Origin of the sequence: Clavibacter capsici (assembly GCF_001280205.1) — a bacterium.
Lineage (GTDB): Bacteria > Actinomycetota > Actinomycetes > Actinomycetales > Microbacteriaceae > Clavibacter > Clavibacter capsici.
On the sequence record NZ_CP012573.1, the window covers coordinates 2,155,028 to 2,210,975 of the forward strand.

Annotated in this window: 53 protein-coding genes and 1 riboswitch (2 of these 54 cut by a window edge); of the genes, 32 read left to right on the plus strand and 21 right to left on the minus strand. The window is 73.9% G+C overall.

What is annotated here, in order from left to right:
- From AES38_RS10140 to AES38_RS10150, 3 genes are all read right to left on the minus strand, one after another.
- A protein-coding gene (locus tag AES38_RS10140; protein WP_053774863.1) for an inorganic phosphate transporter crosses the window boundary here: on the minus strand, positions 1-238 show its start. It extends 944 nt beyond the left edge of the window; only the first 238 of its 1,182 coding nucleotides appear in the window; its start codon is at positions 236-238; its stop codon lies beyond the left edge, outside the window.
- A 118-nt stretch (positions 239-356) separates the two neighbouring features.
- Positions 357-2,090 (minus strand): carboxylesterase/lipase family protein, encoded by a 1,734-nt coding sequence (locus AES38_RS10145; protein WP_053774864.1) that lies wholly within the window; start codon positions 2,088-2,090, stop codon positions 357-359.
- Between the two features lie 22 nt (positions 2,091-2,112).
- Positions 2,113-3,693 carry a CYTH and CHAD domain-containing protein gene (locus AES38_RS10150; protein ID WP_053774865.1) on the minus strand — a complete coding sequence of 527 codons (1,581 nt, stop codon included), beginning with the start codon at positions 3,691-3,693 and terminating at the stop codon, positions 2,113-2,115.
- A gap of 91 nt (positions 3,694-3,784) precedes the next feature.
- Between AES38_RS10150 and AES38_RS10155 the strand changes: the two genes are divergently transcribed.
- Positions 3,785-4,978 (plus strand): YihY/virulence factor BrkB family protein, encoded by a 1,194-nt coding sequence (locus AES38_RS10155; protein ID WP_053774866.1) that lies wholly within the window; start codon positions 3,785-3,787, stop codon positions 4,976-4,978.
- On the opposite strand, the gene AES38_RS10160 is transcribed toward AES38_RS10155, so the two are convergent.
- From AES38_RS10160 to AES38_RS10170, 3 genes are all read right to left on the minus strand, one after another.
- Complete coding sequence (locus AES38_RS10160; protein WP_053774867.1) at positions 4,923-5,942, minus strand: NADP-dependent oxidoreductase; 1,020 nt, start codon at positions 5,940-5,942, stop codon at positions 4,923-4,925. The two genes, AES38_RS10155 and AES38_RS10160, sit on opposite strands and share 56 nt — an antisense overlap.
- A gap of 178 nt (positions 5,943-6,120) precedes the next feature.
- A complete protein-coding gene (locus AES38_RS10165; RefSeq protein ID WP_053774868.1) occupies positions 6,121-7,068 on the minus strand; it encodes an NmrA family NAD(P)-binding protein in 948 nt (315 codons plus the stop codon).
- On the minus strand, positions 7,065-7,679 hold the full coding sequence (locus AES38_RS10170; RefSeq protein ID WP_053774869.1) for a MarR family winged helix-turn-helix transcriptional regulator: 615 nt from the start codon (positions 7,677-7,679) through the stop codon (positions 7,065-7,067). Before AES38_RS10170 ends, AES38_RS10165 begins: the two co-directional genes overlap by 4 nt.
- A 92-nt stretch (positions 7,680-7,771) precedes the next feature.
- On the opposite strand from AES38_RS10170, the gene AES38_RS10175 reads away from it, so the two are divergent.
- Positions 7,772-8,941 carry an epoxide hydrolase family protein gene (locus tag AES38_RS10175; protein WP_053774870.1) on the plus strand — a complete coding sequence of 390 codons (1,170 nt, stop codon included), beginning with the start codon at positions 7,772-7,774 and terminating at the stop codon, positions 8,939-8,941.
- Between the two features lie 25 nt (positions 8,942-8,966).
- Here AES38_RS10175 and AES38_RS10180 read toward each other — a convergent pair whose 3' ends face one another.
- Positions 8,967-9,659: an SDR family oxidoreductase gene (locus tag AES38_RS10180; protein ID WP_053774871.1), complete on the minus strand. Its 693-nt coding sequence runs from the start codon at positions 9,657-9,659 to the stop codon at positions 8,967-8,969.
- 129 nt (positions 9,660-9,788) lie between these two features.
- On the opposite strand from AES38_RS10180, the gene AES38_RS10185 reads away from it, so the two are divergent.
- Both AES38_RS10185 and AES38_RS10190 read left to right on the plus strand, forming a co-directional pair.
- Positions 9,789-10,139, plus strand: a complete 351-nt coding sequence (locus tag AES38_RS10185; protein WP_053774872.1) for a hypothetical protein — start codon at positions 9,789-9,791, stop codon at positions 10,137-10,139.
- 121 nt (positions 10,140-10,260) lie between these two features.
- Positions 10,261-10,719: an Hsp20/alpha crystallin family protein gene (locus tag AES38_RS10190; protein WP_053774873.1), complete on the plus strand. Its 459-nt coding sequence runs from the start codon at positions 10,261-10,263 to the stop codon at positions 10,717-10,719.
- A 98-nt stretch (positions 10,720-10,817) separates the two neighbouring features.
- Here the strand turns inward: AES38_RS10190 and AES38_RS10195 are convergent, their stop codons facing one another.
- Genes AES38_RS10195 through AES38_RS10205 form a run of 3 tightly spaced genes read right to left on the minus strand, consistent with a single transcriptional unit; the run spans position 10,818 to position 16,326 of the window.
- On the minus strand, positions 10,818-13,367 hold the full coding sequence (locus tag AES38_RS10195) for a GNAT family N-acetyltransferase (RefSeq protein ID WP_244629154.1): 2,550 nt from the start codon (positions 13,365-13,367) through the stop codon (positions 10,818-10,820).
- A complete protein-coding gene (locus AES38_RS10200) occupies positions 13,364-14,740 on the minus strand; it encodes a lysine N(6)-hydroxylase/L-ornithine N(5)-oxygenase family protein (protein WP_053774874.1) in 1,377 nt (458 codons plus the stop codon). Before AES38_RS10200 ends, AES38_RS10195 begins: the two co-directional genes overlap by 4 nt.
- Positions 14,737-16,326 (minus strand): pyridoxal phosphate-dependent decarboxylase family protein, encoded by a 1,590-nt coding sequence (locus AES38_RS10205; protein ID WP_053774875.1) that lies wholly within the window; start codon positions 16,324-16,326, stop codon positions 14,737-14,739. The genes AES38_RS10200 and AES38_RS10205 overlap by 4 nt, the downstream gene beginning before the upstream one ends.
- Before the next feature lie 210 nt (positions 16,327-16,536).
- On the opposite strand from AES38_RS10205, the gene AES38_RS10210 reads away from it, so the two are divergent.
- From AES38_RS10210 to AES38_RS10230, 6 genes are all read left to right on the plus strand, one after another.
- The gene (locus AES38_RS10210) at positions 16,537-16,848 is read left to right on the plus strand and encodes a hypothetical protein (protein WP_053774876.1); all 312 of its coding nucleotides are present in this window, start codon (positions 16,537-16,539) and stop codon (positions 16,846-16,848) included.
- A gap of 1 nt (position 16,849) precedes the next feature.
- A complete protein-coding gene (locus AES38_RS16035) occupies positions 16,850-16,999 on the plus strand; it encodes a hypothetical protein (RefSeq protein ID WP_167441226.1) in 150 nt (49 codons plus the stop codon).
- A gap of 102 nt (positions 17,000-17,101) precedes the next feature.
- Entirely contained in the window at positions 17,102-17,386 is a 285-nt protein-coding gene (locus AES38_RS10215) for a hypothetical protein (protein ID WP_053774877.1), read from the plus strand.
- A gap of 2 nt (positions 17,387-17,388) precedes the next feature.
- A complete protein-coding gene (locus AES38_RS10220) occupies positions 17,389-17,679 on the plus strand; it encodes a hypothetical protein (protein WP_244629155.1) in 291 nt (96 codons plus the stop codon).
- A gap of 46 nt (positions 17,680-17,725) precedes the next feature.
- A complete protein-coding gene (locus AES38_RS10225; RefSeq protein WP_053774879.1) occupies positions 17,726-18,622 on the plus strand; it encodes a glucose 1-dehydrogenase in 897 nt (298 codons plus the stop codon).
- A 128-nt stretch (positions 18,623-18,750) separates the two neighbouring features.
- Positions 18,751-19,482: a hypothetical protein gene (locus AES38_RS10230; protein WP_053774880.1), complete on the plus strand. Its 732-nt coding sequence runs from the start codon at positions 18,751-18,753 to the stop codon at positions 19,480-19,482.
- 91 nt (positions 19,483-19,573) lie between these two features.
- Here AES38_RS10230 and AES38_RS10235 read toward each other — a convergent pair whose 3' ends face one another.
- From AES38_RS10235 to AES38_RS10245, 3 genes are all read right to left on the minus strand, one after another.
- Positions 19,574-20,017 (minus strand): hypothetical protein, encoded by a 444-nt coding sequence (locus AES38_RS10235; RefSeq protein ID WP_157883525.1) that lies wholly within the window; start codon positions 20,015-20,017, stop codon positions 19,574-19,576.
- 193 nt (positions 20,018-20,210) lie between these two features.
- Positions 20,211-20,627 carry a hypothetical protein gene (locus tag AES38_RS10240; RefSeq protein ID WP_053774882.1) on the minus strand — a complete coding sequence of 139 codons (417 nt, stop codon included), beginning with the start codon at positions 20,625-20,627 and terminating at the stop codon, positions 20,211-20,213.
- A gap of 156 nt (positions 20,628-20,783) precedes the next feature.
- Complete coding sequence (locus AES38_RS10245) at positions 20,784-21,212, minus strand: hypothetical protein (protein ID WP_053774883.1); 429 nt, start codon at positions 21,210-21,212, stop codon at positions 20,784-20,786.
- Between the two features lie 194 nt (positions 21,213-21,406).
- Between AES38_RS10245 and AES38_RS10250 the strand changes: the two genes are divergently transcribed.
- Positions 21,407-22,288 carry a Rieske (2Fe-2S) protein gene (locus tag AES38_RS10250; protein ID WP_053774884.1) on the plus strand — a complete coding sequence of 294 codons (882 nt, stop codon included), beginning with the start codon at positions 21,407-21,409 and terminating at the stop codon, positions 22,286-22,288.
- Here AES38_RS10250 and AES38_RS10255 read toward each other — a convergent pair.
- Genes AES38_RS10255 through AES38_RS10265 form a run of 3 tightly spaced genes read right to left on the minus strand, consistent with a single transcriptional unit; the run spans position 22,285 to position 25,535 of the window.
- Positions 22,285-23,505 carry an MFS transporter gene (locus tag AES38_RS10255; RefSeq protein WP_053774885.1) on the minus strand — a complete coding sequence of 407 codons (1,221 nt, stop codon included), beginning with the start codon at positions 23,503-23,505 and terminating at the stop codon, positions 22,285-22,287. The genes AES38_RS10250 and AES38_RS10255 overlap by 4 nt on opposite strands.
- 49 nt (positions 23,506-23,554) lie before the next feature.
- Positions 23,555-25,015 carry an SPFH domain-containing protein gene (locus AES38_RS10260; RefSeq protein ID WP_053774886.1) on the minus strand — a complete coding sequence of 487 codons (1,461 nt, stop codon included), beginning with the start codon at positions 25,013-25,015 and terminating at the stop codon, positions 23,555-23,557.
- A 31-nt stretch (positions 25,016-25,046) separates the two neighbouring features.
- On the minus strand, positions 25,047-25,535 hold the full coding sequence (locus tag AES38_RS10265; RefSeq protein WP_053774887.1) for an NfeD family protein: 489 nt from the start codon (positions 25,533-25,535) through the stop codon (positions 25,047-25,049).
- Positions 25,536-25,718: 183 nt separating this feature from the next.
- On the opposite strand from AES38_RS10265, the gene AES38_RS10270 reads away from it, so the two are divergent.
- The 16 genes from AES38_RS10270 to AES38_RS10340 all read left to right on the plus strand — a co-directional run bounded on the left by AES38_RS10270 (position 25,719) and on the right by AES38_RS10340 (position 45,484).
- Positions 25,719-25,979, plus strand: a complete 261-nt coding sequence (locus tag AES38_RS10270; protein WP_053774888.1) for a zinc ribbon domain-containing protein — start codon at positions 25,719-25,721, stop codon at positions 25,977-25,979.
- Between the two features lie 122 nt (positions 25,980-26,101).
- A complete protein-coding gene (locus AES38_RS10275) occupies positions 26,102-27,454 on the plus strand; it encodes an ABC transporter substrate-binding protein (protein WP_053775769.1) in 1,353 nt (450 codons plus the stop codon).
- Complete coding sequence (locus AES38_RS10280) at positions 27,451-28,467, plus strand: carbohydrate ABC transporter permease (protein WP_053774889.1); 1,017 nt, start codon at positions 27,451-27,453, stop codon at positions 28,465-28,467. Before AES38_RS10275 ends, AES38_RS10280 begins: the two co-directional genes overlap by 4 nt.
- Positions 28,464-29,432, plus strand: a complete 969-nt coding sequence (locus AES38_RS10285) for a carbohydrate ABC transporter permease (protein ID WP_053774890.1) — start codon at positions 28,464-28,466, stop codon at positions 29,430-29,432. The genes AES38_RS10280 and AES38_RS10285 overlap by 4 nt, the downstream gene beginning before the upstream one ends.
- 134 nt (positions 29,433-29,566) lie before the next feature.
- Positions 29,567-32,635, plus strand: a complete 3,069-nt coding sequence (locus AES38_RS10290; protein ID WP_053774891.1) for a glycoside hydrolase family 2 TIM barrel-domain containing protein — start codon at positions 29,567-29,569, stop codon at positions 32,633-32,635.
- 134 nt (positions 32,636-32,769) lie between these two features.
- Positions 32,770-34,056 (plus strand): D-arabinono-1,4-lactone oxidase, encoded by a 1,287-nt coding sequence (locus tag AES38_RS10295; protein WP_053774892.1) that lies wholly within the window; start codon positions 32,770-32,772, stop codon positions 34,054-34,056.
- A 113-nt stretch (positions 34,057-34,169) separates the two neighbouring features.
- A complete protein-coding gene (locus tag AES38_RS10300; RefSeq protein WP_053774893.1) occupies positions 34,170-34,439 on the plus strand; it encodes a mycoredoxin in 270 nt (89 codons plus the stop codon).
- A 3-nt stretch (positions 34,440-34,442) separates the two neighbouring features.
- Entirely contained in the window at positions 34,443-35,912 is a 1,470-nt protein-coding gene (locus AES38_RS10305) for a maltokinase N-terminal cap-like domain-containing protein (RefSeq protein ID WP_053774894.1), read from the plus strand.
- Between the two features lie 49 nt (positions 35,913-35,961).
- On the plus strand, positions 35,962-38,127 hold the full coding sequence (locus AES38_RS10310) for a S9 family peptidase (protein ID WP_053774895.1): 2,166 nt from the start codon (positions 35,962-35,964) through the stop codon (positions 38,125-38,127).
- Positions 38,128-38,308: 181 nt separating this feature from the next.
- Positions 38,309-39,211, plus strand: coding sequence for an Abi family protein (locus AES38_RS10315; protein WP_053774896.1), 903 nt, complete (start codon positions 38,309-38,311; stop codon positions 39,209-39,211).
- 74 nt (positions 39,212-39,285) lie between these two features.
- Positions 39,286-39,377, plus strand: a riboswitch (TPP riboswitch).
- A complete protein-coding gene (gene thiM, locus AES38_RS10320; RefSeq protein WP_174775899.1) occupies positions 39,368-40,195 on the plus strand; it encodes a hydroxyethylthiazole kinase in 828 nt (275 codons plus the stop codon). It overlaps the preceding riboswitch by 10 nt.
- Entirely contained in the window at positions 40,192-42,444 is a 2,253-nt protein-coding gene (locus AES38_RS10325) for a bifunctional hydroxymethylpyrimidine kinase/phosphomethylpyrimidine kinase (RefSeq protein ID WP_072174634.1), read from the plus strand. The genes thiM and AES38_RS10325 overlap by 4 nt, the downstream gene beginning before the upstream one ends.
- 180 nt (positions 42,445-42,624) lie before the next feature.
- Positions 42,625-43,512, plus strand: coding sequence for a cupin domain-containing protein (locus tag AES38_RS16490; protein ID WP_053774897.1), 888 nt, complete (start codon positions 42,625-42,627; stop codon positions 43,510-43,512).
- Between the two features lie 105 nt (positions 43,513-43,617).
- Positions 43,618-44,982: an MFS transporter gene (locus AES38_RS10335; RefSeq protein ID WP_053774898.1), complete on the plus strand. Its 1,365-nt coding sequence runs from the start codon at positions 43,618-43,620 to the stop codon at positions 44,980-44,982.
- Positions 44,983-45,031: 49 nt separating this feature from the next.
- Positions 45,032-45,208: a hypothetical protein gene (locus tag AES38_RS15855; RefSeq protein ID WP_157883526.1), complete on the plus strand. Its 177-nt coding sequence runs from the start codon at positions 45,032-45,034 to the stop codon at positions 45,206-45,208.
- Between the two features lie 54 nt (positions 45,209-45,262).
- The gene (locus AES38_RS10340; RefSeq protein ID WP_053774899.1) at positions 45,263-45,484 is read left to right on the plus strand and encodes a hypothetical protein; all 222 of its coding nucleotides are present in this window, start codon (positions 45,263-45,265) and stop codon (positions 45,482-45,484) included.
- Positions 45,485-45,552: 68 nt separating this feature from the next.
- On the opposite strand, the gene AES38_RS10345 is transcribed toward AES38_RS10340, so the two are convergent.
- A complete protein-coding gene (locus tag AES38_RS10345) occupies positions 45,553-47,685 on the minus strand; it encodes a DEAD/DEAH box helicase (RefSeq protein ID WP_053774900.1) in 2,133 nt (710 codons plus the stop codon).
- Positions 47,686-47,972: 287 nt separating this feature from the next.
- Here AES38_RS10345 and AES38_RS10350 point away from each other — a divergent pair, with 287 nt between their 5' ends.
- Both AES38_RS10350 and AES38_RS10355 read left to right on the plus strand, forming a co-directional pair.
- Complete coding sequence (locus AES38_RS10350; RefSeq protein WP_053774901.1) at positions 47,973-49,121, plus strand: glutathione S-transferase family protein; 1,149 nt, start codon at positions 47,973-47,975, stop codon at positions 49,119-49,121.
- Positions 49,121-49,909: an alpha/beta hydrolase gene (locus AES38_RS10355; RefSeq protein WP_053774902.1), complete on the plus strand. Its 789-nt coding sequence runs from the start codon at positions 49,121-49,123 to the stop codon at positions 49,907-49,909. Before AES38_RS10350 ends, AES38_RS10355 begins: the two co-directional genes overlap by 1 nt.
- Here AES38_RS10355 and AES38_RS10360 read toward each other — a convergent pair.
- Complete coding sequence (locus AES38_RS10360; RefSeq protein ID WP_053774903.1) at positions 49,872-50,246, minus strand: DUF6804 family protein; 375 nt, start codon at positions 50,244-50,246, stop codon at positions 49,872-49,874. The genes AES38_RS10355 and AES38_RS10360 overlap by 38 nt on opposite strands.
- Positions 50,247-50,336: 90 nt before the next feature.
- Here AES38_RS10360 and AES38_RS10365 point away from each other — a divergent pair, with 90 nt between their 5' ends.
- Complete coding sequence (locus AES38_RS10365; RefSeq protein ID WP_053774904.1) at positions 50,337-51,377, plus strand: zinc-dependent alcohol dehydrogenase family protein; 1,041 nt, start codon at positions 50,337-50,339, stop codon at positions 51,375-51,377.
- Between the two features lie 19 nt (positions 51,378-51,396).
- On the opposite strand, the gene AES38_RS10370 is transcribed toward AES38_RS10365, so the two are convergent.
- From AES38_RS10370 to AES38_RS10380, 3 genes are all read right to left on the minus strand, one after another.
- Positions 51,397-52,407 carry a S41 family peptidase gene (locus AES38_RS10370; protein ID WP_053774905.1) on the minus strand — a complete coding sequence of 337 codons (1,011 nt, stop codon included), beginning with the start codon at positions 52,405-52,407 and terminating at the stop codon, positions 51,397-51,399.
- A 65-nt stretch (positions 52,408-52,472) separates the two neighbouring features.
- A complete protein-coding gene (locus tag AES38_RS10375; protein ID WP_053774906.1) occupies positions 52,473-52,790 on the minus strand; it encodes a putative quinol monooxygenase in 318 nt (105 codons plus the stop codon).
- 77 nt (positions 52,791-52,867) lie between these two features.
- Positions 52,868-54,622: a pyruvate dehydrogenase gene (locus AES38_RS10380; RefSeq protein ID WP_053774907.1), complete on the minus strand. Its 1,755-nt coding sequence runs from the start codon at positions 54,620-54,622 to the stop codon at positions 52,868-52,870.
- A gap of 103 nt (positions 54,623-54,725) precedes the next feature.
- Here AES38_RS10380 and AES38_RS10385 point away from each other — a divergent pair, with 103 nt between their 5' ends.
- Together AES38_RS10385 and AES38_RS10390 are read left to right on the plus strand one after the other, a co-directional pair.
- On the plus strand, positions 54,726-55,457 hold the full coding sequence (locus AES38_RS10385; protein WP_053774908.1) for a DUF1684 domain-containing protein: 732 nt from the start codon (positions 54,726-54,728) through the stop codon (positions 55,455-55,457).
- Positions 55,458-55,509: 52 nt separating this feature from the next.
- Positions 55,510-55,948: the 5' portion of a haloacid dehalogenase type II gene (locus AES38_RS10390; RefSeq protein ID WP_053774909.1), read on the plus strand. Its footprint extends 263 nt past the window's final position; the window shows 439 of its 702 coding nt (coding positions 1-439); the start codon lies at positions 55,510-55,512; its stop codon lies beyond the right edge, outside the window.

Here is a 55,948-nt window from a genome sequence, read left to right on the forward strand (position 1 = left end):
TCTGGACGCCGCCGTCGCCCTCGCGGATGATGCCGCCGGAGACGGTCTTGGCCACCTCGGTGCTGAGGAACGCGCCCACGAGGTTGAGGACCGCGGCGATCGCGACCGCCACCCGCGGCTTCAGCGCACCCGTCGCGATGGGGGTGGCCATCGCGTTCGCCGTGTCGTGGAAGCCGTTGGTGAAGTCGAAGAACAGGGCCAGGGCGATGACCAGGACGACGATGAGGGTGAGATCCACTACCGGATCCCTCGAGCGGATGTCACAGTCGTCGATCCTAACGGCCTGCACACGGTGCGCCGGGACGGGCGACCCGGGGATGGCGATCGGGTGAACATCCGGTGCCGTCGGTGGCGGGTCAGATGTGCGGCACGAAGTCGCGCCAGGCGACGCGGCGGTCGGCGTGCGGGTCGTGCTCGACCCGGTCCACCACGTCGAAGACGAGGGTGGCGCGGCGGCGCGGTCCCCGGTCGCGGATGCCGCCGGGGCGCACGCGGGGCGGACGGGGGCCGGATCCCGGCCGCGACGGACCGCGCTCCCCCGGCGATCCGGTGCCGGCCGTGGCGTCGTCGTCCTCGTCGAGGTCGCGCAGCGCGTCCTCGTCGTCGCCCACGTACGCCGGCCAGGACTCGTCGACCGTGCCGTCCTGCGCGAAGCGGAGCCAGGCGATGCGCATCCGCTCCCCCGCCGCGACGAACGCCCGCCGGCCGCCGAGCAGCGTCATGCCGCGGCCGACCAGCGAGTCCATCCGGTCGAACAGGGCGAAGAGCTCGAGCCCGTGCGTGGCGTCGAGGCCCATGAGGCGCACCAGGCGCGGCGCGATGTCGAAGCGGTAGAAGTGCACGGGCGCGTAGCGGGCGTGGCGCTCGGCGACCTTGATCGACGGGAACCAGAACGCGTAGTCGCCGCCGAAGTCGAGCGCGGCGCGGCGCTTCGGGAGACCCGGGTAGAGCCCGGCGAGCTCCTCGCGATGCTCCTCGTCGGTCTTGGCGAACACCGCCTCGATGCGCTCCGGCGTGGTCGCGAGGATGTCGAGCCGCCCGGTGAACAGGGATCCCTCGCGCTCGTTCGTGCCGATGATGAGCGGCACGCGCGCCGCCCGGCCGTGCTTGAAGGCGTCGAGCGGGCGCTCCGGCAGCACGTCGCCGTCGATGACCGGGCTGAAGGTGATGGTGCCCGGCTCCTGGTCGGGCGTGCGCACCATGAGCTCGTTCGCGGCGGCCGCCAGCGTGGACGAGCTCGCGGTGGTGAGGAGGCGCACGGCCTCGGCGTCGTCGGGCGCGCGGCCGGCGCGGTCCGCCAGGAGCCCCACGAACTGCTCCGCCCACCGCGCCGTCTGCTCCGCCGGGTAGACCGCGTTCGTGGGAGAGCTCTGCGCGATGGCGCGCGCGAAGAGGCCGTGGGCCGACGGCACGGCCATCAGGGTGGTGACGGCGTTGCCGCCCGCGGACTCGCCGAAGACCGTGACGTTGTCGGGATCCCCGCCGAACGCCCGGATGTTCTCGCGCACCCACCGGAGCGCCTGCACCTGGTCGCGGAGCCCGAGGTTCGACTCGATGGGGCGCTCCGGCGTCGAGTAGCGGCTGAAGTCGAGGTAGCCGAGCGCGCCGAGCCGGTAGTTGAAGCTGACGTAGACGATGCCGCCCTGGCGCACGAGGCCCTCGCCCTGCACGGGGACCTCGCGCGAGGAGCCGACGACGTAGGCGCCGCCGTGGATGAAGACCATGACCGGCCGCAGCTGCGACTCGCGGTTGACGCGCGCGGCGTCGGGGCTGAGGCCGGACGGCGCGATGACGTTGATGGTGAGGCAGTCCTCGCCCATGGGCGTGCCCTGCGGCGCCCCCATGAAGGCGCCCGCGCTCACCTGCGGCGCGACCTTGCCGAAGTGCTGCGCGAAGCGCGCGCCCTCCCAGCCGACGACGGGCTGCGGGGCCCGGAAGCGGAGGTCGCCGCGAGGCGGGGCGGCGAACGGGATCCCGCGCCACGCCTCGACGCCGCGCTCGCGCACGCCGCGCACGGTGCCGCCCGTGACCCGCACGTCGAGCTCCGAGGGGTCGTACGCCGGGGTGGGCGGATCGGCGTCGGGGGTCACCCGACGAGTCTACGAGCCGGTCTCACGCTCCCGGGACGGCGGTGGCGAGCAGGCGCTCGACCGCCTGCTGCGCCCGCCAGAGCGCGGACTCGGTGCGCAGGCGCTCGGCCTCGTGCAGCACGCCGAGCGCGAAGGAGTCCCCGCCGCGGGCCGCGAGGCGCTTGGCCTCGTCGCGCAGGAGGCGCTGCATGGCGAGGCCGTCGCGGTGCTCGCCGAGCTCGTCGTGCACCTCCTCCGCGGCCGTCGCGAGGCGCATCGTCTTCCGCCCGAGGACCGTGACCGTGCGGCCGCTGACCTCCTCGGCGGCGTAGCGGAGGCGCTTCGCGGCCTTGCGGACCTCGTGCAGCGCCTCGGTGCGCGCGGCCTCGCCCACCGCCTCCTGCGCGACGGCGGCCCGGCGGCCGACGCGCTCGGCGTCGCGGCGGAGGGCGGCGTGCAGGGTCGGGCCCGCGGGCGCGGTGGCGTCGTGCGCGAGCGGCGGATCCGCCACCAGCCGGTCGAGGTCGTCGAGGAGCGCGACGTAGCGCGGGGACGACAGGGCGCGGATCACCCGCTCGCGGGCGCGGCGGTAGCGCTCGTCGAGGACGTCGTGCAGGGCGTCGCCGACGTGGTCGGGCACGGTCTCCGCGTCGTGCTCGACCACGGACCAGACGACGCGGTCGCGCAGGACCTCCATGTCGCGGGCGTCGCCGAGGACCGCGCCGAGCGCCGTGAGCTCGGCGCGGACGGGCGCGGTGGCGGCGGGGTCGACGACGTCCTGGTGGGTGCGGAGGGCGCTCCGGAGGCGGCGCACGGCGACGCGCATCCGGTGCACGGCGTCGTGCTCGTCGGCGCGCACGTGCGGGTCGGCGGCGACGAGGTCGCGGACGCCGCGGGCGAGGATCGCGCGGGCCACCTCCGACGCCGGGCTCTCCTTCGTGAGCGTCGCGGGATCCGGCAGGGCGGGCCCGGCGGGCGCCTGGCGGCCGAGCGCGTCGGCGCCGAGCGCGCGGGCGAGCTTGGAGGCGCTGTCGGAGGGGCGCGCGCCGGCGTCGAGGACGTGCCGCTCGATCCGGTCGAGGAGCGCCGTGCGCTGCCTCCGCTTCGCGGGCGCGTCGGGCAGCAGCTCCACCTCCCACTCGTGCCAGGCGCGCACGGTGCCGCGCACGTCGGACCCGGTGACGCGGTCGTCGGCGAACTCCGCGACCGCGCGCCCCTCGGCGTCGTGCAGGGTGACGATGGTGCGCACGGTCTCGAGGCGCGCGAGCGGCGTGAGCTCCCGACCGCGGACGTGCACGGCGACCTGGTCGAGCACCGGGCCGGGGATCGCGCCGTCGCCGTCGTCGCCCTCCGCGAGCGGCCAGCCGAGCTCGGTGCGCCCCTCTCCCCCGTCGGCCGGGAGCTTGACGTGCCAGCCGGCGTCATGCCCGCCCTCGCGACGGCGGAGGATCATGCGGCGGTCGGCGAGCGCGTGGTCCGCGGTGTCGAGGTAGACGGCGACGAGCGTGACGGGATCCGCGGCACGCGCCTCGGCGACGCCCTCGATCCCCTCGAACGGCGGGACGGGCACCCCGTCCGGGACGTCGTACTTGCGCTCGATCTCGACGGACTCCGTGTGCACCATCCCCCCTGTGTAGCGCACGCGGCCGACCGCGGCCAGCCGCCGGGGGCCGTCGGGTCCGCCGCCGCGTCGGGCGTGGGTCAGACTGGCGGGCATGCCCCACCGCCCGACCCGCGCCGCCGCCGACGACGCCGGACCCCAGGCGGAGCTCGACGAGGCGGCGCTCCACCGGCGTCAGCGCATCGGCCGCGAGCTCGGCTGGTACGCCTGCCGCCGCGCGGTCTACGGCTTCATGAAGCACCGCGGCATCGACATGGCCGCGAGCCTCACCTTCTACTCCACGCTGTCGCTCGTCCCGGCCGCGGTCGCCGTGCTCAGCCTCATCGGCCTCGTCGGCGACACGCGCGCCGGCGTCGAGGGCGTGCTCCGCGTGCTCACGGCCGTGCTCGGCGACTCCGCCGTCGACGTGATCCGCGACCCCGTCGAGCAGCTCGCCGACGGGCCGCGCTCCGGCGTCGCCTTCACGGTCTCGTTCCTCGGCGCCCTCTGGACGTCGGCCGCCTACGTCACCGCGTTCGGCCGCGCGATGAACCGGGTGCAGGAGACCGAGGAGGGCCGGCCGCTCGTGAAGTACCGGGCGCTGATGCTCGTGGTGACGATCGTGCTGCTGGTCGTGAGCGTGGTGATGGTCGGCATGCTGCTGCTCACCGACGAGGGCGCCCGGGCGCTCGGGCAGCACCTCGGCCTCGGCGACACGACGCTCGTGGTGTGGGCCGTGGTGAAGTGGCCGCTGCTCGTGGTGCTGCTCACGGGGATCATCGGGGTGCTCTACGCGGCCACCCCGAACCTGCGCCGGCGCCGCGTGGACCTGCTCACGTGGGGCAGCCTGGTCGCGATCGTCGCGTGGGGCCTCGGCACGGCCGGGTTCGTCGCGTACGTGACGCGGATCGCGACCTACGAGTCGACCTACGGGGTGCTCGGCGCGGTGATCGTGCTGCTGCTGTGGCTCTACATCGGGAACCTGTCGCTCGTGCTGGGCGGCGAGCTCGACGTGGAGATCATCCGCGCGCGGCAGCTGCAGGCGGGGATCCCCGCGGAGCACGCGCTGCGCCTGCCGGTGCGCGACACGACGCGCGCCGAGCGCCTCGCCCGCCGCCGCGCCCTCCTCGAGGACGAGGGCCGGCGGCTCCGCGAGGCGCGGAACGGGGAGGACGCGCCCGGGGACACCGACGGGGAGCGCCGGGCGGACGCACCGCCGACGCTCCCCGAGGACGACACGAGGGAGGTGCGGGTCAGGCGGAGGCGCTGGTCCGCACGACCATCTTCCCGACGTTCTCGCCGCGCATGAGGCCGGTGAAGGCCTCGAACGCGCGGTCGATGCCGTCGATCACGGTCTCGTCGGCCGTGATGCGGCCCTCGGACAGCCACGGGCCCATCTTCGCGGCGAACTCGGGCGCGAGGTCCTGGTGGTTGCCGAGGGTGAAGCCGCGGAGCGTGAGGCCGCGCGTGACGATGCGGCCCGTGTTGCGGATCGCGACCTCCTCGCCCGTGGAGTTGTAGGTCGAGATCGACCCGCAGTTGGCGACGCGGCCGAAGTCCTTCAGGGCGCCGAGCGCGGCCGAGAGGTGGTCGCCGCCGACGTTGTCGAAGTAGAGGTCGATGCCGTCGGGCGCCGCCTCCGCGAGCTTCCGCTCGAGGTCGCCGCCGTGGTAGTCGAACGCGGCGTCGAAGCCGAGGTGGGAGGTGAGGCGCTCGACCTTCTCCGCGGATCCCGCGCTGCCGACGACGCGCGAGGCGCCGAGCAGGCGGGCGATCTGGCCCACCATGGAGCCGACCGCGCCGGCCGCGCCGGAGACGAAGACGACGTCGCCCTCCTGGATGGACGCGATGCGGGTGAGGCCGACGTAGGCGGTGAGGCCCGTGAGGCCGAGCACGCCGAGGTGGGCGGAGGACGCCACGCCGGGCACCTCGGGGACGGGGCGGAAGCCCGCGGCCTGTCCCTGGGCGACGTCGCGCCAGCCGAGCATGTGGCTGACGAGCGTGCCGACGGCGAGGTCGTCGGAGCGGGACTCGACGACGCGGCCGACAGCGGATCCGGTCATGGCCTCGTCCAGCTGGAAGGGCGGCACGTAGGACGGCACGTCGTTCATGCGGCCGCGCATGTAGGGGTCCACGGAGATGAACTCGTTCTCGACGCGGACCTCGCCGTCCTGCAGGTCGGGGAGGTCGACCTCCACGCGGCGGACGTCGTCGGGGGTGGGCTCGCCGGTGGGGCGCTTCGCCAGCTGCCACTGGATGCTGCGTGCAGACATGGGTCTCCTTCGTTCTCGGGTGCGGGCGGTCGGACGGCCGGCCCGCGGCGCTCGTGGCGCGGCCCCACCCTTCCACCGCCCGCTGGATGCCGCACCCAGCGAGCCGTGGCCTCGGGGCGGGACGGCCGGGCGCGTCGCCCCGCACCCGGCCGCCGTCCGGCGCGGCTCCCCGCTGCGGCTACGCGGGGGACGCGGCGCCGCGCTCGGCGACGTGCGCGGCCAGCACGTCCCGGACGGTCGTCCACGCGTGCTCGCCGAACCGCTCGCGGTCGACGTGGAGGAGCTCCGCCTCGCCGCTGTACATGCTCACGAGGTACTGCATCCCCTGCCAGGCCGGGAACGTCTCCTGCTCGTCGCGCGCGACGCGGCGCATGGCCTTGCTGGCCGTCGAGAGGACGCCGGTGGATCCCGCCCACTGGAGGGCGAAGGGCGTCCCGGTGAGCTCGGTCATGGTCCGCGCGATGTCGCGCGCCGTGACCCGATCGCCCGCGACCTCGACCACGCGGGGCGCGTCGTCGTCGAGCGCGACGAGCGCCGTCACGCGGGCCGTGTCGTCCTTGGAGGTGAAGTCGAGCACCTGGTCCGCCGACGACCAGTAGAGGACGCGGCGGCGGTCGAACAGCACGATGGGCGCCTGCCCCGTGAGCATGTCCGCGAAGGCGCCGATGAGCACCGAGGTGGCGCGCACGGGGGCCGCGTCGACGTCGGCCGCGAACTCGCGCCGCAGCTCGAAGTTGCGGTTGCTGCCGGGCGTGACCCGGCGGTAGTCGGCGGAGTAGTCCGAGGGGATGAAGCGCGGCACCCCGGCCTCGACGGTCGCCGCGAGGAGCGCGCGCTGCGCCCCCACGATCACGGCGCGGGCCCCGCTGACGGCGGAGACGACGACGCGCGCGCCGGCGACCGCGCGGATCAGCCCGGCCCGGTCGGTGTAGGCGGCCTCGACGACCTCGACGCGCGGGTCGTCGCCCCACGCCTGGGCGGCCGCGGTGCTGCCGGGCCGGGTGAGGACGCGGACGCGCGCGCCGACGGCGAGCAGCTCGCGGACGATGCGGCGGCCGATGTCGCCCGTCGCGCCGGCGACGACGACGGGGGCGGATGCGGGGGAAGCGGGGATCGGGGTGCTCATGCGGGTTCTCCATCTGGGGTGGTGCGGCGCGCCGGGCGGCGCGAGCGGTGGGGGGCGGCGACGGGCTGCTCGAGCCGCGCGACGTCGGGGTGGCCGGTGCCGGCGCCTTCCGCGTCGCCGGTGCCGAGGGCGACGCGCGCGAGGAGGCGACGGAGCGCCGTGCGCTCGTCGGGCGCGAGGTCGCGCATCAGGGCCTCCTCCACGTCGTGGAGCGCGATGCGAGCCGACCCGAGGAGGGCGCGTCCGGAGTCGGTCGCGACGACCTGCCGGATCCGCCGGTCGCTCGGGTGGGGCTGCCGCTCGACGTGCCCGCCCGCGGCGAGCGCGTCGATCACGTACGTCATCTGCGTCTTGTCGATGCCGAGCCGCTGCGCGAGCGCGAGCTGCGACGACGGCTCCTCCGTGGTGATCGCGACGAGCACCTGGTACCCGCGTGGGCCGCCCGGCACGTCGGCGACGGCGGTCTGCGCGGTGCGGACGAAGCCCTGGTAGACGGCCTGGATGGACCAGCCGAACTGCGTCTCGATGCCGCCGGAGCCCCAGTCGATGCCCGAGGCGTCCACGTCGGGATCGGCGCGGTGGCGGTCGCGGTGCGCGGCGGAGGAGGTCATGCCGAGATCATATGTCGAAGAGATCGTCTTGTGCAAAGATCATCTCCGAGCGCAGGCATCGGCCGCGCCCCCTCCACCGATCGGAGCCGCGCATGAGCGCCATCACCCCCTTCCACCTCGACGTCCCGCAGGCTGACCTCGACGACCTCCGCCGTCGGCTCCTCGCCACGCGCTGGCCCGAGCCGGAGACCGTCGGCGACACGTCGCAGGGCCCGCAGCTCGCCCGCATGCGCCGGTTCGTCGACCGCTGGGCGGACGGCTACGACTGGCGCCGCACGGAGGCGCTCCTGAACGCGTGGGGCCAGCACACGACCGAGGTCGACGGCCTCGACATCCACTTCCTGCACGTCCGCTCCCCCGAGCCGGGCGCGCGCCCGCTGATCCTCACGCACGGCTGGCCGGGCTCCGTCCTCGAGTTCCGGCACGCGATCGGCCCGCTCACGGATCCCGTCGCGCACGGCGGATCCGCCGAGGACGCCTTCCACCTGGTGATCCCGAGCCTCCCGGGCTTCGGCTTCTCGGGGAAGCCCGCGGCCACCGGCTGGGACGCGGCCCGCACCGCCCGCGCCTGGTCGGAGCTCATGCAACGGCTCGGCTACGACGCCTGGTACGCGCAGGGCGGCGACCTCGGCGCGACCGTCACGTCCGAGCTCGCGGCGCTCGAGGCCGCGGAGGGCATCGGGCTCCGCGCGATCCACCTGAACATGGCGCCCTTCATGCCGACGGACGACGAGATGCGCGACGCCACCGACGAGGAGCGGCGGATGATGGCGGAGACCGGCCGCTACTGGCAGGAGTTCTCCGGCTACTCGCAGATGATGTCGACCCGGCCGCAGACGGTGGGCTACGCGCTCCAGGACTCCCCCGTCGGCCTCGCCGCGTGGATCTACGCGATGTTCCAGGACGTCGGCGGATCCCACGACGAGCACGGCGACGCGGAGGCCCTCTTCCCGCTCGACGAGATGATCGACGACGTGATGCTGCACTGGCTGCCCGGCACGGCGGCCTCCGCGGCCCGCTTCTACTGGGAGTCGGCACGCGGCGGCTGGGCGACGCCCGGCACCGTCGAGGAGCCGATCACGGTGCCGACCGGGCTCAGCGTCATGCCGGGCGAGTACGTGCGCCGCTCGCGCCGCTGGGCCGAGCGCCGCTACGCCGACCTCGTGCTCTTCCACGAGGTCGAGCGCGGCGGGCACTTCGCGCTGCTCGAGCAGCCGGGGCCGCTGGTGGACGACATCCGGGCGACGTTCCGCGGGCGCTGATCCCGGCGGGGGCGGCGACCGCTGATCAGCCGCCGAACGGGCGCAGCGACACCGACTCGAGCGTGCCGTCGCGGGTCTGGTCGACGACGAGGCGCACGGCGCGCGCGACGGAGGCGGGCTCGAGGTAGCGCGCCTCGTCGTACTCGCCGCCCTCCTTGGCGCGGAGCTCGCGCTGCATGTCGGTGGCGACGCGGCCCGGGTGCACGCTCGAGACGCGCACGCCGTGCGGCCGCTCCTCCTCGCGAAGGGCGTCGCCGAGGGCGCGGAGGGCGAACTTGGATCCCGCGTAGACGCCGCCCGTGGGGTTGGCCGTGAAGCCGGATCCGGAGTTGACGAGCACGACCTGGCCCTTCGCCGCCCGGAGCGCGGGGAGGAGCACGCGGGTCACCTCGGCGACGGCGAAGACGTTGACCTCGAAGACGCGGCGCCACTCGTCGACGGGCGTCTCGGACACGGCGTCGCCGCCGATCACGCCGGCGGAGTGGACGAGCACGTCGAGGCGGTCGAGCTCGGGCACGAGGTCGGCGAGGCCGCCCCCGGCGAGGTCGGCGGCCCAGCCGACGGCGTCCGGCAGGGAGGCGGCGAGCGCGTCGACGGCGGCGCGGTCGCGGCCGTGGACGATGACGCGGTGCGTGCGCGCGAGGTCCTCGGCGACGGCGCGGCCGATGCCGCGGGTGGCCCCGGTGACGAGGGCGACGGGGCGGGCGTGGTCGGTCATGGATCCTCCTGGGTCGCGGTCCTCCAGGCTATCGACGGCGTCCGGCCGCCCCGTCGGGAGCAGCCGGGAGCATGACGTAGCGTGAGGGGGTCCGCCGCCGAGCGGCCCGCCGCCCGAGAGGATCCGCCCGTGCATGCCCGCTTCCCCGCCAGCCTCGAGGTGCTGCGCCAGGAGGCCCGCGACGAGCTGGACGCCGTGATAGAGCACCGCTGCCGGAACGGCGACGACCCGTGGGAGGTCATCCCGCAGCTGCCGACGGTCGACGAGCACGTCGTCGCGACCCTCCGGCAGGACGCGCTCGAGGCCGACGGCATGGCCGAGGAGCTGGCGCGCGTCCGCCATCCGTCGACCGCTCCCGGCGTGGTCGCGCGCTTCGAGTACCGGCTGCTGCGCGGCATCGCGCTCGAGCACCCGGACCTCTCGCGCGCGGTCTGGACGCTCATCGGCCGCATGGAGCGCGACCTCCGCCGACGCGCCTGAAGAGGTGGTCAGCGCTGCATTCGCCGTCGGCGATCGTCTTGGCACTCCCCTGCGTCGAGTGCTAATCTCGACGTAGTTGAGCCGAGGGGGCTCAACCCACAGATCATCAGAGGAGTCGAGCATGAACATGACCTTCGATCCGTTCCGCGAGCTGGACCGCGCCATGGGCGCCCTGGCCGAGACCCGCCAGCCCAACCGGCCCATGCCGATCGACCTGCACCGCGAGGGCGACACCTACGTGCTGGCCGCCGACCTGCCCGGCATCGACCCGGGATCCGTCGACATCGACGTGGACGGCCAGCTGCTGACCATCCGCGCGGAGCGCACGCTGGCGGGCGACCAGGACGTCCGCTGGCTCGCACGGGAGCGCGTCGCCGGCACCTTCCTCCGCCAGCTGACGCTCGGCCAGGGCATCGACACCGAGCGCATCTCGGCGCACTACGCCAACGGCGTGCTCAGCGTCACCATCCCGGTGAGCGAGCGGGCGAAGCCCCGCAAGATCCAGGTGACCTCCGACGAGCCGCAGGGCCAGGAGGGCCGCACGCTGAAGGTCGAGCAGGCCGCGCCCGTCGCGAGCTGATCCGACCGGCGCCCGGTGGCGCCACCACGACGAGGAGCCGTCGTCCGCGAGAGCGGGCGGCGGCTCCTCGTGCGTCCGGGCTCAGCCGATGCGCGGGCTCAGACGATGTGCGGCCGCAGCCCCGCGTGGATCGCGAGCGGGTTCCGCAGCGAGCCGTGGACCTGCATCACGGGCGCCTGCAGGTCGACCATGCGCAGGTTGTCGCGCAGCTGCAGCCGGTTGAGGCACGAGCGGTCGAACGACGGCGTGAACAGGTCGAACCGGGAGAAGCGCTCCGCGAGCTCCGGGTGCGCGCGCTCGTGGTCGGCGAGCGCCTCGGCCGCCACGCGCCAGAGGCCGTCGGGGCCGAGGTCGTCGCGGTCGGCGACGAGCGCCGCCGCGAAGCGCAGGAAGCCGTCCATCACGTCGGTGAAGACCGTGAGGGTGCGCTCGCCCTCGGGGATGTCGAGGCGGATCCGCCGCACGTCCTCCGGCAGCTCGCGCTCCAGGTCGAAGAGGGCGACCTCCTCGGCGATGTCCTTCATCAGCACGCGCACGACGACGTGGTCGCGGAGCACGAGGATCACGTTCTCGCCGTGCGGCATGAACGCGAGGTCGTGCGCGATGAGCGCGTGCGTGAGCGGCACGAGGTACGCGTCCAGCCAGCGGCGGATCCACGCGGCCGCGCCGATCCCCGACGCGTCGATGAGCTCCCCCAGCACCGTCTTCCCGTGCGCGTCGACGTGCAGCAGGCTCGTCATGCTCATCAGCCGCTCGCCCTCGGCGAGGCCGGGTACGGGCGACTCCCGCCAGAGCGCGGACAGCATCTTGCCGTGGGGGTGGCCGGGCGGCAGGGCCGCGTCGACCCGGGCGTCGCGCACGCCGACGGAGGCGACCTCCCGCAGGATCCCGAAGCCGAGGCGCGCGAACTCCCCGTCGCCCGCCACCAGCGCGTGCACCCAGTCGTTGATCGCCGGGGTCACCGCCATGTACGCCGGCGAGAGGCCGCGCGTGAATCCCATGTTGAGGATCGACAGCGACGTCTTCACGTAGCAGCGCTCCGGGGTCGTGCGGTTGGCCCACGTGCGGATCGACTGCTGGGCCCCGTACTCGTCGTCGCCCGTGCCGAGCAGCACGATGTCGCGACGGGCTACGAGGCCCGCGAAGGTCACCGTGACGACGTTCTCCCACTGCCACGGGTGCACCGGCACGAGGATCCGCTCCGCCGGGTCGATGCCGAGCTCCGCCATGCGCGCGCGGAAGCGGGCCCGGGCGGATCCCCCGAGCTCCGCGTCGAGGAAGGCCTCCCGGTCGAGGCCGTCGATGGCGGCGAAGTGCGCGAGGCGCTCGTGCACGGCGAGCCAGAGGATCCGCACGTCCTCCCCCGCCTCGGGCGCGTACCGGTCGTGGTCGTCGAGGTCGAAGCCGATGCGGCCGTTGGTCGCGACGAAGCAGGGATGGCCCTCGTCCATCGTCGACTCGACCTCGGCGTAGGACGCGGTGAGGAGCCCGCGCGCGTCCGGCACGTCGCGCAGGCGCGAGAACGCGGCGGCCGACAGCGTGCTCTGGATCTCGTCGAGGTAGACGGGCAGGACCTCGTCGGTGATCCCGAGGCGGTCGCGGAGGTCGAGCACGAGGTCGGTCGCGTCGAGCTCCGCGGGCTCCCCGTCGACCGTGCGGCGGATGCTCGCCTCGTCGACGTCCCAGTGGTCGAGCTCGAGGACGCGCGCGCGGTAGGCGTAGCGGCTCCGGCCGTCGGCGCTCGCGACGCGGTACGGGGCCCAGTCCGCCGGGTCGTGGGGGCGGCGGGGCTCGCCGGGCAGCAGCTCCGGTTCCACGCGCTCGGGCGCGATGAGCAGCTCGTGGGCGAACTCGGCGAGCGCCTTGCGCACGAGGTGGCGGGTGGCGGCGGCCCAGACGTCGGGGCGGAGGTGGTCGGCGCGGTGGACGCTCGGATCCGGCTCGACGGCAGCGGGTGCCGCGGGGACGGGCGTCCCGGGCGTCGCGGCCGCGGCGCGATCGGCGCCGGCGGGGCGGAGCCGCTCGGTGGGGCGGTCGCGGCCGGTCGCGGGGTCGTGGGTCAGGGTCATCGGATGTCCGTCCGTCGGAGGGGTGTGCGGGAGGAGGGCGTCGTCGCGGTCGACGACGCTGAGGAGCGCGTGCTTCGTGCCGAGGTCGACGACGCGGAGCGGCCGGAAGCCGACGAGCTCGTTGAGGCGCTGGATCCGGGCGTTGCGGACGTCCGGCTCGACGACCAGGCGCCGCACGGCCGGATCCCGCAGCAGGTGCGCGACCACGTGCCGCATGACCGCCGTCGTGAAGCCCGGCAGCGGATCGCCGGAGGGCGGGGCCACCAGCAGGTGCATCCCGCGGTCGCCGGGGAGCGGATCCAGGTGCGCGCCGATGGGGTCGTCGGCCGGGTCGTAGGCCTCGACGAGGAACGCGGGCATTCCGTCGTGGAGGCCGATCCAGGCCTCGCGCGCCGGATCCGCGACGATCGACGCGTACTCGGCCCGCACCTCCTCGAGCGTCGCGTGCTCCATCTGCCAGAAACGGGCGCGGGGTGCGGTGACCCACGCGTGCACGAGGGCGGCGTCGGCGTCCGGGTCGAGCGGGCGCATCGCGAGCGGGTAGGCGGGCGCCTCGACGGCGGGCGCGGGCGCGCTCACGCGAGCACCCCCGATCCGGCGGCCGGCGCGCCGTCGGGCAGCCCGAACTCCTGGAACGCGATCCGCTCCTCCACCGGGTAGGGCTCCCGCCCCGTGATCGCGCGCAGGATCCGCGAGTTCCGGTGCGCGGTCATCCCGAGGTCGGGCGCGACGAAGCCGTGCGTGTGCACCTCCGCGTTCTGCACGAAGAGCGTGCCGTCGTCGTCGACCGTGTGCTCGCGCGCCACGTCGAGCCGGCCGCGCGCGTCGCGGTGCACGCGGTCGCCGAGCCCGTCGAGGATCCGCGGGGCCCGTGCGTCGTAGCCGCTCGCCATGATCACCGCGCCCGTCGGCCACTCGCGCTCCGCGCCCGTCTCCGCGTGCCGCAGCCCGAGGACCGCGCCGCCGTCCGCGGTCGGGCGCGCCGACACGACCTCCGCGTTGGTGAGCAGGCGGGTGGGCACGCCGGATCCCGCGTCGCCGCCGGCCGCGAGCCGCCCCTCCGCCCGCAGCGCGTCGAACGCGAGCCGCTTCCGGTACAGCGTGTGGAACACGTCGGCGATCAGCTCCGAGTCGATCCCCTTGTAGAGGTTCCGCTGATCGCGCAGCAGCACGTCGCGCGCATCCGCGGGCAGGCCGAAGAAGTGGTCGCTGTACTCCGGGCTCGTCATCTCGAGCGTGAGGCGCGTGTACTCGAGCGGGAAGAACCGCGGCGAGCGCGTGATCCAGTCGAGCCGGTAGCCGCGGGAGTCCACGTCCTCGAGGAGGTCGCGGTAGATCTCCGCGGCGCTCTGCCCGCTGCCGACCACCGTGATCGCGTCCCGCTCCTGCAGCGCGTCCTTGGCGCCGAGGTAGCCGGAGCTGTGCACGACGCCCGGCAGGTCGCGGACGGCCTCGGGGAGCCACGGCGGCGTGCCGACGCCGACCACCAGGTTCCGCCCGCGGTGCACGTGCGCGGTGCCCGCCGCGTCGACCGACTCGACGACGTACGCGCCGCAGGACTCGTCGAAGGAGATCGCCCGCACGTCGCGATCGAGCTCGATCCCCCGCGCGCGCTCGGCCGCCCACCGGCAGTACGCGACGTACTCGCTGCGCAGCACGAAGAAGTCCTCGCGGATGTAGAAGGAGTACAGCCGCCCGGTGTCCTTGAGGTACGCGAGGAACGAGAACCGCGAGGTCGGATCCGCGAGCGTCACGAGGTCGGCGAGGAACGGCGTCTGCAGGTGCGCGGTCGGCAGCATCATGCCGGGGTGCCAGTCGAAGCGGGGCTTCCGCTCGAGCACGACGAGGTCGAGGTCGAGCGGATCCGCGAGGCAGGCGAGGCCGAGGTTCGCGGGGCCGAGGCCGATCGCGACGACGTCGTGGACGCGGTCGGGGGCGGAGGCGGCGCTCATCGGCCGGCCTCCGCGGCGGTCGCGCGCGCCGCCTCGTCCAGACCGGCGTCGAGCGCGTCGCCCGCCTCCACGACCATCCCCAGGATCTCGGCGATGTGCGCGTCGGTGGTCGCCGGGTTGAGCAGCGTGAGCTTGAGGTGCGCGCGGCCGTCCACGCGGGTGGCCGCGACCATCGCCCGGCCGGAGTCCTGGATCGCCTGGCGGATGCCGCGGTTGACGGCGTCGGAGCGCACCCCCGCGTCCGGCCCCGCGCATCCGTCCCGCTCCCCCGCCGGCACGTACCGGAACACGAGCGTGCTGATCTCGGGCCGCACCACCACGTCGAGCGCCGGATCCCGCCGCAGCGCCGACCACGTGCGGTCGGCCAGCGCGATCACGTCGTCGAGCATCCGCCCCACCCCGTCGGCGCCCACCGTCCGCAGCGTGAGCCAGAGCTTCAGGGCGTCGAAGCGCCGCGTGGTCTGCAGCGACTTGTCGACCTGGTTCGGGATCTCCTCGTGCGCGCGGTCCGCCGGGTTCAGGTAGTCGGCGTGCAGGGTCGCGTGCCGGAGCGTGCGGCCGTCGCGCACGATCAGGGCGCTGGAGCTCACCGGCTGGAAGAAGGTCTTGTGGTAGTCGACGGTCACGGAGTCGGCCCGCTCGATCCCGTCGAGCAGGTGCCGGTGCCGGAGGGAGGTGAGGAGCCCGCCGCCGTACGCCGCGTCGACGTGCAGCCAGATCCCCTCGCGCCGGCAGACGTTGCCGATCGCGGGCAGCGGGTCGACGCTGCCGAAGTCGGTGGTGCCGGCGGTCGCGACCACGGCGACGGGCAGGAGCCCTGCCGCGTAGCAGCGCGCGAGCTCCCGCTCGAGGGCGTCGACGCGCATCCGCTTGGCATCGTCCGCGGGCACGCGGATGACCGCGTCGGGGGCGAGGCCGAGGATCCGGGCGCTCTTCTCGACGCTGAAGTGGCCGACGTCGCTCACGAGGATCCGCATCCGCTGCCGGTCGGCCATCGCCAGGCCGTGCACGGCCGCCGCCTCGTCGCGGGCGACGAGCAGCGCCTGCAGGTTCGATTGACTGCCGCCGCTCGTGAAGACGCCGTCCGCGTCGTCGCCGAGGCCCGCGCGGCCCGCGGTCCAGTCGACGAGGGCGCGCTCGATGAGGGTCGCGCCCGCGCTCTGGTCCCACGTGTCCATCGACGTGTTGACGCTCGAGAGGATGAGCTCGCCCGCGATGGCCGGGATGAGGATCGGGCAGTTGAGGTGCGCGACGTACGACGGGTCGTGGAACCAGACGGCGTCGCGGAGGTACAGGTCGTCGAGCTCGTCGAGCGCGTCGTCGAGGCCGCCGAGCGGGCGGTCCAGGTCGAGCCCGGCGAAGGACCCGCGGAGGCGGTCGGGCGTGATGCCGGTGAACGGGCCGTCGGCACGCCGGGCGGCCGTGCGCACGTGGGCGGCGGCGGCGCGGAGGGCGGCGTCCCAGCCGGGGAGCGAGCGGTCGGAGAACAGCTCGGCGGCGGGATCGGCGTCGGCCGCGAGCGGGTCGGCGCGGGAGTCGGCGAGCGTCTGGTCGGACGGGAGGGCGGCGTGCGGGGAGAGGGTCATGGGTCCTTCGTCGGTTCGATGGGGAGCCGTGTCCGGGTCACGAGCGTCAGGATCTGTTAGGCAAGGCTCACCTAATATGGGGGCGCTCGGACGGGAACGCAACCCGGCCGACGCCGACTCGCGGGGACCCTCCGCGAGGCGGTAGCGCGACCCCGATTCGGGGGCGCGAATGCCCGGGTCGCGTCGCCGGGCGACTCGTAGGGTGGGGGCATGAGCGACCGAGACGACCCCACCGACGGCATCCGCACCGGGCGCGGGCCCGGCGATCCCGACGGGCTGGTGACCGTGGACGACGTGGTCGGCGGCGACGACTCCCCCACCGGCGTGGGCGACGCGGTCCGCCAGCCCGACGGCACCGGCTATGGGCATGCGGAGGAGGACTCCCTCGAGGTCGAGGACGCGGATCCCGCGAGCGCCGCCTACCCCGAGGTCCCCGACAACCGGGCCGTCACCGCCGCCGACTCGCACATGAGCGCGCCCGCCGACGACGCCGCGGGCCACGTCGACCCCGAGGGCCGCTGACGTGACGGATCCCGCCGCCGCCCCGCGCCACCCGCTCGCCGAGGCCGCGCCCATCGACGCCGACTCGGTCGCCGAGCGCGCGGAGGCGGCGGAGGAGGACGCCCGCGAGGACGCACCCGACCCGTTCGGCGAGGGGCCCGACGACCAGTGATCCGCCCCCGGACACGCGGCGACGACGCGCTCCGGACACGACACATGAGCGTTGCCTGAGCGCCACCACACAGCTCTCGGGGCCGAGCGTAGCGTCGGATGCATGGACACCGACGACCCGCGCCTCCAGCCCGCGGACACCTCAGACACCGACCAGGACAAGGACTTCATCTCGCCCAGCGAGGACGACACGCGCGTCAAGCAGGAGCAGCAGATCGTGGAGAGCGAGGGCGTCTCCGACGACGTGCCCGCCGCCGCGGACGACGTGCAGGTGCTCCCCGGCTCGGGCGGACCGGACGACGTCGGCGAGATCGACGTGGATCCCGACGAGCTCAACCTCAGCGGCGACTCGATCCCCGGCCACCCCAAGCCCGAGGCCGGTGAGTGACCGTGACCGACGCCACCTCCGCCACCCCCGCTGACGACTCCACCGGCGACGACACGGCGCTCGACACCGAGGCCCTCGCGAACGACACCGTCGTCAACGACGCCGTCGCCGGCGAGACCGTCCTCCCCGACACCGACGAGCCCGTCGAGGAGCCCGACGACGACGCCGTCATGGGCGCCGACGCGGAGCCCACCGCCGACGTCCTCGGCGTCGACGGCGAGGCCGAGCCCGTGCTCGCCGAGAACGACCTCCAGGGCCAGGACATCGACCTGGACGACACCCCGCCCAGCTGATCCACCCTCCCCTTCCCGCACGCACACCCCAGCACGAGGAGACCCCATGAGCACCGACCAGTACACGTTCCAGGACCCGACCAAGATGTACGCGGACATCCAGCCCAGCGCGCAGCAGCAGGACGGTCCCGGCCTCGACTCCGCGCTCGACGACACCGCGGACCGCGGCGAGAAGACGTACCGCGGATCGAACCGCCTCGAGGGACGCAAGGCCCTCGTCACCGGCGCCGACTCCGGCATCGGCGCGGCCGTCGCCATCGCCTACGCCCGCGAGGGCGCGGACGTCGCGCTCTCCTACCTCCCCGAGGAGGAGGAGGACGCGAAGAAGGTCGTCGCCCTCATCGAGGAGGCCGGTCGCAAGGCCGTCGCCATCCCCGGCGACATCGCCACGGCCGAGTTCAGCCGCGAGCTCGTCGCGAAGGCGGTCGAGGGCCTCGGCGGACTCGACATCGTCGTCAACAACGCGGGCAAGCAGCAGAACGTCGACGCGCTCGAGGACATCTCGGACGAGGAGTTCGACCTGACCTTCAAGACCAACGTCTACGCGATGTTCTGGATCACGAAGGCCGCGCTGCCGCACCTCAAGCCCGGCTCGTCGATCATCAACACGTCGTCGATCCAGGCCTACGCGCCGTCGCCGAACCTCGTCCACTACGCCACGACCAAGGCCTCGATCAACGCGTTCTCGAAGGGCCTCGCCGGCCAGCTGGCGCCCAAGGGCATCCGCGTGAACGTCGTCGCGCCCGGCCCGATCTGGACCCCGCTGCAGACCGCGGGCGGCCAGCCCGAGGACGCGCTGCCCGAGTTCGGCGAGCAGACCCCGCTCGGCCGCGCCGGCCAGCCCGCCGAGCTCGCGCCCGCCTACGTGTTCCTCGCCTCCAACGAGTCGAGCTACGTCATCGGCGAGACGCTCAACGTCAACGGCGGCATGCCGACGCCCTAGCGGCACGCGCCTCGGCGCATCGCACCACCGCACCGCCCGACGCCCGGGTCGACCAGCAGGTCGGCCCGGGCGTCGTCGTGCGCCGCCCCCACCGGGACGGGCAGCCCGCACCGGAATAGGGTCGGGAGATGACCGGCACCCCGGCCCGCATCGGCGGGAACGTCCTCGCGGGGCTCATCTCCGCCGTCCGTCTCGTGCGTCGTCCGCGCCCGTTGCATCCGCACGGTGTCGCGCTCACCGGGAGGCTGTCGCCCGTCGCCGGTCGCGCCGCGTCGGGGCTGGCCTGGCTCGACGGGCTCGACGCCCCGCTCGACGTCGACGCCCGCTTCTCGCGCGGCGGCGGCCTCCCGGCGGCGCTGCCCGACGTGCTCGGGCTCGCGCTGCGGATCCCGGGCGGCGAGGGATCGACGGTGGACGTGCTGCTCGCGTCGACGGGCCTGTCACCGGCCGGCCGGCTCCTCCTCGCGCCGCGGCGGGCCCTCTCCGGGGCGCGGCTCACGACGCTCATGCCGTACCGCGGATCCGCGGGGCCGGTGCTGCTCGGCGTGCTGGTGGACCAGGATCCGCCGCTCCCCGCGGGCACCGACGACCTCGGGCGCGCGCTCGCGGATCGGCCGGTGCGCCTGCGGCTCGTGCACGCGGCGCCGCGGGGGCTCTGGCACGTGGCAGCGCGCATCGAGCTGACGCACGACGCCGCCGGACCGCTCGACACGGCGACGCGCGCCGATCCCGTTCTCGCGGCACCGCCCGGCGACACCACGTACCCCTGGACGCGCCGGCTCCGCTCCCCCGGCTACCGGGTCGCGCGGGCGGGCCGCCCGGTCGCCTCCCGCCACGCCGCGCACGACCCCGACGCCTGACGCCTGACGCCCAGGGCGTCCCCCGGACGACGAGACGGGCCGGAGGAGACCCCCGGCCCGTCGCGCATGCGCGCCGCTCACGCGCGCCGTGTCACCGAGTGCACTGCAGGACCTTCATCTGGGGGATCCGCGCGACGAGGGACGAGCACCTCGCCGAGAACTGCTGGATGAGGATGGTGACGTCCAGTCGGCACATCCTGCCCAGGTTCGCCGTCCCGCAGACGTCGTCCGCCGCCTGAGCCGGCGTCCGCGCGCCCTCGCGCACCAGGTCCACGATGAACGCGGGGACCGAGATGACGTGCGAGGTGACGGCGCGATCGCTGGCCGCCGGCGGGACCGCGTCGGAGGAGCCCGTCGTGCTCCCGGCGACCGCGGCGGAGTACGCCACGCCGGGTGCAGCGGACGCCGGACCGGCCGGGATGGACACGGAGACGCCGAGGGCGACGACGATGGCGAGGACGGCGGCGGCGAGCACGCGCCGAGGGCGGGCACGTCGGGAGATGAGGGGCCGGGCGCTTTCGAGGTGAGAGGTCATCGAGACTCCTGGTGGTCCGCGGCGACCGTCGCCGTGGAGCAAGGGAACCGTAGCCGCGGGGCGGATGCCGTGCCGGTCATCCACCGGAGCGGGCGTGAACGTCAGACGAACGACTGCGGAAGCGGCGGACCCGCGTGGTAGGGCGCGCCCATGCGGAGCGGGCCGGAGGCGGTCCTCCGGCCCGCCCGTCGGCTCAGCCCTTCCGGCAGCGCGACAGCTGGATGGAGGGGATCACCGCATCCATCCCGTAGGTCTGGCAGTCGTCGTCCTTGGCGAGGTTCCCGCGCAGCAGCGGGAGCACGTACTTGAGGCACTGGTTCCCCAGGTCGTACGAGTTGCACACGTCGATCGCGGCGCCCAACGTGCCGCCCGCGTACCCGCGGTCGATGTACCGCGGAGCGATGTAGAGCCTGCCCGTGCGCTGACGGTCGCTCGCGGTCACGGCCCCGGTGGCGGCCGTCTGGTGCTCCACGGAGTAGGTGCGCGTCGACCCGCTCGCGGCCGACGCCGCATCGGTCGGCGCGGCGACGGAGACCCCGAGGGTCACGACAGCGGCGAGCGCCAGGGCGGCGGCCAGGCGCCGAGCGGCGCTGCTGATCCGAGATGGCATGAGTGCTCCTTCTGCGCGCGAGAAAGGGGGGGATCGCGGCGGATCGAGACGCTAGCCGGTCCTCGGGGCCGGGCAGCGGCCGCGGGCCGCGCCTGTGCACTCGGCCCTCCCGCCGCACCGATCCGGAGCGGCGGGAGGGCCGAGCGCGTGCGACCGTCAGCCGCAGTGCGACTGGAAGGCATCGGGGAACACGACGGTGAATCCACCGGTGATGTTGCAGGTCCTCCAGTCCGCCACGCCCTGTCCACGCCGGAGGACGTACGAGACGATCACCACGCAGTTCTTCCCCGACCGGTTCGCCGTGCAGATCTGCGCCGCGAGCTTGTAGGAGTCGGTCAGCCCGAACGAGAGTCGCGCCAGGTCGGACGGCGTCACGAAGAAGGAGCGGTTGACGAGTCCCGCCTGGCTCGCCGTGATCGAGCCGGCGTCCGCGGTGGAGGACGAGGACACCGCGGCGGGCGCCGCGGATGCCGGGTCGGTCGGGGCGGACACCGACACGCCGAGGCCGACGACCGCCGCGAGGACGGCCGACGCCAGGAGGCGCCGGGAGGTGGGACGCGGGGTGCGTGCGAGGCGGGATGACATGTGCGCTCCTTCTGCTCCGCGACGACCGTCGCCGGGGAGCGATCGAACCGTAGCGACGCGCCCGCCGCGGAGGCGCCGGCTGTTCACGAGCGGGCGGGACGCCGGATCCGGCCGAGCGGCCTTGTCACTGCTCCCCCGCAGGCGTTGCCTGGGTGAGAGCGCCGACGGCGGCGCCGGAACCGGCAGGAGACCCCATGAGGGAGCTGAAGCTCGTCGCGGCCATCGCGAGGATCGAGGACGCGGAGGCGCTGGATCCGATCGTCGGCCGGGTGAAGGGCGTCGTCACCGCGCTGCTGAAGCCGCGGGCGCTGGCCGACCTGCTGCACGGCGTGCCGTTCGGGCACCCGCTGCACCCGGTGGCCGTCCTGATCCCCACCGGCGCGTGGGTGTCCTCCGCGGTGCTCGACCTCCTGCCCGGCAACGAGAAGGCCAGCCGGGCGCTCGTGGGCGTCGGCGTGCTGAGCGCGGCGCCCTCCATCGCCTCCGGCTACGCCGACTGGTCGCAGCTGCACGAGCAGCAGATGCGCGTCGGCATCGTGCACTCCGCGGCCAACGCCCTCGCGACGGGCCTGTACGGCCTCTCGTGGATCCAGCGCGCCCGCGGCAAGCACACGAGCGGCAAGGTGCTCGGACTCGCGGGCCTCGGCCTCGTCTCCGCCGGCGGCTTCCTCGGCGGCCACCTCGCCTACCGCCAGGCGGCCGGCGCCAACCACGCCGAGGACGTGCCGCACCGCTTCCCCGTCGGCTGGCAGGAGCTCGGCCGGCTCGACGAGCTGCCCGACGGCCGCCTCGCGAAGCGCGACGTCGCGGGACTCCCCGTGCTCGTGCGTCGCCACGGCATGACGGTGGATGCCCTCAGCGACACCTGCAGCCACCTCTCCGCGCCGCTCGACGAGGGGACGCTCGGCACCGACCCGAAGACGGGCGAGGCGTGCGTCACCTGCCCGTGGCACGAGAGCGTGTTCAGCCTGAGGACGGGCGAGGTGATCCACGGCCCGGCGACCGCGCCGCAGCCCCGCTTCGAGACGCGCGTCACGGGCGGTCTCGTGGAGGTGCGGCTGCCGAACGCGGGCTAGTCGCCGTCGGCGGGCGCGTCGTCGCCCGCCTCGACGGTCCCGCGCAGCGCGAGGGCCGCCAGCAGGGCGCATCCCGCGAAGACGACGGCGCCCGCGACGGTCGGCAGCGCGATGCCGGTCGTGGCCAGCACGCCGCCCAGCGCCGATCCCGCCGCGAGGCCGAGCAGGCTGACGACCCGGCCCGCCGCGCCCACGCGCCCGAGCAGGTCCGCGGGGACGAGCCGCTGCCGGAGCGTGGTCGCGCAGATGCTCCAGACCACGGCGTGCAGGATGTAGAGCGCGAGCAGGATCCCGGCGACGACCGGGTCCCGCGTCACGGCGAGGCCCGCGAGTGTCGCGGCGCCCAGCGCGAGGGCGGCCGTGATGGTCCAGCGGGAGCCGAGGCGGGCGCGGAGAGGAGCGGCGATCGCGGATCCGGCGAGGCCGCCGAGCGCGCTGACCGCGAGGAGCACGCCGTAGCCGGCGGCGTCGAGGCCGAGCCGCTCGCCCGCGAACAGCACGAGCACCGAGAACGGCAGCATGTAGCCGACGCTGGCCAGGCCGCCGACGAGCGCGAGGGATCCGACCGTGCGGTGCCCGGCGAGCCAGCGCACGCCCGCCGCCGCCTCGCGGGACACGGAGCGGCGCGGCCCCGGAGCGGGAGGCGCCGGATCCACCCGCCGCGGCAGCGCGAGCGCCACGGCCCCGGCCGCCACCCACAGCCCGCCGGTGGCGTACACGGGCCAGGCGGCGGCGAGCGCGAACAGGATCCCGCCGAGCGGCGGCCCGACGAACTCGTCCGCCACGAGCTGCGTGCCGGTGATGCGCGCGTTCGCGCGGTCGAGGCGGCCCGCCGGCACGATCGACGGCAGCACGGCGACCGCGGCCCCGTCGGCGGCGCTCTCGAGCACGCCGACCACGGCCATCACCGCGTAGAGCGCCGCGAGCGACGCGACGCCCGACTGGATCGATGCCGCGAGGCCCAGCACGGCCACGCCGCGGAGCGCGTTCGCGACGACGATCAGCGTGCGCCGGTCGAGCCGGTCGACGTGCACGCCCACGGGCAGCGCGACCAGCAGCCGCACGAGCGCGTACGTGGTCGCGAGCCCGGCGACGCCGCGCGGGTCGTCGGTGAGGCCCGCCGCGACGAGCGGCATGGTGACGAAGACGAGCCCGTCCGCGAGGTTGGAGAGCGCGTTCGCGCCCCACAGCCCCGCGAACGCGCTCGGTCGTCTCACGCCGGGCTCCCCGGGGCGGCGTGCGCCCCGTGGAGCCCGGTCATCGGGATCAGATCCCGGCGCCCTCGGACGCGGCCGTCGCCGGGCCCACGTCCGTGGAGGTCGCGCCGGACGCCGATCCGCCGGCGGACGCACCCGCCGCCGTCGAGCCCAGGAACGAGCTCAGCGCCGTCGCGACGTCGATGCCCGTGGTGTCCTTGAGCAGCTTCGGCAGCGTCGCCATGTTCTCGGCCACCGAGCGGTTGAGCGCGTTCGCGCCGTCCGCCGAGATGATCGTCATGTTGTCGACGTTGGCGAGCGGCGCCGCCATCTCGCGCGCGATCTCGGGCATCGACGCGATGATGCGCGCCTGCAGCGCCTCGCGCGACAGCTTGTTCTGCGCCTCGGCGAGCGCGGCGGCCGCCTCGGCCTCCGCCTGGCCGCGCGCCTGGATCGCGTCGGCGTTCGCCTTCCCGAGCGCGGTGATGGACGCGGCCTCGTTCACGGCAGCGGTCTTCGCCGCCTCGGCGTTCTGCGTGCGCTGGTAGACCTCCACGTCGACCTTGGCCTTCTCGGCGTCGCGGGCCGCCTGCGCGTCCTGGACGGTCGCGTACTTGCGCGCCTCGGCGGGGAGCTCGACGTCGATGCGCAGGCGCTCCTTCGAGACCTCGGCCTGCGCGGCGACCGCGGTGCGCTCCTGGTCGGCGACCAGGCGGTCCTGCTCCGCCTTGGCCAGCTCGCCGGCCGCGAGCGCGGTCGCGTTGGCGCGGTCGGTGTCGGCCTTGATGGCGGCACGGCGCAGGTCGAGCTCGAGCTGGCGCTCGGCGGTCTGCTGGTCGTTCTCGATGGCGGCGAGCGCGGAGATCCGCTTGTTCTCGGCCTCCGCGACCTCGGCGATCTGGCGGGCGCGCGCGGCGTTCGAGCGGGCCCGGTCGTCGAGGTAGGTGCTGCCCGGGGTCGTGATCTCGCGGACGTTGAGCGTCTCGATCTGCAAGCCCAGCTCCGCGAGGTCGTTCTTCGTCTGGTTCACGGCCTCCTGCGCCACGACGGAGAAGCTCTTCACGAGCTCGTCCACGGGACGGTCGCCGATGAGGCCGCGGATCGCGCCCTCGAGGGACTGCCGCACGATCTCCGGCAGGGCGTCCTGCTGGAGGAGGTAGCGCTGCACGGCGCGGCGCACGCCGTCCTCGGTGCCCGTCACCTTGAAGTTGACGGTCGCGACGACGGCGGTGTTGATGAAGTTCGCGTCGCGCGCCTCGGCCGTGACGCTCGTCTGGTACTGCTCGAGCGAGAGCGTGAAGCCCTCCTGGAAGATCGGCCAGATGAAGGTCCGGCCGCCGATGATGACCTTCTGCGGGCTGGAGAACCCGGCCCCGCCCTCGCTCCGCTCGGCGTTGCGGCCGACGATGACGAGCGCCTGGTTCGGCGGCACGCGGCGGACGCGGGAGGCGATGAAGCCGACCAGCGCCACCAGGATGACGATGACGACGATGACGGCGATGGCGGTCGTGCCGCCGGATGCCAGGTCCACGGGATGGTTCCTCTCGTTGGGACGGGTGCTGCTAGGTGGTGGGGGCCGCGTCGACGTCGGGCTCGACGCGGACGCGGACGCCGTCCTCGGACACGACGCGGATGCGGGTGCCGACGGCGAGGGGCGCGTCGCTCATCGCGAGCCGGCGCTCGAGCTCGCGGATGTGCTCGAGCCGCACCTCGCCGCCCGACGGCGAGGTGGGCGACGTGACGACGCCGACCATCCCGACGGGCGAGTACGAGCCGCCGCTCTCCTGCTTCGCGACGAAGCGGACCGTGAGCTGCACCACCACGAGGGCGACGATCGCGAGGGCAACGGCGATCGCGATGGCGCCGCCGGATCCGATGCCGGCCTGGTCGGCGAGCACGCCGCCGACGCCGTAGATGGCGAGGGCCGCCCCGAGGGCGACGCCCGAGACGAGGCCGTCCCCGCCGCCGAACGCGTCGAGGAGGTCGCCGAGCAGGATGCTGGAGAGGAGGAGCAGGAGGCCCACCGCACCGACGATCAGGAAGACGATCACGCGGCGCCTCCCGGGCAGGCCGCAGCCGGGGTGACGTGCGCGCCGTCGTGGTGCGTGGTCATGCGGGGCCGATCTGCCGTGTGCGTGTCCTTCGAACGTACCGGGTGATCCGTCCGGCGTCGCGTCCTCGTCCGGGGACCGCCCGACCGCCTATGCTCCGCCCGGCGCGCGTAGCCTCGGGAGGTGATCCTCCTCTTCGGCACGCGTGCGCGCGACGCCCTCCTCGTCGTCGTGACCTTCGCCTGCCTCGTCTGCGGCGTGACCGCGCCCCAGCGCGTCCTGCACCGCACGCTCCGGTTCACGGTCTTCTTCGTGCCGCTCATCCCGCTGCGCTCCACCTACCGCGTCGCGTGCTCCAACTGCGGCGCCGAGACCCGCCTCACCGAGGACCAGGCCATGCACGGCCTCGAGTGGGCCGTGCGGAACCGGGGCGCGCGCCGCTGAGGCGGCGTCCGCCGCGCTCCCAGGAATCCCGACCACGGGTTAGGAATAAGTTTCGTCCCCCGCCTAGAGTGGCCGTGGGCCTCGGCCCATCTGCCATCGACGACGACGGGAGGGATGCGACGATGCATTCGATCAGCAGGAGACAGGCGCTGGGGGTGGGAGCCGCTGCCGCCGGGACGCTGGCTCTCGCGTCCTGCTCGGCACCGGGCGGGAGGCTGGTCAACTCCGACCCGCCGATCCCCGCGGCGGCACCGGGCGAGAAGGTCACGCTCACGTACTGGGCGTGGCTGAAGGACCTGCAGAAGGTCGCGGACGTGTGGAACGCGCAGAACCCCGACATCCAGGTCGAGGCGGTCTGGATCCCCGGCGGCAACGCCGGCGGCTACAACAAGATGTACTCGGCCATCACCGCGGGCGGCGGCCCGGACATCGGCCAGGTCGAGCTCCGCCAGCTCCCCGAGTTCCTCCTCGCCAACGCGCTCGTGGACCTCACCCGCTACGGCGTCGAGGAGTACCGCGACCGGTACGACGACGCCCTGTGGAAGCAGGTCAGCTTCCAGGACGGCGTCTTCGGGATCCCGCAGGACTCCGGCCCCCTGGCCTTCTACTACCAGCCCGAGCTCCTCGACCAGGTGGGCGGCCGGCCGCCCGCCACCTGGGACGACTGGGCGGCCCTCAGCGCCGAGGTGCGGAAGACCGGCGCGGGCAACTACCTCGACTGCTTCCCCGTCTCCGACGCCAGCGTCTTCACCTCCTACGCGACGCAGGCCGGCGCCAACTGGTTCCGGATCGACGGCGAGCGCTGGGTCGTCGACATGCTCGACGACCGCACGAAGGAGGTCGCCGCGTTCTTCGACCGGGCGATCGACGACGACGTCGTCAACACGGGCTTCACCGCGTTCTCGCCGCCCTGGTACGCGGCCGCGGCCGACGCCAAGATCTTCGGCTGCACGAGCGCGAGCTGGGGCGACGCCCTCATCCAGTCGGTCTCCGGCGGCGAGGGCAAGTGGCGCGTGGCGCCCATGCAGACGTGGGGCTTCGACGGGGCGTACGGGTCGAGCTACCTCGGCGGATCCACCGCGGCCGTGCTCGCGAACAGCAAGCACCCGGTGGAGGCGCTGAAGTTCATGACCTGGATGACCACGTCGCCCGAGGGCATCGACGCGATGATCCAGAACTCCGGCATCGGCTGGTCGCCGGCGTCCGACTACATCGGCGCGGCCCGGCAGGAGCCGAGCGAGTTCTTCGGCGGCCAGAGCTACAACGAGGAGGTCTTCGTCCCCGCGGCGAAGGAGCAGAACCTCGACTGGACCTGGTGCCCGCTCACGCAGTTCACGCTGAACACCCTGCAGGACGAGTTCCGCCGCAAGCTCACGAGCGGGCAGACCCTCGTCGAGTCGCTGCCCCTCGCGCAGGAGGCCGTGATCGAGGCCTTCCGCAACAAGGGGCTCACCGTCGAGGCGGCGTCCGCATGAGCGTCGACGCGCGTCCGGCCCGCAGCGAGCGCGCCGGCACCCGACCCGCCCGCGCCGAGCGCTCGGGCGTCGGCAGGGGGCAGCTGAAGAGGTCGCAGACCGTCGCGCCGTGGGTGCTGCTCGCGCCGTTCCTGGCCGTCTTCGTGCTGACCTTCGTCCTGCCGATCATCTACGCGGTGTTCCAGTCGTTCACGACCGTGCGACGCGAGGGCCTGTTCGGCGAGGAGGGCGTGACCACCGCGTTCGCCGGCATCGAGAACTACGTGCTCGCGCTCCAGAACGACGCGTTCACGGCGTCCATCGGCCGGGTGCTGCTGTTCGGCATCGTGCAGGTGCCCGTGATGATCATCCTCTGCACGATCCTCGCGCTCCTGCTCGAGTCGGCGTCGGCGAAGTGGCCCCAGTTCTTCCGGGCGGCCTACTTCATGCCGTACGGCGTCCCGGGCGTCATCGCGACGATCCTGTGGGGCTTCCTCTACATCCCGGGGCTGTCGCCGATCATCGACATCGGCGAGATGCTCGGGATCCAGCTCGACTTCCTCGGCGCCGGCACCGTGCTGTGGTCCATCGCGAACATCGTGACCTGGACCTACACGGGCTACAACATGCTCATCATCATCGCCCAGCTGAAGTCGATCCCCGGGGACGTCTACGAGGCCGCGCGCATCGACGGCGCGGGCGCGTGGCGCACGGCCCTCTCGATCCAGCTGCCGCTGATCCGTCCGGCGCTCGTGCTCGCGACCGTCTTCTCGATCATCGGCACGCTGCAGCTGTTCGCGGAGCCCCAGGTGCTCTCGACCTCGGCGCCGGCGATCGACTCGCAGTACACGCCGAACCTGTCGGCGTACACCACGGCGTTCGCCTACAACGACTACGGCGTGGCCGCGGCGCAGGCGGTCATCATCGCCCTCGCCGCGTTCGTCCTGTCGTTCGTGTTCCTCGGGATCACGAACCGGAAGCCCAAGGAGGAGCGGGAAGCCGCCGCCGCGAAGAAGAAGGAGGCGCGCGCATGACCGCCACAGAGGTCCGACCGACTACCGGCCAGGGCGCCGACGACAAGGCGGAGCAGAAGCGGCTCGCGCAGGCCGCCGAGGCGAAGGTGAGCCGGCCCTCCAAGGCCGGGCAGACGAACGGGGCGGGGGCGAAGCCCGCCACGCGGATCCTCGTCACGGCGGTCCTCGCGCTCGTCGCGCTGTACTTCCTCGTCCCCGTCTACTACGTCGTGGTCGCCGCCACGAAGACGACGGCCGACCTGTTCGGCACCAACGGGTTCCTGTTCGCGAACATGAACCTCTGGCAGAACCTCACGATGGTGTTCACGTACGACGACGGCATCTTCGTGCGCTGGTTCCTGAACTCCGTGCTCTACGCCGGGGTGGGCGCGCTCATCGCGACGTACTTCGCGGCCGCCGGCGGGTACGCGCTCGCCAAGTACCGGTTCCGGGGCTCGAACATCGTGTTCGGCACCATCCTCGGCGGCGTGCTCGTGCCGGGCACGGCCACCGCGCTGCCGCTGTTCCTGCTGTTCAGCAGCATGGGGATCGCGAACACGTACTGGTCGGTGCTGATCCCGTCGCTCGTCTCGCCGTTCGGCCTGTTCCTCTGCCGGATCTACGCGCAGGCGTCGGTGGAGGACGCGGTGATCGAGTCGGGCCGGATCGACGGGGCGAGCGAGCTGCGGATCTTCCACACGCTCGCGCTGCGCTCCATGACGCCCGCGCTCGTGACGGTGTTCCTCTTCCAGCTCGTCGGCATCTGGAACAACTACTTCCTGCCGCTGATCATGCTGGCCGACGACAAGCTCTACCCGATCACGCTCGGCCTCAACAACTGGCGGAGCCAGGTCGACCGGCTGCCCGAGTTCTACCAGCTGACCACGGGCGGCGTCCTCGTCTCGATCATCCCGCTCATCGCGGCGATGATCGTGCTGCAGAAGTACTGGCGGGGCGGCCTGACGGACGGCGCCGTGAAGGGCTGACCCGCGGGTGCGCGGATCCCGACGGCCGGGCAGGGCGACCTGCCCGGCTGTCGGCGCATTCGGCGCCTCCCCTCCCGACCCACGATGATGGGACAGCGGCACGTCGCCGCACCCGCCCACGCGCAAGGAAGCCCATGACGCACGCCCTCCCCTACTTCGAGGACTTCGCCCCCACGACGGGCCCGGCCCGCCGTCCCCGTTCGTGCCTGCACTCGGATGCCCCGCGCATCGTGCTGAACGGCGACTGGCGTTTCCGCCTCTCCCCCACGCCCCGCGGCCTCTCCGACGAGATGGCCGACCCGGCGTACGACGACTCCGGCTGGGACGAGATCCCCGTGCCGAGCCACTGGGTGCTCGGCCAGGACGGCCGCTTCGGCCTGCCCGCCTACACGAACGTGCAGTACCCGTTCCCCGTCGAGCCGCCCTACGTGCCCGACGAGAACCCGACGGGCGACTACCGCGTCGAGGTCGACGTGCCGACGGACTGGCAGTCGCTCGAGCGCGTCGTGCTCCGCTTCGAGGGCGTCGAGTCGGCGTTCAAGGTGTGGCTGAACGGCGACGAGGTCGGCACCGCGATGGGATCCCGCCTCTCGCACGAGTTCGACGTGACCGCGTCGCTCCGCCCCGGGTCCAACGTGCTCGCCGTGCGCGTGCACCAGTGGTCGATCGCCAGCTACCTCGAGGACCAGGACCAGTGGTGGATGCCCGGCATCTTCCGCGACGTCACGCTCCTCGGCCGTCCCGAGGGCGGCATCGACGACGCGTGGACCCGCGCCGAGTACGACCACGAGACGGGCGCGGGCACCGTGCACGTCGAGGTCGACGCCGAGCGCGCCGCGTTCCCCGTCACGCTCGAGGTCGAGGACCTCGGCATCCACGTCACCTGGGCGACCCCCGAGGACGTCGCGCCCGTGCACGTCGACCGCGTCGAGCCGTGGAGCGCCGAGAGCCCCACCCAGTACCAGGGCTTCCTCCGCACGAACGTCGAGGCGCTCTCCATCCGCCTCGGCTTCCGCACCGTGCGGATCGAGGGCGACCGGTTCCTCGTCAACGGCCGCCGCGTGGTCTTCCACGGCGTGAACCGGCACGAGGCCCACCCCGAGCGCGGCCGCGTCTTCGACGAGGAGCACGCGCGCGCCGACATGCTGCTGATGAAGCAGCACAACGTCAACGCGATCCGCACGAGCCACTACCCGCCGCACCCGCGCGTGCTCGACCTCGCCGACGAGCTCGGCTTCTGGGTCATCGACGAGTGCGACCTCGAGACCCACGGCTTCGAGTTCGGCGGCTGGGTGGGCAACCCCAGCGACGACCCGCGCTTCGCCGACCACTACCTCGACCGGATCGAGCGCACCGTCGAGCGCGACAAGAACCACCCCTCCGTCGTCATGTGGTCGCTCGGCAACGAGTCGGGCACCGGGCGCAACCTCGCCGCGATGTCGGCGTGGGTCCACCGCCGCGACCCGGGCCGGCCCGTGCACTACGAGGGCGACTACACGGGCGAGTACACGGACGTCTACTCGCGCATGTACTCGAACCTGCAGGAGACCGAGTCCATCGGCAGCGACGTGATCCCGGGCGACCTGCTCGGCTGCACGCCCGGCGAGGGCATGCGCCAGCGCTCGAAGCCCTTCATCCTCTGCGAGTACGTGCACGCCATGGGCAACGGCCCCGGCCAGATCGGCGAGTACGAGGACCTCGTGCTCCGCTACCCGCGCCTGCACGGCGGGTTCGTCTGGGAGTGGCGCGACCACGGCATCCTCACCGAGACCGCGGACGGCGAGGCGTTCTACGCCTACGGCGGCGACTTCGGCGAGGTCCTGCACGACGGCAACTTCGTGATGGACGGCATGGTCCTGCCCGACGACACCCCCACGCCCGGCCTCGCCGAGTACAAGGCCGTCGTGCAGCCCATCGCGTTCGGGCTCGAGCGCGACGGCGGATCCGCGTCCCTCGTCGTCGAGAGCCGCTACCACTCGATCTCCACCGCCCTCGCGAGCCTCGTCTGGGTGCTCGCGGTCGACGGCGAGGACATCGCGACCGGCGTCCTCGACGCCGAGCCGGTGCCCGCGGGCGAGACCGTGCGGATCCCGCTGCCGGCGGACGCCCTCGACGCCGGGGAGCTCGCGGCCGCCCGCGAGCGCGGCCCCGCGCCCGAGGTGTGGCTCACCGTGCAGGCGATCCTCCGCGACGACGAGCCGTGGGCCGAGGCCGGCCACGTGGTCGCCGCGCAGCAGTTCGACCTCACGCCCGCGCCGCGCCCCGCGGTGCCCGCGCGCTGGGTGGACGCGGACGAGGAGACGTTCCCGGACGCCGGCGCCACGCGCCTCACCCTCGGCGACGGCGAGTTCGACCTCGCCACCGGCCGCCTGGTGCGGCTCGGCGGCCTCGAGGTCGACGGCCCGCGCCTCGAGCTGTGGCGCGCGCCCACCGACAACGACCGCAGCGACAGCAGCGGCTCCTACGAGCTGGCGGATCCGCGCCTCACCTACGGCCGGGGCGTCGAGGGCCCGTCGAGCGCGGCGCGCTGGCGCGACGCGGGCCTCGACCGGCTGACCCACCGGGTCCGCTCGGTGAAGGTCGGATCCGGCTCGCTCACGGTCGTCGTGCGCACGAGCGCGGCGCAGTCCTTCGACTCGGTCGACACGACGTACTGCTGGACCGAGGGCGTCGACGGCGACCTGGACGTGCGCGTCGACATCGTGCCGAGCGCCGGGTGGGCCATCACGTGGCCGCGCGTCGGGATCCGCATCGACCTCCCCGCGAGCGTCACCAACGCGGAGTGGTTCGGCACCGGGCCGTTCGAGTCCTACCCGGACTCGCGCCGCGCGGCGCTCGTCGGCCGGTTCTCGTCGCTCGTCGACGACCTGGGCGCCGTGTACTCGCGGCCGCAGGAGACCGGCCACCGCAGCGACCTGCGGGAGCTCGAGCTCGGCACGTTCGACGGCGAGCACGGCATCGTGATCGAGGCCCGGCCCGACACCGCGGGCCGACGCCCCGGCTTCACGGCCTCCCGGCACACGCCGCAGGAGCTCGACCGGGCGACCCACCCGCACGAGCTGCCCGCGAGCGAGGCGGTGCACCTCTACATCGACGCCGCGCAGCACGGGCTCGGCTCGCGCGCGTGCGGCCTCGACGTGCTGCCCGAGCACCAGCTCTGGCCGTCCGCGAGGACGCTGGAGCTCACCATCCGGAGCCGCTGACGGGCGCGGCGGCGGGCCCTGGCGGGTCCGCCGCCGCATCCGACGCGGCCCGACCGCACGACACGCTCGCCCTCCGGCCGGAGGGCGGGCAAGCTGGAGACGACGGCGTCCGATGGCGGGCGCGAGGAGGACGCATGACCGACACCATCGAGCAGGGCACCGCGGGCACCAACTGGGCCGGCAACTACGCGTACAGGGCCCGCGAGGTCCACGCGCCGACGAGCGTCGAGGAGCTGCGGGCCATCGTCCGCGACGCTCCCCGGATCCGCGTCCTCGGATCCCGCCACTCGTTCAACGACATCGCCGACTCGGACGTGCTGGTCTCGCTCGCCGAGCTGCCGGCCGACCTCGTGATCGACCGCGACGCCAGCACCGCCACCTTCTCCGCGGGCCTCGCCTACGGGAAGCTCGCGGAGCTCCTCGGCGACGAGGGCCTCGCGATCCACAACCTCGCGTCGCTGCCGCACATCTCGGTCGCGGGCGCCATCGCGACGGCGACCCACGGATCCGGCATCGGCAACGGCAACCTCGGCACCGCCGTCGCGGCCCTCGAGCTGATCACGGCCGACGGCGAGACCGTCACCTACCGCCGCGGGGACGACGACTTCGACGGCGTGGTCGTCGGCCTCGGCGCGCTCGGCGTCGTGACGCGCGTCACCCTCGACGTGGAGCCCGCGTACCTCGTGCGCCAGCGCGTGTTCGAGGGCCTGTCGTGGGAGGCGTTCGACGAGAACCTCGAGGACGTCTTCGGCGGCGCCTACAGCGTCAGCGTCTTCACGCGCTTCGGCGAGACGACCGACCAGGTGTGGCTGAAGAGCCGCGTGCAGCTCGACGTCGACGGCCAGCCTGAGGACGAGGTCGTCGTGGCCGACTACTTCGGGGCGCCGGCCGCGACCGAGGAGCGCCACCCGATCCTCGGCATCGACCCGGTGAACAGCACGTCGCAGCTCGGGGTCGTCGGCCTCTGGTCCGACCGCCTCTCCCACTTCAAGATGGGCTTCACGCCGAGCGACGGCGAGGAGATCCAGTCGGAGTTCCACGTGCCGCTCGACCGGGCCGTCGAGGCCGTGCGGGCGCTGCGCGACATGGGCGACCGGATCCGCCCGATCCTCCTCGTCTGCGAGCTGCGCGCCGTCGCCGAGGACCGCCTCTGGCTGAGCCCGCAGCACGGGCAGGCGACCATCGGCCTGCACTTCACGTGGAAGCGCGACCAGGAGGCCGTCGAGGCGCTGCTCGTCGAGCTCGAGGCGGCCATCCGGCCGTTCGGCGCGCGACCGCACTGGGGCAAGGTCTTCACCGCGACGGCGGCCGACATCGCGCCGCTGTACCCGCGGTCGGGCGACTTCCTCGCCCTCGCCGAGCGCCTGGATCCCACGGGGAAGTTCCGCAACGCCTGGTTCGAGCGCTCGCTGCGCGGCTGATCCGCATCCCGCTCTGACCGGCACCTGGCCCGGGATCCCCGCCGGCCGGAGGCGTGTCCTCCGACTGAGGGAATCCCGGGCCGGCGTCGTGAACGGCGCGTAGGGTGAGCAGCATGGCGCCCGAGACCTCCTCCTACGTACCTGCCCCCGGGCGGATCACGATGTTCTCCACCACCTGGTGCGGCTACTGCCGCCGGCTGAAGGACCAGCTCGACCGCGCGGGCATCGGCTACGACGAGGTCGACATCGAGCAGGTGCCGGGCACCGCCGAGCTCGTGGAGGCCATCAACGGCGGCAACCAGACGGTCCCGACCGTCCTCTTCCCCGACGGCTCGTCCGCCACCAACCCGTCCCTCGCCGACGTGACCGCGAAGGTGGCCTGAGCCATGCAGCACCACGACCTCAGCGAGATCCCCGACTTCCTCGCCGCCTGGATGCGCGAGCAGCGCTGGTTCGCCTCGAAGGGGACCGAGCCGCGCCTCGAGCGCATCGGCGGATGGAGCTTCAGCGACGAGGGCTGGTTCGCCCGCATCGAGACGCACCTGATCATCGACCACGGCAGCGCGAAGCCCGTGCTGTACCAGGTCCCCCTCACCTACCGGCAGGCGCCGCTGGAGGAGCTGAGGCCCTTCCACATCGGCACGACCGTCGAGGACGACGGCGTCGAGCTGCACGTCTACGACGGCCCGCACGACCCCGCGTACGCGTGGGCGCTCATCCGCACGATCCTCGACGACCGCGAGGCGGACGTCGACGAGACCTCGCTCGGCGCGACCGCGCGCGGCCAGCGCCAGCCGGGCGTGGAGGTCGCGACCGTCGTGGGATCCCACGTGCTCTCGGGCGAGCAGTCGAACACGTCGATCATCTACGACATGGTCTCCGCCGACGGCCAGGCCATCAACCCGATGATCGTCAAGGTCTTCCGCGCGCTGCACCACGGCGAGAACCCCGACGTCGTGCTGCAGTCGGCCATCGCGGGCGCCGGATCCCGGCTCGTGCCGCAGACCATGGGCAGCGTGCTCGCGCAGTGGAGCGACTCCGGCCGCGAGGAGGGGCGCGCCGTCGGGCACGTCGCCTTCGCGCAGGAGTTCCTGCCCGGCGTGACGGACGCCTGGCGCGTCGCCCTCCGCGCGGCCGAGGCCGACGCCGACTTCCAGGCGGAGGCCCGCGCGCTCGGCGAGGCCACGGCCGACGTGCACGCCACGCTCGCCGCCGCGCTCCCCACCGTCGAGGCCACGCCCGACGTCATCGAGGGGATCATGGTCAGCTTCCGCCGCCGTCACGCGACGGCCGAGCGCGAGGTCCCCGAGATCGCGGCCTTCCACGACGCCATCGCGAGCGTGTACGACGCCGCCGAGAAGGGCGAGTGGCCGAAGCTGCAGCGCATCCACGGCGACTACCACCTCGGCCAGGTGCTCTCGGTGCCGAACCGCGGCTGGGTGCTCCTCGACTTCGAGGGCGAGCCGCTCCGGCCCATGCACGAGCGCTCGCTGCCGGACGTCACGCTCCGCGACGTCGCCGGCATGCTCCGCTCGTTCGACTACGTCGCCGGCTCCTACGCGCTCGCGCACCCCGGCAAGTCGGCCGCCGCATGGGCGTCCGCCGCCCGGCGCGCGTTCGTCGACGGCTACATCGCCCGCTCCGGCACCGACCTCCGCGCGAACCGGGCGCTGCTCGACGCGTTCGAGATCGACAAGGCCGTGTACGAGGCGATCTACGAGGTCCGCAACCGGCCCGGCTGGCTGTCGATCCCGCTCCAGGCCGTCGCGCGCCTCGCCACCCGCTCGAGCACGCTCGGCGCGGTGACGACGCCGGGCGCGACCGGGCCGCGCGAGGCCGGGCCGATCACCTCCTGACCCGCGGGACGGCCGGAGCGCACCCGGCGCCCGTCGGTAGGCTGGCGGGATGACCGACCCCGCCGTCCCGGCCGTCTCCTCCCCCGCATCCGACTCCCCCGCCACCCCTCCCGTCGCGGAGCAGCGACCGATCGAGCGCACCTTCCACGGCGACACGTTCGTGGACCGCTACGAGTGGCTGCGCGACAAGGACGACGCGGACGTCATCGCCCACCTCGAGGCCGAGAACGCGTACACGGAAGGCGCCACCGCGCACCTCGAGCCGCTGCGCGAGGCGATCTTCACGGAGATCAAGGACCGCACGCAGGAGACCGACCTCTCGGTGCCCGTCCGCAAGGGCGACTGGTGGTACTACGCCCGCACGGTCGAGGGGTCGCAGTACGCGATCCGCTGCCGCCGTCCGGTCGCCGGTCCGGACGACTGGACCCCGCCCGCGATCGAGCCCGCCGCCGACGGCGCCGCCGTCCCGGGCGAGCAGGTGCTCCTCGACTCCAACGTCGAGGCCGAGGGCCACGACTTCTTCTCGCTCGGCGCGTTCGAGGTCAGCCCCGACGGGTCGCTCCTCGCCTACTCGACCGACGTCGAGGGCGACGAGCGGTTCCTGCTCAAGATCCGCGACCTGGCCACGGGCGAGGACCTCGCCGACGAGATCCCCGGCACCAGCCACGGCGCGACCTTCTCGGCGCACGGCGACCACCTCTTCTACGTCACGGTCGACGACGCCTGGCGCCCCGACACCGTCTGGCGCCACCGCGTGGGCACGCCCGCCTCGCAGGACGTGAAGGTGTTCACCGAGCCCGACGAGAGCTGCTTCGTCGGCTTCGGCATGACCCGCAGCCGGCAGTACCTCGTGATCGAGGTCGGCTCGAAGATCACGACCGAGGTGCTGCTGCTCGACGCGGGCGACCCCACGGGCGCGTTCCGCCCGGTGTGGCCGCGCCGCCACGGCGTCGAGTACGACGTGGACCACGCGGTCATCGACGGCAGCGACCGGCTCCTGATCCTGCACAACGACGGCGCCACCAACTTCGAGCTGATCGACGTGCCCGCCGACGACCCCACCTCCACGAGCGACCGCCAGGTCGTCATCCCCCACGACGACGAGGTGCGCCTCGAGGACGCCAGCGCGTTCGCCGACCACCTCGTCGTCTCCTACCGCCGCGAGGGCCTCACCCGCGTCGGCGTGATCCCCTTCGACCGGGTCCTCGACGGCGAGCAGCTGCACGAGATCGCCTTCGACGAGCCGATCTACACGGTCGGCGCGGCGGGCAACCCCGAGTTCGCGCAGCCCACCGTGCGCCTCGGCTACACGAGCCTCGCGACCCCGGCCACCACCTACGACTACGTGCTCGCGACGCGCGAGCTCCGCCTCCTCAAGCAGCAGCCCGTGCGCGGCGGCTACGACCCCGACGACTACGTGCAGACCCGCGAGTGGGCGACCGCGGAGGACGGCACCGAGATCCCGCTGTCGGTCGTCTACAAGCGCGGCCTGGTGCACCCGGGCACGCCCGCGCCGCTCCTGCTCTACGGCTACGGCTCGTACGAGGCGAGCATCGACCCGTCGTTCTCCATCGCCCGGCTGTCGCTGCTCGACCGGGGCATGGCGTTCGTGATCGCGCACGTGCGCGGCGGCGGCGAGATGGGCCGGCGCTGGTACGACGAGGGCAAGACGCTCACCAAGCGCAACACGTTCACCGACTTCGTCGCGGCGGCCGACCACCTCATCGCGCGCGGGTGGACGAGCCCGGAGAAGCTCGTCGCCGAGGGCCGCAGCGCCGGCGGACTCCTGATGGGCGCGGTCGCGAACATCGCGCCCGACCGCTTCGCCGGGATCCTCGCGGGCGTGCCGTTCGTGGACGCCCTCACGAGCATCCTCGACCCGTCGCTGCCGCTCACGGTGATCGAGTGGGACGAGTGGGGCGACCCGCTGCACGACCCCGAGGTCTACGCGTACATGAAGTCGTACACGCCGTACGAGAACGTGCGCGAGGGCGTGGAGTACCCGCGGATCCTCGCGGTCACGAGCCTCAACGACACGCGCGTGCTCTACGTCGAGCCCGCCAAGTGGACCGCCCGCCTCCGCGAGGTCGGCGCGCCCGTGCTGCTGCGCACCGAGATGCAGGCCGGCCACGGCGGCAAGTCGGGCCGATACGACGCCTGGCGCGAGCGCGCGTCGGACTACGCGTGGGTGCTCGACGTGGCGGGGCTCGCCTGAGTCAGGCGGGCTCCCCCTCCCGCAGTGCGGACGATGCTTCGGCGGTCCGCGAGACGCGTGGCGGGCGGTGGATGACGGGCGCCGCGGTATAGCCGATCGGGTACCATGGAGGCAATCGACCCCCTCCCAAGCCTCTCGACGATGCTCAAATGGGAGGGGCCTTTTCTTTCCGAGGGGTGCGATGAAGCCCTACTTGTCCTGGCCCGATCAGATCGCCCTGATGGCTGGCCGCGGTCTGCTCGTGACCGACGAATCCGATTGCGCCCGGTTCCTCGCGTCGAACAACTACTACAGGTTCTCGGGGTACGCGCGTTACTTCCAGAGAGCTCCTCATCTCGGCGATGACGACTTCCTGCCCGGCACGGCGTTCGACGACATCCGATGCGTCTACGACGCCGATGCGTCGTTGCGCGACTCCCTCGTCCGGCCGCTCGCCCACGTCGAGCTCCTGCTGCGGTCGCACGTCGCCCATGTCATCGGGCGTGAGCACGGCGCATATGGGACGCATCTCGAGCAGGGCTTCTACAAGGACGTCGGCGGACGGGAGCCCACCGTCGAGTCCTGCCTCCGGGACATAGACCGGAGCAAGGACCGGCACATCCTCCGCTACCGAGGGGAGGCGCGAGACAGCTCCGACTACGGAGGTCTGCCCGTGTGGTCCGCCGTCGAGGCCTGGTCGTTCGGCACGTTGTCCAAGGTGGTGGAACGGGGAGCCCAAGGCGCTCTCGCCGACTCCGTGGCCACGAGCATCGGCGTGGCCAAAGCCGGTTTCGCCTACCGGGTGAGGGCCTTCGTCTACCTCCGCAATCGGTGCGCGCACCACAATCGCCTGTGGAACCACTCCATCGTCGACGCGGGTCCGACGCCCAACAACGTACGCACGAAGGCCAAGCGCCTCGCGGGCCAGTTCGGCCCCCGCTCGGTGCTCGATGTGATCGCATCGCTCGACGACATCACGACCCGAGGGACGGACGGCTCCGCTTCGCTACCCGAGCTGATCGGTCAGCACGACCGCGACGGCGCCTTCTGGAAGGGGTTGGCGACTCCTCAGGGACCGAAGGATCATCTGGCGGAGACGACGTAGCTCCCCAGCACGACACATCCGCGACACCGCCGCCGGCCGTCCTGGCAGGTGCGACGCGTCTGGCCCTAGGGTGGATCCCTGACACGGGGTGCCCACGAGGGCTGAGATGAGACCCGTCGCACCTGATCCGGTTCGCACCGGCGGAGGGATGTCACCATGAGCGCTGCGCGCCCGCACATCGACGAGATCGCCCGGACGGGGACCGCCTCGGCGGACCTCCTCCACCTGCTGCGGGAGCGCGTGCCGCTCGTGCAGTGCATCACCAACCAGGTGGTCGCGGGGTTCACCGCGAACGTCCTCCTCGCGCTGGGCGCCGCGCCCGCGATGACCGACGTGCCGACCGAGGCCGGGCCGTTCGCGCGGGTCGCGTCGGGCGTGCTCGTCAACCTCGGCACGCCGCACGCCGAGCAGCGGGAGGCGGCGGTCGAGGCCGCGCACGCGGCGCGCGGCGCGGGGACGCCCTGGGTGCTGGATCCGGTCGCCGTCGGCGCCCTGCCGGTGCGGACGCGGCTCGCGCACGAGCTCGTGGCGCTGTCGCCGACGATCGTGCGCGGCAACGCGTCGGAGGTCATCGCGCTCGCGACCGGCGGCGCGGGCGGGCGCGGGGTCGACGCGACCGACGAGGTCGAGGCCGCGCTCGACGCGGCGACGCTGCTCGCGCGCACCTTCGGCACGGTCGTCGCGGTCTCGGGACCGGTCGACCACGTCACGGACGGGACGCGGACCGTGCGCGTGCACACCGGCGACGCGCTGCTCACCCAGGTCACCGGCGGGGGCTGCGCGCTCGGGGCCGTGATGGCGGCGTTCGCGTCGACGGATCCGGATCCGCTGCGGGCCGCCGTGGCCGCGACGAGCGTGTACACGATCGCCGCGGAGGTCGCCGCCGAGGGATCGCGCGGGCCCGGGTCGTTCGCCGTCGCGCTGCTCGACGCGCTCGACGCCGCCACGCCCGAGCTGGTCGCCCAGCGCGAGCGCCTCTCGTGAGCGGGATCGACCTCTCCGTCTACCTCGTCACCGACCCCGCCCTGTGCGGCGAGCGCGGCGTGCCCGCGGTCGTCACGGCGGCGGTCGCGGGCGGAGCGACGGCGGTGCAGGTCCGCGACAAGCACGCGAGCGCGGCCGAGCTGCTGACGACGGTGGTCGCGGCGGCGGACGCGATCGACGCGCACGCGGCGGCGCATCCCGGGGCCGCGCGTCCGCTGCTCGTCGTCGACGACCGCGTCGACGTGGTGCTGGCGGCCCTGGCGAGCGGCATGCGCGTCGACGGCGTGCACGTCGGGCAGTCCGACGTGCCGGCCGACCTCGTGCGGCGGATGCTCGACGCCGCGAGCCCCGACCGCCGCCTCGTCGTGGGCCTCACGGCGAACACGCCGGCGCACGTGGAGGCGGTGCGCGCGCTGCCCGCGGGCACGGTCGACTACCTCGGCGTCGGCGTGATCCGCCCCACCAGCACCAAGCCCGACCACCCGGCACCGCTCGGGCACGACGGGTTCGGGATCATCGCGGGCCTCTCCCCCGTGCCGTGCGTCGCGATCGGCGGCGTCGACGTGCGCGACGTGGACGCGGTCGCGGCGGCCGGCGGCGCGGGCACGGCCGTCGTGTCGGCGATCTGCGCGGCCGAGGACCCGGAGGCGGCGGCGCGCGAGCTCGCCGAGGCGTGGGCGCGTGTGCGGGTGCGCGGCGGCGGCGGATCCACGACGGCGGGCGACGCGGCGGCGCCGCCCACTCCGGGCGGTGCGGCCGACCCCGCACGCGTGCCCCGCGTCCTCAGCATCGCGGGCACGGATCCCACGGGCGGCGCGGGCGTCCAGGCCGACCTCAAGTCCATCGCCGCGAACGGCGGCTACGGCATGGCCGTGGTCACGGCGCTCGTGGCGCAGAACACCCGGGGCGTGCGGGAGATCCACGTGCCGCCCGTCGCGTTCCTCCGCGCGCAGCTCGACGCGGTCTCCGACGACGTCGTCATCGACGCCGTGAAGGTCGGCATGCTCGGATCCGCGGCGGTGGTCGACGAGGTCGCCGACTGGCTGCGCGCGGTGCGCCCTCCGGTCGTGGTGCTGGATCCGGTGATGGTCGCCCAGTCCGGCGACGCCCTCCTCGACGACGACGCGACCGACGCGCTCCGCCGCCTCCTGCCGCTCGCCGACGTCGTCACCCCGAACCTGCCGGAGCTCGCCGCGCTCCTCGGCGAGCCCGAGGCCGACGGCTGGGACGCCGCGCTCGCGCAGGGGCGGACGCTCGCGGCCCGGTACGGCGTGCGCGTGATCGTGAAGGGCGGCCACCTCCGCGTGGACGACTGCCCGGACGCGCTCGTGACGCCCGGCACGTCCGAGGCTGAGGCCGCCGTGGACGTGGTCGACGGGCCGCGCATCGCGACGACCAGCACGCACGGCACGGGCTGCTCGCTCTCCAGCGCCCTCGCGACCCTGCGTCCGCGCCGCGGGGACTGGCTGGCCTCGCTCGCGGAGGCGAAGGGGTGGCTCACGGGATCGCTGGCGCACGCGGAGGACCTCCACGTGGGATCCGGCGCGGGCCCGCTCGACCACCTGCGCGCGCTGTGGGACGCCGCCGGCACGCACGCGGGATCCGTCTCGGAGGAGATGTGGGCGGGATCCGCCGACCTCCGCCGGGAGATCGACGACCTCGCGTTCGTGCGCCGCCTCGGCGACGGCACGCTGCCGGAGGCGTGGTTCTCGCACTACCTCGCGCAGGACGCGATCTACCTGCGCGCGTACTCGCGGGTGCTGGCGCGGGCGAGCCAGCTCGCGCCGACGCCGGAGGCGCAGGTCGTGTGGGCCCGCGGCGCCGCCGACGCGATCGCCGCCGAGTCGACGCTGCACGCCGAGTGGCTGTCGCGGCACCCGGCGCCCGCGGTCGCCGGGCCCGTGACGCGCGCCTACGTCGACCACCTGCTCGCGCACGCGGCGACGAGCGACTACGCCGTGCTGGTCGCGGCGCTGCTGCCGTGCTTCACCATCTACGCGGACGTGGGCACGCGGCTCCGGGCGGCGGGATCCGCGGTCGAGGCGGCGGGGTCCTCGCACCCGTACGCGGCCTGGCTCCGGACGTACGCGGATCCGGCGTTCGCGGCCGCGACCCGGCGCGCGTGCGAGCTCGTGGACGAGGCCGCCGTGCTCGCGGGTCCGTCCCGGCGCCCGGCGATGCTGGAGGCGTCCCTCGTCTCGGCGGCGTACGAGCGCGACTTCTTCCGCGCCCCGGAGGCGCTCGGCTGACGCGCCCGGGAGCCGGTGCGCGGGCGCCGCTCGCCGGAGGGACGCGCCGACCTGGGGACGCCCCGGCCCCCTTCCAGCCGCACCCGCGGGAGGATGCCCGTGCCCCGACGCGAACACCCGCGCCGGGGCTCCCCGTTCGACGACCCGGGCATCCCGCGTGCCCGACAGAGAGGACACCGCATGCGCGTCCAGGCCGAGACCCCCGCCGTCACGATGCCCGCCCACCAGTTCACGGGCGAGGTCCGCCTCCGCTGGCTGTCCACCCCGCAGACCGCCGACCAGCGGGCGGTCGTCGCGGCCGTCACCTTCGCGCCCGGGGCCCGCACCGTGTGGCACTCGCACCAGCTCGGGCAGACCCTGCACGTCACGTCCGGCATCGCCCGGGTGGGCACGCGCGACGGCGGCGTGGTCGAGGTCGCCCCGGGCGGATCCGTGTACATCGAGGCCGGCGAGGAGCACTGGCACGGCGCCACGGCCCACGCGCCCATGGAGCACATCGCGGTGCTGGAGGACGGCGACGACCCCGTCGCCGCCACCGGCTGGGGCGTGCACGTGACCGACGAGGAGTTCCTGCAGCCCGCCGTGCCCGCGTCCGTCGCGACGCCGACCGCCACGCCGGCGGCCGCGCACCACGTGCCGCTCGGCACCCCGGTGCTCGTGCACGCGCTGCACTACACGGCGATGTTCGGCCCGAAGCCGTTCGACGAGGCGCTGCTCGTGTACCTCGACAACGGCTCCTACAAGATCCTCTCGCCCGGCGAGGAGCACTACGGCAGCTACGTCTCGGCGGCGGAGTCGGGCGTCGCGCCCCGGCACGTGGCCTTCCTCTCCTGGCCGTCGGACGACTGGGAGCGCAACGTCGCGAGCCACACGCTCACCTTCTCGGACGACACGGGCGCCTTCATCCAGTCGCTCGTGCTGCCGGGCGACGCCGTGCCGCGCGCGCAGCACGGCTTCGCCGAGGTCGTCGCGGATCCCGAGCGCGTCGACATGACGGCGTCGTGGGAGCAGCTCCGCGTCACGCACGCGGAGGTGTTCGACCGCCTGCGGGAGCGCGCGCACCGCTGACGTCACGGAGCCCGGGGCGGCCGGGCGCGGCGCTACGCTCGAGCCACCGCCCCGGGATCCTCACGCCGATCCGGCCTGCCCGGGGGCGATCCCGGAGGCAGCACCATGACCACGACCACGTCACGGCCCACGCGCGCCGAGCGCCTCGACGGACTCCCGTGGACCCGCGCGCACTCCCGCATCCTCGGCGGCAGCGGCGTCGGCTGGGCGCTCGACGCGATGGACGTCGGTCTCATCTCGTTCGTCATCGCGCAGCTCGCCGTGGTGTGGAAGGCGGACGCGGGGCAGCTCGGCCTGGTCGCGTCCGCCGGGTTCCTCGGCATGGCGATCGGCGCGAGCGTCGGCGGGCTGCTGGCCGACCGGCTCGGCCGGCGGCAGGTCTTCGCGCTGACGCTGCTGGTCTACGGTCTGGCCACGGGCGTCTCGGCGCTCGCCATGTCGGTCGGCGCGCTCATCGCGCTGCGCTTCGTGGTCGGCCTCGGGCTCGGCGCCGAGCTGCCCGTCGCGTCGACGCTCGTGAGCGAGTTCGCACCCGCCCGGATCCGGGGGCGCGTCATCGTGATCCTCGAGTCGTCGTGGGCGGTCGGCTGGACGGCCGCGGCCCTCATCGGCTACCTCGTGATCCCCGCGAGCGACGACGGCTGGCGGTGGGCGCTCGCGCTCGGCGCGGTGCCCGCGGTGTGGGCGATCGTCGTGCGGCTGCGCCTGCCGGAGTCGGTGCGCTTCCTCGAGGGAAAGGGGCGGCACGCGGAGGCGGAGCGGGTGGTGCGCGAGCTGGAGGCGGCGGCCGGGAGGACGCCCGCGCCGGACGCCGAGCACGCGGCGGCTCTCGCGCCGGATCCGGCCGACCCCGCGGAGGCCGCCACCGCCGACGCCGCGCCCCGCGAGCGCCTCTTCGGCGCGCGCCTGCGCCGCCGCACGCTCTCGCTCTGGATCGTGTGGTTCTGCGTCAACTTCGCCTACTACGGCGCCTTCATCTGGCTGCCCACGCTGCTCGTGGCGCAGGGCTTCTCGCTCGTGCGGTCGTTCGCGTACACGCTGCTGATCACGCTCGCGCAGCTGCCCGGCTACGCCGTCTCAGCCTGGCTCGTCGAGCGGTGGGGGCGACGGGCGACGCTCGCGGTGTTCCTCGCGGGATCCGCCGTCGCGGCGGGCCTCTTCGGCACCGCCGACTCCGTGACGACGATCCTCGTGTTCGGCGCGCTCATGTCGTTCTCGAACCTCGGCGCGTGGGGCGCGCTCTACGCCGTGACGCCGGAGCTGTACCCGACCCGGGTGCGCGCGACGGGAGCCGGGAGCGCGGCGGGCTTCGGGCGCCTCGCCTCGATCGTCGCGCCGCTGTGCGTGCCGCCGCTCCTCGCGCTCGGCGGCGTCGCGCTGCCGTTCGGCGTCTTCGCGGCCGTCTTCGCGCTGGCCGCCGCCGCCGCGCTCACGCTGCCGGACCTCCGCGGCGCGGCCCTCGAGGACTGACCCGGCGGATCCGGTCGGTACGCTCGGAGCACCGACCCGAGGAGCCCGCGTGGTGCTGTCGAACCTGATCTACCTGGCGTTCATCCCCGTCGTGATCCTCGTGCTCTTCGCCGTCATCGGCACCTCCCGCTCGAACCCCACGCAGGACGCGCAGGACGCCGCCGCCCGCGAGCGCCGCGCGGCCCGCAAGGCGGAGCGCCAGCGGAGGAAGGACGAGCGCGGCTGATCCGCGCTGTGCACGACGGGCGCGCCCACCTGGCGCGCTGCGCATCCTGGTCGCATGACCCCGGACGAGCTGCGACGGCGACGCATCCGCGCTGCACGCGTCGCCGCCATCCTCTCCGCCTTCTACCTGGTGTCCCAGCTGGTGATCGTGCCGCTCGTAGCCGGGCGTCCCGCCGCCGACCAAGCGGCCCCGGCTGCCGTCTGGGCCGTCCTCCTGTTCGGGTTCGCCTACTGGGTCACGATGGCGCAGCACCGGCGCGGGCGGGACCGCGACTAGTTCCCCCGCACACACGACGCCCCCGCGACCAGCAGGTCGCGGGGGCGTCGTCGTGCGGGTCGCGACGGCTACGCGGCCAGCGCCTCCTCCAGGAGGTGGGAGAGCGCGTCGAGCTGCACGGACGTGGATCCTGCCTCGTCGAAGTCCTCGCCGTCGAGCGCGCGCGCCGCGAGGCCCGCCTTGCTGTCGATGAGCTCCGCGATCTTCGCGTCGATGGTCTGCGCCGCGATGATCCGCCACGCGGTGACGGGCTCCTCCTGGCCGATGCGGTGCACGCGGTCGATGGCCTGCGTCTGCTCCGCGCTCGTCCAGCTGAGCTCCGCGAGCACCACGTTCGACGCGGCCTGCAGGTTGAGGCCGACGCCCGCCGCGGTGAGCGAGCAGACCACGACCTTCACCTCGGGGTCGTTCTGGAAGGAGTCGATCGCGTTCTGGCGCGCCGCCGGCGACTGGTCGCCGCGGATCGAGACGCTCTTCAGCTCCCGCTTCGCGAACGTGGCCTCGGCCTGGTCCATCACGTCGACGTGCTTCGCGAAGAACACGACCTTGCCGACCGAGCGCGCGAGCTGCGCGGCGTAGTCGGCCGCGAGCACGGCCTTGGCCTGGCCGATGCGGCGGACCATGGTGAACACGTTCTCGCCGGTCTTCTGCGCCTTGGCCTCGTCGAGCTCGGACTGCGCGACGAGACGGATGAGGTGCGCGCGCTCCGTGGCCGGGCCCTCGAGCACGTCGGGCACGGTGGTGCCGCGGGCGCCGACGAGCGCCGTGAAGCGCTTGACGAGCCGGGCTGCGAGCTCGCGCTCGGCCTGGCGGATGGAGCGACCCAGGTCGTCGTCGAGCTCGACGGGGAGGTCCGCGATGCGCTTGGACGGCAGGTCGGTGGCCACGTCGACCTTGCGGCGGCGCACGATGCCGAGGTCGATGACCGCGCGCCGGGCCTCGGCGAAGAAGCCCGGATCCGCGGGCGTGAGGCCCGCCTCCTCCAGCTCGCCCATGAGGCGCGAGGTGGGCTTGTCGCCGTCGATCCAGCCGAGGAACTGCCAGATGGCGCGGAAGTCGTCGATGTCGTTGATGAGCGGCGTGCCCGTCAGCGCCATGAGCAGCGGGTTCGACTGACGCTGCCGGATGCTCTCGGCGAGCGCCAGCACGAACTTCGAGCGCTGCGACTGCAGGTTCTTGATGAAGTGCGCCTCGTCGACGACCATGCCGCGGAAGCCGAGCGTGCGCAGCCAGCCGATGTGGCGGTCGAGCACCTCGTAGTTGACGATGACGACGTCGGCGAACGCGTCGAGCCCGAGGCCGTCGCCGTGGATCACCGTGGCGCGGCGGTGCGGCGTCCACCGCTCCACCTCGCGCTTCCAGTTCATCTTGACGACGTTCGGCACGACGACCAGCAGCGGGTACGCGTCGGCGACGGACGCGGCGAGCAGCGCCTGCGCGGTCTTGCCGAGGCCGGGCTCGTCGGCGAGCAGGAACTCGCGGTGGCCGAGGCGCACGCTCTCGAGGAAGCGGGCCTGGTGGCGCATGAGCTCGAGGCCGTGCGGCGACAGGCGGTCGATGCGGGGGCTCTCGGGGAGGTCCATGCTCGCGATGCCGCCGCCGGCGCCGTACTCGAACGACTTGAACAGCGGGCCGAGCAGCTCCCAGTTCGCCAGCAGGCGCGTGGGCGGCGCGGCGGGCGCGGGCCGGTCGAGGTCGGGCTCGAGGAACGGGTTCGCGAGCACGCGGGCCTTGACCGACGGCGGGACGACCTGGCGCTCGTGCAGCTTGGCGAGCGCGGGATCCTCGGGCTCGGGCTCCGGCTCCTCCTCCACGACCATCTCGACGCCGCCGTCGAAGAGCATGTGCTTGCGCATCGCGCGGGCGGCCTCGGAGAGCTTGGCGTCGGGATCCAGCAGCGGCAGGACCGAGGTGTCGCGTGCGGCGGTGCGGGCCAGGATGCTCGCGATGCCGTCGAGGCGCTTCAGGGTCTCGGCGCGCTCGGGGTCGCTGAGCGGGGTGGCCGGGTCCTTCGCGTGCGTGCGCTCCTCGCGCATCAGCACGGCGACGACCTGGAACTTCGTGCGGTTGACCGGCTTCAGCTTGCCGCGCTGGGCGGCCTGCTCGATCTCGCGCACGGCGCGCGCCAGGACGGGGATGAGCCCCTCGTTGTCGATCGTGCGCGTGCGGGCGGAGGACCGCCGCTGGCCGGTGCGAGCCATGCAACTCCTTGTTCACTGCCGGGGCCAGGCCGTGCCTGCGCTCCCGGATCGGAAGACGTGCGTCCGTCGTGCACGGTGACGCGTGCGGTCGGACGGTGGCGAGGGGACCTTCCTCGAGCAACCGGGGTTCCGGGTCGGGGGTGGGATGCGGGTCCGCCGCCTGCGCCCGGCCGCCTCGGGGAGGACGGGCACAGGAGGAGTTTAGGGCACGGCGACGCCCCGGCGCGCCCTCGTGCGCGGCGCGGCCCGGCCCGGTCGGCGCGAGCGGCCCGGCCTAGGCTGGATGCATGACGGATCAGGCGACACCCACCGGTACCAACGAGGCGGGCGCCCCCGGCCGCTACGTCGAGGAGGGTGAGTTCACCCGCGACACGAACTACATCGAGGACCGCATCCTGAAGGACGGCTCGCAGGGCTGGCCCGTCGAGGCCGGCCGCTACCGCCTCGTCGCGGCACGCGCCTGCCCGTGGGCGAACCGCTCGGTGATCGTGCGGCGCCTGCTCGGCCTCGAGGACGCCATCTCGCTCGGCCTCCCCGGCCCCACGCACGACGCGCGCAGCTGGACCTTCGACCTCGACCCCGACGGCCGCGACCCGGTCCTCGGCACCGAGCGCCTGCAGGAGTCGTTCCTCGCGCGCTTCCCCGACTACCCGCGCGGGATCACCGTGCCGGCGCTCGTCGACATCCCCTCCGGCCAGGTCGTGACCAACGACTACCCCCAGATCACGCTCGACCTCTCCACCGAGTGGACCGAGCACCACCGCGAGGGCGCGCCCGACCTCTATCCGGTCGCGCTGCGGGCCGAGATCGACGAGGTCGCGGACCTCGTCTTCCGCGACGTGAACAACGGCGTGTACCGCTGCGGGTTCGCGGGATCCCAGGAGGCGTACGAGAAGGCCTACGACCGCCTCTTCTCGCGGCTCGACTGGCTGAGCGACCGCCTGTCGACGCAGCGCTACCTCGTGGGCGACACGATCACCGAGGCGGACGTGCGCCTGTTCACCACGCTCGCCCGGTTCGACGCCGTGTACCACGGCCACTTCAAGTGCAACCGGCAGAAGCTCGACGAGATGCCCGTGCTCTGGGCCTACGCGCGCGACCTGTTCCAGACGCCCGGGTTCGGCGACACCATCGACTTCGTGCAGATCAAGCAGCACTACTACCTGACGCACACCGACATCAACCCGACCCGCGTCGTGCCCGTCGGCCCCGAGACGTGGGGCTGGCTCGAGCCGCACGGGCGCGAGGAGCTGGGCGGCCGCCCGTTCGGCGACGGCACCCCGCCCGGCCCGGTCCGCGAGGACGAGCGCGTGCCCGACGGCCAGGGCGCCGTGCCCCGCGGCGGACGCGAGACGCGCCCCTCCGAGGCGCGCGCCTCGGTCTCGGGGACGCCCGTGCCCGGATCGGCGGGCGCCGGCTCCGCGGACCGCGCCTGATGGCCGCCCGCACCGCCGCCTCCCTCACCCCGCGTCGCCGGATCCTCGGCCTCGCCATCCGGCACGTCCCCGCCGTCGCGCGCTCCCTCCGCGGCACGCCCGCCGCGGGCACGCGCGTCGTCCGGCGCTCCGCCGGCGAGCAGGGCCTCCCTCTCGACATCGTCGTGTGGACGCCGCCCGGCCACGACCGCTCGGCGACCGGATCCCCCGTGCTCGTCGTCCTCGCCCGGCACGACGGCGACTGGCTGCCCTCGACCCTCGCGAAGGACCTGCGCGCGGTCGTCGTGGCCATGGCACCCGACGACGACGCGCAGGCGCTCGCGGGCCTCTCCTGGATCGCGTCGCACGCGGCCGGGTGGAACGGCACGCCGGAGCGGCTCGGGATCCTCGGCGACGGTCCGGGCGCCGACCGGGCGCTGCGCATCACCGCGCTCGCCCGCGACGGCGACGGACCCGCCGTCCTGCGGCTCGTGCTCGTCAGCCCGTCCGGCGACGTGCCGAGCGCCGGATCCGCCGACCGCCAGGGCCACGGCCGCGACCGCCTGCCGGACGCGCTCGTGCACGTGGGCGCCGCGGATCCGCGCATCGACCACGTCGTCGAGGGCGTCGCGGCGCTGAAGGCGGCGGGGACGACCGCGCGGCTCATCCGCATCCCCCGCGCCGAGCAGGGCTGGCTGGCCTACCCGGCGGCGGACCCGGCGCTCGCCCGGCGCTCGCTCGACGAGATCGTCGCGTACCTGCGGCGCGGCCTCACCGAGGAGCGCGCGTTCGGGGTAGGCCCGGCGTAGGGGCGTCCTCGACGGGCACCTTCACGAGGATGCCCGCCGCGATGAACACGATCGCGGCCACGTACTGCAGCGACTGCCACGTGACCGCCTCGACGGGGATCACGGCGACGGGGTTCCACATGACCGCGACGGCCGCGAGCAGCGCGGCGCTCCACCAGCTGCGGGCGCGCACCGAGAACACGATCATGATGAGCGCGAGGATCGCGACCGCGAACCGCACGACGGTGAAGAGGTCGCCGTCGATGACCGCGAAGCCCGCCAGGAGCACGATGGCGCCGAGGAGACCGGGCGCGAGCGACGGACGGGTGAACGCGGGGGCGTCGGGGGTGCGGGTCACCGGGACAGTCTGCCAGCGTGCGCCGGGAGCGGGCCGTCGCTCGGATACCGTGGACGGGCCCGTCCCCCGCCCCGACCCCGAGGAGCCCCCATGCGCGCTGTCGTCTACGAGCGGTTCGGCGAGACCCCCGTCGTCCGTGAGCTGCCGGATCCCGTCCCGTCGGCCGCCGGCGTCGTCGTCCGCGTCGAGGCCACCGGCGTCTGCCGCAGCGACGCGCACGGCTGGCTCGGCCACGACGACGGCATCGAGCTCCCGCAGGTGCCGGGCCACGAGCTGGTGGGGCGGATCCACCAGGTCGGCCCCGAGGTCACGCGCTTCCAGGTGGGCGACCGCGTCACCGTGCCGTTCGTCTGCGCGTGCGGGCGCTGCGCCGAGTGCCGCGCGGGCAACGGCCAGGTGTGCCGCGACCAGACGCAGCCGGGCTTCACGCACTGGGGGTCCTTCGCCGAGCTGGTCGCGCTGCACGACGCCGACGTGAACCTGATCCCCGTCCCCGAGGACCTCGACGCGGGCGCCGCCGCCCTCCTCGGCTGCCGCTTCGCCACCGCCTTCCGCGGGCTCGTGCACCGGTCGCGGATCCAGCGCGGCGAGCGACTGCTCGTCATCGGCTGCGGCGGCGTCGGGCTCAGCGCGGTGATGATCGGCGTGGCGGTCGGCGCGGAGGTCATCGCGGTCGACGTCGACCCGGCCGCCCTCGCGCGCGCCTCGGAGCTCGGCGCCGAGTACACGATCGACTCGTCCGGCCTCTCGGAGCTCGACGTCCTCGACGCCATCCGCGCGGTCTCCCCCGACGGCGTGCAGGTGTCGGTCGAGGCGCTCGGCCGCGAGTCCACGCTCCGGGTCAGCCTGCTCGCGCTCGCGCCGACGGGACGGCAGGTGCAGATCGGCCTGTTCGCGACGGAGCCCAGCGTGCCCGTGCCGTTCGTCATCAGCCAGGAGCTCAGCCTGCACGGCAGCCACGGCATGCCCGCGCACGACTACGCCGAGCTGATGGAGATGGTCGCCTCGGGTGCCCTCCGCCCGGAGCTGCTCATCGAGCACCGCATCCCGCTCGACGACGCCCCGGCCGCGCTCGAGGCCCTCGCGTCGGGCGACCGCTCGGCGGGGATCACGCTGGTCGAGGTCGCCTGACCGGTCCCGGGGGGGCGGCCTACCGCGGCGCGTCGAACCAGGCGTCGACCGCTGCCGTGATGCCCGCGTCGTCGACCACGACGTCCGGCACGACCGGGACGCCGTAGCGCTTCCCCGTGCGGTCGGCGTCGACCGCGACCGTGAGGATCACGACCGCGCCGTCGATCAGGGTCCGCGGCGCGTTCACGGTGCTGAAGTCGTAGGTGGGCTGGCCGAACGAGCGCACGCCCTCCTGCCCGACGAGGGCGATGGCCGCCGCCTCGCCGGAGCTCACGGTCATGCCGTCGGTGAGCACGGCGATGGGCAGTCCCGCGGGGACCCGTCCCGCGTCGCTCGTGGCCACGACGTCGCCGCCCTGGGCGGCGGCACCGCCCGCGACGGTGACGGGCACCAAGCGGTCCGCGTACGCGAACGACATCACCTGCCCCTCGTCGAGCAACGGCGAGAGCGCGGCGAGCATGGGCCACATGTCCCCGCCGTGGTTCCCCCGGAGTTCCACGATCCAGCCGCGGGTCGTCGCGGGCACGGCCGCGACGAGCCCCCGTGCTCCGGTGTCGACGTAGCGCTGGCGTGACGCCTCGTCCCCGCCCACGATCGCGGGGACGACGATGGTCGTGATCCCGTCGGCCGTCGAGACCGTGGGCCGCGGCTCGGCCGCGGCCGAGACGGGTGGGTCGTCGCCGAAGTCCGCCGCGGCCTCGGCTGGTCCGAGGAGCGAGCTGTGCTCGCCGCCCAGCTCCTTCGCGGCCGCGGACAGCGCCGGGTGGGTGCCGGCGTAGTCCCGCGCCCTCGCGGCCTGCGCGTCCACCTGCGCCCGGACCTCCACGACGCGGGCGGGATCCGCCTGGAGCCCGTCGACCATCAGGTCGACCGCCATGTCGGCGTAGCGCTGCGGCGAGGGAGGGACGTCGAGCAGTCCGGCGCGCTCGAGGGACGGCGTCGCGGCGACGGTCCCTCCCAGGAGCACGACGACGAGGACCGCGAACGCGAGGGGCAGGCGGCTCGCGATGCCGGATCGACGCGAGGTCATGCGCCGACCCTGCCGGACGCGCGGCTTCCCCCGCGCCGCCGCTCCCCAGTCCGGGCGGCCCGCCGCTACAGCGCGCCCTGCAGCTCCGAGCCGGCCGGGATCGGCGTGAGCCGCGTGACGACGGCGGGCCCGGTGATGAGGCCGGCGAGCGACGCGCCCATGCGGGCGACGGCCTCGCCCGCGCCGTGCGCGTCGAGGTCCTCGGCGGACGACCACTTCTCGAGCATCACGATGGTGCCGTCGGGGGCGTCGTGGATCGCGTAGACCTCGCAGCCCTCCTCCTCGTGCACCTCGGCGATGCCGCGGGACAGGGCGGCGACGGCCTCGTCGTGCTTGCCCTCGACGGGCGTGAAGACGGCGGTGACGACGACGGGCTGGGACATGGGTGCTCCTCGGTTCGGGGTGGGGCTGTTCGGGGTGGGGTGGTCCGTGCTGGGACGGGACTCGTGCGCGGAATCGCTCACGGCCGCGGGATGTTGCGCAGGTTCGAGCGGGCGAGCTTCACGGCCTCGCCGACGCCGCCGTTCATCACGATCTTCGACATCGAGAGCGCGAAGCCCTTCACCTGCGCGGCCGTGATCTCCGGCGGGATCGACAGCGCCATCGGGTCGGTCACGAGGTCGACGAGCGCGGGCCCGTCGTGGGCGAACGCGGCCTCGAGCGCGCCGCGGATCTCGGCCGGGTCCTCCACGCGCTGGGAGTGGATCCCGAGGGCGGCGGCCACGGCCGCGTAGTCGACCATGGGCACGTCGACGCCGAAGTCGGGGATCCCGTCGACGAGCATCTCGACCTTCACCAGGCCCAGCGTCGAGTTGTTGAACACGACCACCTTCACGGGCAGCTTGTATGCGGCCACGGTCACGAGCTCGCCCAGGAGCATCGACAGCCCGCCGTCGCCCGAGACGGAGACGACCTGGCGCCCCGGGTGCGCGACCTGCGCGCCGATCGCCATCGGCAGCGCGTTCGCCATGGACCCGTGCACGAGCGACCCGAGCATCCGCCTGCGCCCGTTCGGGGTGATGTAGCGCGCGGTCCACACGTTGCACATGCCCGTGTCGCTGAGGAAGACCGCGTCGTCGGCCGCGACCTCGTCGAGGACGCTGGCCGCGTACTCCGGGTGGATGGGCGTCAGCTTCTCGGCCTTGGTCGTGTACGCGCCGACGACCTGATCGACCTTCCTGTCCTGCTCCTTCAGCAGCTTCTCCAGGAAGCGCCGGTCGGTCTTCCGCTCGACGAGAGGCAGCACCGCGCGGATCGTGGAGAGCGCGTCGCCGTGGATCGCGATGTCGACGTCGGTGCGGCGGCCGAGGCGCTCGGGCGCGATGTCGATCTGCGCCGTGCGCACCTCCTTGCCGGGCAGGAACTGGTCGTAGGGGAAGTCGGTGCCGATGAGGATCAGCAGGTCGGCGCCCGAGATGCCGGCGGCCGCGGCGCCGTAGCCGATGAGGCCGGTCATGCCGACGTCGAAGGGGTTGTCCTGCTGGATCACGTCCTTGCCGCGCAGCGAGTGGCCGACGGGCGCGGCGATCCTGTCGGCCAGCTCCATGAGCTCGGCGTGCGCGGATCCCGCGCCCCGGCCCGCGAAGATCGCGACGCTCTCGGCCTCGTCGATGGCGGCGGCGAGCGCGCGCACGTCCTCCTCGGCGGGCACGATCGCGGGGCGCCTGGGCAGCGAGAACGCGGGCGCCTCGCCCTCCGCCTCGAACTCGGCGACGTCGCCCGGCAAGGTGATGACGCTGACGCCGCCGAGCGCGAGCGAGTGCCGCATCGCCTGGTCGACGACGCGCGGCGCCTGCACGGCGGTCGAGATCATCTCCGTGTAGTGCGAGCACTCGACGAAGAGGCGGTCGGGGTGCGTCTCCTGGAAGTAGCCGGAGCCGATCTGGTTCGTGGTGATGTGGCTCGCGATCGCGAGCACGGGCGCGCCCGAGCGGTGCGCGTCGTAGAGGCCGTTGATGAGGTGCAGGTGGCCCGGCCCGCAGGATCCGGCGCAGACCGCGAGCCTGCCCGTGAGCTGCGCCTCGGCGGAGGCGGCGAACGCGCCGGCCTCCTCGTGCCGCACGTGGATCCAGTCGATGCCGCCCTTGCGGCTCCCGCCCGTGCGCCGCACGGCGTCCACGACGGGGTTGAGGCTGTCGCCGACGACCCCGTAGATGCGGCTCACCCCCGCCTCGATGAGCTGGGCGATGAGCTGGTCGGCGACCGTGCGTGCCATGGGGTGTCCTTCCGTCGGTGGATCCAGTCAATACCCGCCGCCTCCGTGCGGCCTCCGCGCGGGCGCCCGGGAATGCGTCCCGCCCTGGCGCGTTGACCCTCAGGTGACCGACACGACGACCGATGCCGCCCGCCCCGACGCCGCCGACCCCGACGCCCTCGCCCGCTACGAGGCCTGGCACCGCGCCCGCCTCGCCGCGGTGACGAGCCCGTTCGGCAGCCTCGCGCTGATCCAGACGACGTGGCTCGAGCCCGGCCAGGAGGTCAGCGACCTCGAGGCGCTCGAGGGCCAGCCCGACACCGTGCAGCTGACGCGCATCGAGCGCACCTCGCTCGACACCGGCGAGCCCGAGCACGGCTACCGGCTGTGGGACTCCGCGAGCCCCAGGAACCGCGCGTTCGAGGACATCGAGGTCTACCCGTACGCACCCGAGTGGATCCTCGAGGGCCGCTTCGAGCGCGTCGACGACGACCGCGTGATCCCCTTCGAGCACATCGCCGACGCCGGCCGCACGCGGGAGCTGCCCGTGCCCGGCGACATCGTCGTCACCATCGAGGGCGAGGAGGTGCGCCTCAGCGCCTTCGCCGACGGCGACCGCCTGCAGCTCGTCTTCGCCGACGCGACCACCGGCCGCGAGAGCTACGCGCCCAGCCGCTTCCTCTTCCTCCCCCGCCCGGACGGCGACGGACCCGTGACCCTCGACTTCACGCGCGCCGTCGTGCCGCCCTGCGGCTTCTCCGACTGGATGAACTGCCCGCTCCCGCCCGCCGGCAACCGCCTGTCGGCCGCCGTCCGCGCGGGCGAGCGCCGCGTCGTCTACCGCGACGAGGCCTGAGGCCCGGTCGCGGCAGGTGCCCCGCGCGCCGATGCCCGGTTGACTGCGATCCATGGCCAGGACGCGCTTCTCCCCGGACCTCGTCGACGCGGTCGTGTTCGACGTCATCGGGACGCTCGTCGACGAGGACGCGACCTGGGCGCGCGTCGCCGCCGACATCGCCGCGGATGCCGGGCTGGCCTCCGCGAAGGACCTCCGCCGCAGGTGGGAGGCGATCCTCCAGGTGCGCATGTCCGCCGTCGTCGCGGGAGATGCCGACTGGCGGCCGCACGCCGAGCTCATGGGCCAGGCGGCAGCCGAGGCGATCGCCGAGCTGGGCGGCGCGCCCACGCCGGATATCCGGGCCCGGGCCGCGCGCTCGGACCGCGAGCACGGCGCGTGGCCGGATGTCCGGGAGGCGACGACCGCGCTCCGTCGGCAGCGGCTCGTCGCGGGCCTCAGCAACGGCGACCTCGCCGCCCTCGCCCGCCTGTCGCACGCGGAGGGGATCG

Coding starts and splice junctions, on each gene's coding strand:
- AES38_RS10150 (WP_053774865.1), bottom strand. CDS start 3,693: ATGGTGCACACGGAGTCCGTCGAGATCGAGCGCAAGTACGACGTCCCG.
- AES38_RS10155 (WP_053774866.1), top strand. CDS start 3,785: ATGCCCCACCGCCCGACCCGCGCCGCCGCCGACGACGCCGGACCCCAG.
- AES38_RS10160 (WP_053774867.1), bottom strand. CDS start 5,942: ATGTCTGCACGCAGCATCCAGTGGCAGCTGGCGAAGCGCCCCACCGGC.
- AES38_RS10165 (WP_053774868.1), bottom strand. CDS start 7,068: ATGAGCACCCCGATCCCCGCTTCCCCCGCATCCGCCCCCGTCGTCGTC.
- AES38_RS10170 (WP_053774869.1), bottom strand. CDS start 7,679: ATGACCTCCTCCGCCGCGCACCGCGACCGCCACCGCGCCGATCCCGAC.
- AES38_RS10175 (WP_053774870.1), top strand. CDS start 7,772: ATGAGCGCCATCACCCCCTTCCACCTCGACGTCCCGCAGGCTGACCTC.
- AES38_RS10180 (WP_053774871.1), bottom strand. CDS start 9,659: ATGACCGACCACGCCCGCCCCGTCGCCCTCGTCACCGGGGCCACCCGC.
- AES38_RS10190 (WP_053774873.1), top strand. CDS start 10,261: ATGAACATGACCTTCGATCCGTTCCGCGAGCTGGACCGCGCCATGGGC.
- AES38_RS10200 (WP_053774874.1), bottom strand. CDS start 14,740: ATGAGCGCCGCCTCCGCCCCCGACCGCGTCCACGACGTCGTCGCGATC.
- AES38_RS10205 (WP_053774875.1), bottom strand. CDS start 16,326: ATGACCCTCTCCCCGCACGCCGCCCTCCCGTCCGACCAGACGCTCGCC.
- AES38_RS10210 (WP_053774876.1), top strand. CDS start 16,537: ATGAGCGACCGAGACGACCCCACCGACGGCATCCGCACCGGGCGCGGG.
- AES38_RS10215 (WP_053774877.1), top strand. CDS start 17,102: ATGGACACCGACGACCCGCGCCTCCAGCCCGCGGACACCTCAGACACC.
- AES38_RS10225 (WP_053774879.1), top strand. CDS start 17,726: ATGAGCACCGACCAGTACACGTTCCAGGACCCGACCAAGATGTACGCG.
- AES38_RS10230 (WP_053774880.1), top strand. CDS start 18,751: ATGACCGGCACCCCGGCCCGCATCGGCGGGAACGTCCTCGCGGGGCTC.
- AES38_RS10235 (WP_157883525.1), bottom strand. CDS start 20,017: ATGACCTCTCACCTCGAAAGCGCCCGGCCCCTCATCTCCCGACGTGCC.
- AES38_RS10240 (WP_053774882.1), bottom strand. CDS start 20,627: ATGCCATCTCGGATCAGCAGCGCCGCTCGGCGCCTGGCCGCCGCCCTG.
- AES38_RS10245 (WP_053774883.1), bottom strand. CDS start 21,212: ATGTCATCCCGCCTCGCACGCACCCCGCGTCCCACCTCCCGGCGCCTC.
- AES38_RS10250 (WP_053774884.1), top strand. CDS start 21,407: ATGAGGGAGCTGAAGCTCGTCGCGGCCATCGCGAGGATCGAGGACGCG.
- AES38_RS10275 (WP_053775769.1), top strand. CDS start 26,102: ATGCATTCGATCAGCAGGAGACAGGCGCTGGGGGTGGGAGCCGCTGCC.
- AES38_RS10280 (WP_053774889.1), top strand. CDS start 27,451: ATGAGCGTCGACGCGCGTCCGGCCCGCAGCGAGCGCGCCGGCACCCGA.
- AES38_RS10285 (WP_053774890.1), top strand. CDS start 28,464: ATGACCGCCACAGAGGTCCGACCGACTACCGGCCAGGGCGCCGACGAC.
- AES38_RS10290 (WP_053774891.1), top strand. CDS start 29,567: ATGACGCACGCCCTCCCCTACTTCGAGGACTTCGCCCCCACGACGGGC.
- AES38_RS10295 (WP_053774892.1), top strand. CDS start 32,770: ATGACCGACACCATCGAGCAGGGCACCGCGGGCACCAACTGGGCCGGC.
- AES38_RS10300 (WP_053774893.1), top strand. CDS start 34,170: ATGGCGCCCGAGACCTCCTCCTACGTACCTGCCCCCGGGCGGATCACG.
- AES38_RS10305 (WP_053774894.1), top strand. CDS start 34,443: ATGCAGCACCACGACCTCAGCGAGATCCCCGACTTCCTCGCCGCCTGG.
- AES38_RS10310 (WP_053774895.1), top strand. CDS start 35,962: ATGACCGACCCCGCCGTCCCGGCCGTCTCCTCCCCCGCATCCGACTCC.
- AES38_RS10315 (WP_053774896.1), top strand. CDS start 38,309: ATGAAGCCCTACTTGTCCTGGCCCGATCAGATCGCCCTGATGGCTGGC.
- thiM (WP_174775899.1), top strand. CDS start 39,368: ATGAGCGCTGCGCGCCCGCACATCGACGAGATCGCCCGGACGGGGACC.
- AES38_RS16490 (WP_053774897.1), top strand. CDS start 42,625: ATGCGCGTCCAGGCCGAGACCCCCGCCGTCACGATGCCCGCCCACCAG.
- AES38_RS10335 (WP_053774898.1), top strand. CDS start 43,618: ATGACCACGACCACGTCACGGCCCACGCGCGCCGAGCGCCTCGACGGA.
- AES38_RS10340 (WP_053774899.1), top strand. CDS start 45,263: ATGACCCCGGACGAGCTGCGACGGCGACGCATCCGCGCTGCACGCGTC.
- AES38_RS10345 (WP_053774900.1), bottom strand. CDS start 47,685: ATGGCTCGCACCGGCCAGCGGCGGTCCTCCGCCCGCACGCGCACGATC.
- AES38_RS10350 (WP_053774901.1), top strand. CDS start 47,973: ATGACGGATCAGGCGACACCCACCGGTACCAACGAGGCGGGCGCCCCC.
- AES38_RS10355 (WP_053774902.1), top strand. CDS start 49,121: ATGGCCGCCCGCACCGCCGCCTCCCTCACCCCGCGTCGCCGGATCCTC.
- AES38_RS10365 (WP_053774904.1), top strand. CDS start 50,337: ATGCGCGCTGTCGTCTACGAGCGGTTCGGCGAGACCCCCGTCGTCCGT.
- AES38_RS10370 (WP_053774905.1), bottom strand. CDS start 52,407: ATGACCTCGCGTCGATCCGGCATCGCGAGCCGCCTGCCCCTCGCGTTC.
- AES38_RS10375 (WP_053774906.1), bottom strand. CDS start 52,790: ATGTCCCAGCCCGTCGTCGTCACCGCCGTCTTCACGCCCGTCGAGGGC.
- AES38_RS10380 (WP_053774907.1), bottom strand. CDS start 54,622: ATGGCACGCACGGTCGCCGACCAGCTCATCGCCCAGCTCATCGAGGCG.